This window comes from Pseudomonas sp. A-RE-22 (assembly GCF_019956035.1).
Taxonomy (GTDB): Bacteria; Pseudomonadota; Gammaproteobacteria; order Pseudomonadales; family Pseudomonadaceae; genus Aquipseudomonas; species Aquipseudomonas brassicacearum.
Map to the genome: position 1 here is coordinate 114,397 of NZ_JAHBCZ010000055.1, position 56,583 is coordinate 170,979.

54 protein-coding genes and 1 pseudogene (2 of these 55 cut by a window edge) are annotated in these 56,583 nt (G+C 60.9%); 38 read left to right on the forward strand and 17 right to left on the reverse strand.

Annotated elements, in window-relative coordinates; genetic code table 11:
- Positions 1-366: the end of an LTA synthase family protein gene (locus KGA89_RS23955; protein ID WP_223472692.1), read on the forward strand. The gene continues 1,584 nt to the left of window position 1, outside the view; the window shows 366 of its 1,950 coding nt (coding positions 1,585-1,950); its start codon lies beyond the left edge, outside the window; it ends in the stop codon at positions 364-366.
- Between the two features lie 53 nt (positions 367-419).
- Complete coding sequence (locus KGA89_RS23960; protein WP_223472693.1) at positions 420-1,163, forward strand: phosphatase PAP2 family protein; 744 nt, start codon at positions 420-422, stop codon at positions 1,161-1,163.
- Positions 1,164-1,375: 212 nt separating this feature from the next.
- Here KGA89_RS23960 and groL read toward each other — a convergent pair whose 3' ends face one another.
- The 4 genes from groL to KGA89_RS23980 form a co-directional block, all read right to left on the reverse strand.
- Positions 1,376-3,019, reverse strand: coding sequence for a chaperonin GroEL (groL, locus tag KGA89_RS23965; RefSeq protein WP_003204912.1), 1,644 nt, complete (start codon positions 3,017-3,019; stop codon positions 1,376-1,378).
- A gap of 50 nt (positions 3,020-3,069) precedes the next feature.
- A complete protein-coding gene (locus KGA89_RS23970) occupies positions 3,070-3,363 on the reverse strand; it encodes a co-chaperone GroES (protein ID WP_003204913.1) in 294 nt (97 codons plus the stop codon).
- A gap of 244 nt (positions 3,364-3,607) precedes the next feature.
- Positions 3,608-4,084 (reverse strand): FxsA family protein, encoded by a 477-nt coding sequence (locus KGA89_RS23975; protein WP_013694095.1) that lies wholly within the window; start codon positions 4,082-4,084, stop codon positions 3,608-3,610.
- 66 nt (positions 4,085-4,150) lie between these two features.
- Positions 4,151-4,882 (reverse strand): HugZ family protein, encoded by a 732-nt coding sequence (locus KGA89_RS23980; protein WP_223472694.1) that lies wholly within the window; start codon positions 4,880-4,882, stop codon positions 4,151-4,153.
- A gap of 167 nt (positions 4,883-5,049) precedes the next feature.
- Here KGA89_RS23980 and KGA89_RS23985 point away from each other — a divergent pair, with 167 nt between their 5' ends.
- Positions 5,050-5,808: an SDR family oxidoreductase gene (locus KGA89_RS23985; protein ID WP_003204919.1), complete on the forward strand. Its 759-nt coding sequence runs from the start codon at positions 5,050-5,052 to the stop codon at positions 5,806-5,808.
- Between the two features lie 158 nt (positions 5,809-5,966).
- Here the strand turns inward: KGA89_RS23985 and apbC are convergent, their stop codons facing one another.
- Positions 5,967-7,061 (reverse strand): iron-sulfur cluster carrier protein ApbC, encoded by a 1,095-nt coding sequence (gene apbC, locus KGA89_RS23990; protein ID WP_223472695.1) that lies wholly within the window; start codon positions 7,059-7,061, stop codon positions 5,967-5,969.
- Positions 7,062-7,383: 322 nt separating this feature from the next.
- Here apbC and metG point away from each other — a divergent pair, with 322 nt between their 5' ends.
- From metG to KGA89_RS24030, 8 genes are all read left to right on the forward strand, one after another.
- Positions 7,384-9,429: a methionine--tRNA ligase gene (gene metG, locus KGA89_RS23995; RefSeq protein WP_223472696.1), complete on the forward strand. Its 2,046-nt coding sequence runs from the start codon at positions 7,384-7,386 to the stop codon at positions 9,427-9,429.
- Between the two features lie 130 nt (positions 9,430-9,559).
- On the forward strand, positions 9,560-10,132 hold the full coding sequence (locus KGA89_RS24000) for an Rnf-Nqr domain containing protein (protein WP_223472697.1): 573 nt from the start codon (positions 9,560-9,562) through the stop codon (positions 10,130-10,132).
- Positions 10,129-11,160 (forward strand): electron transport complex subunit RsxB, encoded by a 1,032-nt coding sequence (rsxB, locus tag KGA89_RS24005; RefSeq protein WP_223472698.1) that lies wholly within the window; start codon positions 10,129-10,131, stop codon positions 11,158-11,160. The genes KGA89_RS24000 and rsxB overlap by 4 nt, the downstream gene beginning before the upstream one ends.
- Positions 11,147-12,133, forward strand: a complete 987-nt coding sequence (locus tag KGA89_RS24010) for an RnfABCDGE type electron transport complex subunit D (RefSeq protein WP_223472699.1) — start codon at positions 11,147-11,149, stop codon at positions 12,131-12,133. Before rsxB ends, KGA89_RS24010 begins: the two co-directional genes overlap by 14 nt.
- Positions 12,130-12,738: an RnfABCDGE type electron transport complex subunit G gene (locus tag KGA89_RS24015; RefSeq protein WP_223472700.1), complete on the forward strand. Its 609-nt coding sequence runs from the start codon at positions 12,130-12,132 to the stop codon at positions 12,736-12,738. Before KGA89_RS24010 ends, KGA89_RS24015 begins: the two co-directional genes overlap by 4 nt.
- Positions 12,735-13,268 (forward strand): Rnf-Nqr domain containing protein, encoded by a 534-nt coding sequence (locus KGA89_RS24020; protein ID WP_223472701.1) that lies wholly within the window; start codon positions 12,735-12,737, stop codon positions 13,266-13,268. Before KGA89_RS24015 ends, KGA89_RS24020 begins: the two co-directional genes overlap by 4 nt.
- Positions 13,265-13,903: an endonuclease III gene (gene nth / locus KGA89_RS24025; protein WP_003204935.1), complete on the forward strand. Its 639-nt coding sequence runs from the start codon at positions 13,265-13,267 to the stop codon at positions 13,901-13,903. The genes KGA89_RS24020 and nth overlap by 4 nt, the downstream gene beginning before the upstream one ends.
- Positions 13,904-14,010: 107 nt before the next feature.
- Positions 14,011-14,193 (forward strand): PA3496 family putative envelope integrity protein, encoded by a 183-nt coding sequence (locus KGA89_RS24030; protein ID WP_003204937.1) that lies wholly within the window; start codon positions 14,011-14,013, stop codon positions 14,191-14,193.
- A gap of 55 nt (positions 14,194-14,248) precedes the next feature.
- On the opposite strand, the gene KGA89_RS24035 is transcribed toward KGA89_RS24030, so the two are convergent.
- Positions 14,249-14,875, reverse strand: a complete 627-nt coding sequence (locus KGA89_RS24035; RefSeq protein ID WP_003204939.1) for a response regulator transcription factor — start codon at positions 14,873-14,875, stop codon at positions 14,249-14,251.
- A 470-nt stretch (positions 14,876-15,345) separates the two neighbouring features.
- Here KGA89_RS24035 and KGA89_RS24040 point away from each other — a divergent pair.
- Positions 15,346-15,603, forward strand: a pseudogene (locus KGA89_RS24040) (hypothetical protein); the annotation flags it as partial.
- 317 nt (positions 15,604-15,920) lie between these two features.
- On the opposite strand, the gene KGA89_RS24045 reads toward KGA89_RS24040, so the two are convergent.
- Both KGA89_RS24045 and KGA89_RS24050 read right to left on the reverse strand, forming a co-directional pair.
- On the reverse strand, positions 15,921-17,138 hold the full coding sequence (locus KGA89_RS24045; RefSeq protein WP_003204943.1) for an argininosuccinate synthase: 1,218 nt from the start codon (positions 17,136-17,138) through the stop codon (positions 15,921-15,923).
- A 128-nt stretch (positions 17,139-17,266) separates the two neighbouring features.
- Positions 17,267-18,244: a flagellar protein MotY gene (locus KGA89_RS24050; RefSeq protein ID WP_003204944.1), complete on the reverse strand. Its 978-nt coding sequence runs from the start codon at positions 18,242-18,244 to the stop codon at positions 17,267-17,269.
- A gap of 190 nt (positions 18,245-18,434) precedes the next feature.
- Here KGA89_RS24050 and pyrC point away from each other — a divergent pair, with 190 nt between their 5' ends.
- Together pyrC and rnt are read left to right on the forward strand one after the other, a co-directional pair.
- Positions 18,435-19,481 carry a dihydroorotase gene (gene pyrC, locus KGA89_RS24055; protein WP_223472702.1) on the forward strand — a complete coding sequence of 349 codons (1,047 nt, stop codon included), beginning with the start codon at positions 18,435-18,437 and terminating at the stop codon, positions 19,479-19,481.
- Complete coding sequence (gene rnt / locus KGA89_RS24060; protein WP_003204947.1) at positions 19,478-20,155, forward strand: ribonuclease T; 678 nt, start codon at positions 19,478-19,480, stop codon at positions 20,153-20,155. Before pyrC ends, rnt begins: the two co-directional genes overlap by 4 nt.
- Positions 20,156-20,372: 217 nt before the next feature.
- Here the strand turns inward: rnt and KGA89_RS24065 are convergent, their stop codons facing one another.
- Complete coding sequence (locus tag KGA89_RS24065; protein WP_003204949.1) at positions 20,373-20,975, reverse strand: peroxiredoxin; 603 nt, start codon at positions 20,973-20,975, stop codon at positions 20,373-20,375.
- Positions 20,976-21,288: 313 nt separating this feature from the next.
- Here KGA89_RS24065 and KGA89_RS24070 point away from each other — a divergent pair, with 313 nt between their 5' ends.
- On the forward strand, positions 21,289-21,507 hold the full coding sequence (locus KGA89_RS24070) for a bacterioferritin-associated ferredoxin (protein ID WP_003204952.1): 219 nt from the start codon (positions 21,289-21,291) through the stop codon (positions 21,505-21,507).
- A 208-nt stretch (positions 21,508-21,715) separates the two neighbouring features.
- A complete protein-coding gene (gene bfr / locus KGA89_RS24075; RefSeq protein WP_003204954.1) occupies positions 21,716-22,189 on the forward strand; it encodes a bacterioferritin in 474 nt (157 codons plus the stop codon).
- Positions 22,190-22,357: 168 nt separating this feature from the next.
- On the opposite strand, the gene grxD is transcribed toward bfr, so the two are convergent.
- The 3 genes from grxD to KGA89_RS24090 form a co-directional block, all read right to left on the reverse strand.
- Positions 22,358-22,699 carry a Grx4 family monothiol glutaredoxin gene (gene grxD / locus KGA89_RS24080; RefSeq protein ID WP_003204956.1) on the reverse strand — a complete coding sequence of 114 codons (342 nt, stop codon included), beginning with the start codon at positions 22,697-22,699 and terminating at the stop codon, positions 22,358-22,360.
- 89 nt (positions 22,700-22,788) lie between these two features.
- On the reverse strand, positions 22,789-24,906 hold the full coding sequence (locus KGA89_RS24085) for a molybdopterin oxidoreductase family protein (protein ID WP_223472703.1): 2,118 nt from the start codon (positions 24,904-24,906) through the stop codon (positions 22,789-22,791).
- A gap of 131 nt (positions 24,907-25,037) precedes the next feature.
- Positions 25,038-25,325: a hypothetical protein gene (locus KGA89_RS24090; protein ID WP_003204960.1), complete on the reverse strand. Its 288-nt coding sequence runs from the start codon at positions 25,323-25,325 to the stop codon at positions 25,038-25,040.
- A 403-nt stretch (positions 25,326-25,728) separates the two neighbouring features.
- Here KGA89_RS24090 and argF point away from each other — a divergent pair, with 403 nt between their 5' ends.
- Entirely contained in the window at positions 25,729-26,649 is a 921-nt protein-coding gene (gene argF / locus KGA89_RS24095) for an ornithine carbamoyltransferase (RefSeq protein WP_003204963.1), read from the forward strand.
- Positions 26,646-27,755 carry an ABC transporter ATP-binding protein gene (locus KGA89_RS24100; protein ID WP_003204965.1) on the forward strand — a complete coding sequence of 370 codons (1,110 nt, stop codon included), beginning with the start codon at positions 26,646-26,648 and terminating at the stop codon, positions 27,753-27,755. Before argF ends, KGA89_RS24100 begins: the two co-directional genes overlap by 4 nt.
- A 177-nt stretch (positions 27,756-27,932) precedes the next feature.
- On the opposite strand, the gene KGA89_RS24105 is transcribed toward KGA89_RS24100, so the two are convergent.
- Positions 27,933-28,715 (reverse strand): PhzF family phenazine biosynthesis protein, encoded by a 783-nt coding sequence (locus KGA89_RS24105; RefSeq protein WP_027911865.1) that lies wholly within the window; start codon positions 28,713-28,715, stop codon positions 27,933-27,935.
- Between the two features lie 174 nt (positions 28,716-28,889).
- The gene (ybaK, locus tag KGA89_RS24110; RefSeq protein WP_043042815.1) at positions 28,890-29,360 is read right to left on the reverse strand and encodes a Cys-tRNA(Pro) deacylase; all 471 of its coding nucleotides are present in this window, start codon (positions 29,358-29,360) and stop codon (positions 28,890-28,892) included.
- A gap of 321 nt (positions 29,361-29,681) precedes the next feature.
- On the opposite strand from ybaK, the gene KGA89_RS24115 reads away from it, so the two are divergent.
- The 11 genes from KGA89_RS24115 (at position 29,682) to KGA89_RS24165 (ending at position 42,171) form a co-directional block, all read left to right on the forward strand.
- Positions 29,682-30,533, forward strand: a complete 852-nt coding sequence (locus KGA89_RS24115) for an MIP/aquaporin family protein (protein ID WP_003204970.1) — start codon at positions 29,682-29,684, stop codon at positions 30,531-30,533.
- A 76-nt stretch (positions 30,534-30,609) separates the two neighbouring features.
- A complete protein-coding gene (gene glpK, locus KGA89_RS24120) occupies positions 30,610-32,115 on the forward strand; it encodes a glycerol kinase GlpK (protein WP_223472704.1) in 1,506 nt (501 codons plus the stop codon).
- A gap of 85 nt (positions 32,116-32,200) precedes the next feature.
- A complete protein-coding gene (locus KGA89_RS24125; RefSeq protein ID WP_003204973.1) occupies positions 32,201-32,956 on the forward strand; it encodes a DeoR/GlpR family transcriptional regulator in 756 nt (251 codons plus the stop codon).
- Between the two features lie 316 nt (positions 32,957-33,272).
- Positions 33,273-34,811, forward strand: a complete 1,539-nt coding sequence (gene glpD, locus KGA89_RS24130; RefSeq protein ID WP_223472705.1) for a glycerol-3-phosphate dehydrogenase — start codon at positions 33,273-33,275, stop codon at positions 34,809-34,811.
- 447 nt (positions 34,812-35,258) lie between these two features.
- Positions 35,259-36,173, forward strand: a complete 915-nt coding sequence (locus KGA89_RS24135; RefSeq protein ID WP_003204977.1) for a glutamate/aspartate ABC transporter substrate-binding protein — start codon at positions 35,259-35,261, stop codon at positions 36,171-36,173.
- A 190-nt stretch (positions 36,174-36,363) separates the two neighbouring features.
- Positions 36,364-37,110, forward strand: a complete 747-nt coding sequence (locus KGA89_RS24140; RefSeq protein WP_003204979.1) for an amino acid ABC transporter permease — start codon at positions 36,364-36,366, stop codon at positions 37,108-37,110.
- Positions 37,110-37,781 (forward strand): amino acid ABC transporter permease, encoded by a 672-nt coding sequence (locus KGA89_RS24145; protein WP_003204981.1) that lies wholly within the window; start codon positions 37,110-37,112, stop codon positions 37,779-37,781. Before KGA89_RS24140 ends, KGA89_RS24145 begins: the two co-directional genes overlap by 1 nt.
- Positions 37,778-38,512, forward strand: a complete 735-nt coding sequence (locus tag KGA89_RS24150) for an amino acid ABC transporter ATP-binding protein (RefSeq protein WP_003204983.1) — start codon at positions 37,778-37,780, stop codon at positions 38,510-38,512. The genes KGA89_RS24145 and KGA89_RS24150 overlap by 4 nt, the downstream gene beginning before the upstream one ends.
- 71 nt (positions 38,513-38,583) lie before the next feature.
- Entirely contained in the window at positions 38,584-40,488 is a 1,905-nt protein-coding gene (locus KGA89_RS24155; RefSeq protein ID WP_223472706.1) for an ATP-binding protein, read from the forward strand.
- A 44-nt stretch (positions 40,489-40,532) separates the two neighbouring features.
- Entirely contained in the window at positions 40,533-41,813 is a 1,281-nt protein-coding gene (locus KGA89_RS24160) for a sigma-54-dependent transcriptional regulator (RefSeq protein ID WP_230147636.1), read from the forward strand.
- Positions 41,814-41,841: 28 nt separating this feature from the next.
- Positions 41,842-42,171 carry a GlpM family protein gene (locus KGA89_RS24165; protein ID WP_161796659.1) on the forward strand — a complete coding sequence of 110 codons (330 nt, stop codon included), beginning with the start codon at positions 41,842-41,844 and terminating at the stop codon, positions 42,169-42,171.
- Between the two features lie 121 nt (positions 42,172-42,292).
- Here KGA89_RS24165 and KGA89_RS24170 read toward each other — a convergent pair whose 3' ends face one another.
- Positions 42,293-42,907 (reverse strand): NAD(P)-dependent oxidoreductase, encoded by a 615-nt coding sequence (locus KGA89_RS24170; protein ID WP_223472707.1) that lies wholly within the window; start codon positions 42,905-42,907, stop codon positions 42,293-42,295.
- Positions 42,908-43,003: 96 nt separating this feature from the next.
- Positions 43,004-43,882 (reverse strand): MBL fold metallo-hydrolase, encoded by an 879-nt coding sequence (locus tag KGA89_RS24175; RefSeq protein WP_223472708.1) that lies wholly within the window; start codon positions 43,880-43,882, stop codon positions 43,004-43,006.
- Between the two features lie 113 nt (positions 43,883-43,995).
- Between KGA89_RS24175 and KGA89_RS24180 the strand changes: the two genes are divergently transcribed.
- The 8 genes from KGA89_RS24180 to KGA89_RS24215 all read left to right on the forward strand — a co-directional run bounded on the left by KGA89_RS24180 (position 43,996) and on the right by KGA89_RS24215 (position 54,125).
- Entirely contained in the window at positions 43,996-44,901 is a 906-nt protein-coding gene (locus KGA89_RS24180; RefSeq protein ID WP_003204995.1) for a LysR family transcriptional regulator, read from the forward strand.
- A gap of 215 nt (positions 44,902-45,116) precedes the next feature.
- A complete protein-coding gene (locus KGA89_RS24185) occupies positions 45,117-46,625 on the forward strand; it encodes a sigma-54-dependent transcriptional regulator (RefSeq protein WP_013694106.1) in 1,509 nt (502 codons plus the stop codon).
- 335 nt (positions 46,626-46,960) lie between these two features.
- The gene (gcvH, locus tag KGA89_RS24190; RefSeq protein ID WP_003205000.1) at positions 46,961-47,344 is read left to right on the forward strand and encodes a glycine cleavage system protein GcvH; all 384 of its coding nucleotides are present in this window, start codon (positions 46,961-46,963) and stop codon (positions 47,342-47,344) included.
- A gap of 10 nt (positions 47,345-47,354) precedes the next feature.
- Positions 47,355-50,204: an aminomethyl-transferring glycine dehydrogenase gene (gene gcvP / locus KGA89_RS24195; RefSeq protein ID WP_123423072.1), complete on the forward strand. Its 2,850-nt coding sequence runs from the start codon at positions 47,355-47,357 to the stop codon at positions 50,202-50,204.
- A 189-nt stretch (positions 50,205-50,393) separates the two neighbouring features.
- Positions 50,394-51,770 (forward strand): L-serine ammonia-lyase, encoded by a 1,377-nt coding sequence (locus KGA89_RS24200; RefSeq protein ID WP_003205004.1) that lies wholly within the window; start codon positions 50,394-50,396, stop codon positions 51,768-51,770.
- A gap of 39 nt (positions 51,771-51,809) precedes the next feature.
- Entirely contained in the window at positions 51,810-52,934 is a 1,125-nt protein-coding gene (gene gcvT, locus KGA89_RS24205) for a glycine cleavage system aminomethyltransferase GcvT (protein WP_013694108.1), read from the forward strand.
- 394 nt (positions 52,935-53,328) lie between these two features.
- Positions 53,329-53,541 carry a cold-shock protein gene (locus tag KGA89_RS24210; RefSeq protein WP_003175786.1) on the forward strand — a complete coding sequence of 71 codons (213 nt, stop codon included), beginning with the start codon at positions 53,329-53,331 and terminating at the stop codon, positions 53,539-53,541.
- Between the two features lie 95 nt (positions 53,542-53,636).
- The gene (locus tag KGA89_RS24215) at positions 53,637-54,125 is read left to right on the forward strand and encodes an RDD family protein (protein ID WP_003205008.1); all 489 of its coding nucleotides are present in this window, start codon (positions 53,637-53,639) and stop codon (positions 54,123-54,125) included.
- A gap of 140 nt (positions 54,126-54,265) precedes the next feature.
- Here KGA89_RS24215 and nadA read toward each other — a convergent pair whose 3' ends face one another.
- Entirely contained in the window at positions 54,266-55,324 is a 1,059-nt protein-coding gene (gene nadA, locus KGA89_RS24220) for a quinolinate synthase NadA (protein WP_003205010.1), read from the reverse strand.
- A gap of 316 nt (positions 55,325-55,640) precedes the next feature.
- On the opposite strand from nadA, the gene KGA89_RS24225 reads away from it, so the two are divergent.
- Positions 55,641-56,583 carry the 5' portion of a copper resistance system multicopper oxidase gene (locus KGA89_RS24225; protein WP_003205013.1) on the forward strand. 833 nt of this gene lie beyond the right edge of the window, so the window shows 943 of its 1,776 coding nt (coding positions 1-943); the start codon lies at positions 55,641-55,643; its stop codon lies off the right edge, out of view.

A 56,583-nucleotide genomic window follows, 5' to 3' on the forward strand; every position in this document is an offset into this window, starting at 1 on the left:
GCCCAACTTGCCAGTCAGATCGACCTCGCCCCCACCTTGCTCGGTTTGCTGAACATGGATTACCAGTCGACGTTCTTTGGTCGCGACCTGCTGCAGAACAACCCGTTGCCGCCCCGCGTCGTTGTAGGTAATTATCAGCACCTGGGCCTGTTCGACGGCAAGGATCTGGCAATCCTCAGTCCACGCCAAGGCCTGCGACGGCATGACGATGCACTGACCGAAAGTCGCGAATCCAGGGCGAACAGCGAAGACCCGCTGATCAGCCGCGCCATCACGTATTACCAAACCGCCAGTTATGGCTTCAAGCAACAGCTGCTTGGCTGGAAAGCACCCAAGGAGGGGGCCGAGCAAGTCAGCGAACGTTAATCGAACTGCCCCAGGCTGATGCCCTGGGGCGATTTCTTGGTCCTGGATCCGTCATGCAATCAAGCGCTCTACGCCCTACCCCTCGCCCGCTAAACTTCTGGTTGTGCCTCACAGTTCCCATCGTTGCGGCAATCACTCTGGTTTTGCTGGAGTGGACCGACCTGGACATGGATTTGGCCCGGCTGTTTTATGATCCGGCCGCCGGCTACTTCATCGGACGCCACAGCTTTTTCCTGGAAGACATCCTGCACGATCGAGCCAAAGAGGTGGTCATCGTGTTCTCCGTGCTGGCGGTCCTGGGATTCATCAGCTCGTTCTTCATCACCCGGCTCAAACCGTTCAAGCGGGAATTGGGCTGCCTGGTGCTGTCCCTGGCACTGGCGACGTCCTTCGTCACGCCGATGAAAGCGGTGACAGCGGTGCAATGCCCCTGGAGCCTGAAGGAGTTCGGCGGCAAGGAAACCTATAGCGAACTGCTAAGCCCGCGCCCGGCCACGGACAAACCCGGTCGATGCTGGCCCGGCGGTCACGCCGCCACCGGGTTCACGTTGTTTGCGCTGTTCTTCGTCCTGCGCGACCGCCGCCCACGCCTGGCCCGCCAAGCTCTGATATTCGCCTTCACGTTGGGAACGGTGTTCTCCTTGGGGCGGATGATGCAAGGGGCGCACTTCTTTTCCCACAACGTGTGGACCGCGGTGTTCTGTTGGCTGATCTGCCTGGGGTGCTACTACTACATCCTGTACCGACCGGCCGTCATGACTGATCGCGTGGCGTTGAGCCAGCCTTCCAACGCCTGACAACGCCCCGGACAAACCCTGTGGGAGTAAAGCTTGCTCGCGATCGCAATGGCAGCTTCAGCATCCCGGCAAGCGGACCCACCGCAATCGCGAGCAAGCTTTGCTCCCACAGAGACAGCTGGGTCCAGCTCAATGCCGGGATAAACCCAAGGCAATAAAAAACCCCGCCTGCTTTCGCAGGCGGGGTTTTTCGCTACAGGGGTAAGGCTGGCTTACATCATGCCGCCCATGCCACCCATGCCGCCCATGTCTGGCATACCGCCGCCAGCTGGAGCGTCTTCCTTGATTTCAGCGATCATCGCCTCGGTGGTGATCATCAGGCTGGCAATCGACGAAGCCGCTTGCAGAGCCGAACGAGTCACTTTGGCTGGGTCCAGGATACCCATTTCGATCATGTCGCCGTATTCGCCGGTAGCAGCGTTGTAACCGTAGTTACCCGTACCCTGCTTGACCTTGTCGACCACAACGCTTGGCTCGTCGCCGGAGTTGGCAACGATCTGGCGCAGCGGGGCTTCTACAGCGCGACGCAGCAACTGGATGCCCACGTTCTGGTCATCGTTGTCGCCTTTCAGCTCGGAGATAGCCTGCAGAGCGCGAACCAGTGCCACGCCGCCGCCAGGTACCACGCCTTCTTCGACGGCTGCACGGGTAGCGTGCAGGGCGTCTTCAACGCGGGCTTTCTTCTCTTTCATTTCAACTTCGGAACCGGCGCCAACCTTGATCACTGCAACGCCGCCGGACAGCTTGGCCAGGCGCTCTTGCAGTTTTTCACGGTCGTAGTCGGACGAAGTGTCGGCCACTTGCTGACGGATCTGCAGAACGCGAGCCTGGATGTCAGTCTCGACGCCGGCACCGTCGATCACGGTGGTGTTTTCCTTGGACAGGATCACGCGCTTGGCGTTACCCAGGTGCTCCAGGGTGGTGCTTTCCAGGCTCAGGCCGATCTCTTCGGAGATAACGGTACCGCCGGTCAGTACGGCGATGTCCTGCAGCATGGCCTTGCGGCGGTCGCCGAAGCCTGGAGCCTTGACGGCTGCGACTTTAACGATGCCGCGCATGTTGTTCACAACCAGGGTCGCCAGGGCTTCGCCTTCAACGTCTTCAGCCACGATCAGCAGTGGGCGGCCGGCTTTGGCAACGGCTTCCAGCACTGGCAGCATTTCGCGGATGTTGGAGATCTTCTTGTCGACCAGCAGGATCAGCGGACCGTCGAGCTCGGCAGTCATGGTCTCTGGCTTGTTGACGAAGTACGGGGACAGGTAGCCACGGTCGAACTGCATGCCTTCTACAACCGACAGTTCGTTTTCCAGGCCCGAGCCTTCTTCAACAGTGATCACGCCTTCTTTACCAACTTTTTCCATGGCTTCGGCAATGATGTCGCCGATGGAGTTGTCGGAGTTGGCGGAGATGGTGCCGACCTGAGCGATTGCCTTGGTGTCAGCGCATGGCTTGGACAGGGCTTTGAGCTCTTTGACAATGGCGATGGTCGCCTTGTCGATGCCGCGCTTGAGGTCCATCGGGTTCATGCCGGCAGCGACGGCTTTCAGGCCTTCGTTGACGATCGATTGAGCCAGGACGGTAGCGGTGGTGGTGCCGTCGCCGGCGTCATCGTTGGCACGGGAGGCAACGTCTTTGACCAGTTGCGCGCCCATGTTTTCGAAGCGGTCTTTCAGCTCGATTTCTTTGGCTACGGAAACGCCGTCCTTGGTGATGGTCGGAGCGCCGAAGCTCTTCTCGATGATCACGTTACGGCCTTTCGGGCCGAGGGTCGCTTTTACTGCGTCAGCCAGGACGTTGACACCGGCGAGCATTTTCTTGCGGGCGGAATCGCCGAATTTAACTTCTTTAGCAGCCATGATCGATATTCCTTAAATACTTTGTAGTAACGGGAAAATGGGCGGGGGAATCAGCCTTCGAGGACAGCGAGGATTTCGTTCTCGCTCATTACCAGCAGGTCTTCGCCGTCGACTTTCACTGTGTTGCTGCCGGAGTAAGGGCCGAACACAACCTTGTCACCCACTTTCACGGCCAGCGCACGTACTTCGCCGTTTTCCAGTGCCTTGCCTGGGCCTACAGCGAGAACTTCACCGTGGTTGGCTTTTTCAGCAGCCGAACCTGGCAGGACGATACCGCCAGCGGTTTTCTTCTCTTCTTCGCTGCGACGGATGACGACGCGGTCATGCAGAGGACGAAGCTTCATTGTCGATCTCTCCTAATTTTTGGTTTTCATCGGCCGGTGTAGTCCCGGCGGGTTTAACAAAGCCGGCGGAGCCGGGTGCGGTTCGTCAGTCGAACCGCGGAAGTCTGTCCGGTGTCACCACCGGAAACCTTGCGGTGACCGTTACATAAGGGCGCACAAGTGGATTACAAGGGTAGGGACAGAAAATTTTTTACTCCATGCCATCAAAACGAGCACGGCGCCCGAAGGCGCCGTGCTGATGGTTTTACTTGGAATCGCGGTGTTCGAATTCGCCTTCGATCACGTTGGGCTCACGGCCCACAGGCTCTCGCGGAGCCGGACCGCCACGAGGCTGGAGGTCATCGGCGAAAGCGCGCTGACGAATCGCCTGCTCTTCGGCGCGCTGGCGCATTTTATTGGCCAGCAGCCGACGGGTGAACGGCAACAGCATGACCAGGCCCAGCACGTCGCTGATAAAGCCTGGCAGGATCAACAGACCGCCACCCAGGGCCAGCATCAGGCCTTCGAGCATGGTCTGGGCGGGCAGCTCGCCGCGGTTCAGGCTTTCACGGGCACGCAATGCCGTGGCGAGGCCGGCGATACGCAGCACGAACACGCCGAGCATCGAGCCGAGAATGACCAGCAGCAGGGCCGGGAAAAACCCGATCGCACCGCTGACCTTGACGAATACGAACAGCTCCAACACCGGGAACAGCAGAAAGAGCAATAAAAAAGGGCGCATCAAATGGTTCCTCAACGCAAGAATACCTTGCTATGAAACTCTAAATGACGTCGCCCTTTCGTGAATTCAAGCGTCGACCTCGGCATTTTTCGGCCATTGCTCGGCGTGAGCCAGATAAACCAAGGCTTCGCGCACTTGTGTCGGGGTGTTGCAAGGCGTTGGAAACCCCAGCCAGTGCAGGCCCAGGCCAATACGCAAGTGCATGCCCTCGCTGTCGATACCCGCCAGTTGTGCCGGTTCGCTTTTCGGCAGGCCGGTCAATTCCACGTAATGGGCGATGGCCTTGGCGTGATCGGCATTCATGTGCTCGACCATGCTGGCTTCGGCTTTGCCGGCGAAGGGATTGGCCAGGGTGAGCTGGTCGATCCAGTGGATGGCGCCAAAGCCGCCGATGTAGCGATGGCGCACCGGCTCGAGCACCCAGAAGTCGAAATCATGGGCCTTGTGGTAGTTCTGCGAGTCAGGGAAATAGCGGTAGTAACGCTCAGCGGCAGCCTCGATGGCGGCGCTGTCTTCGAGTTTGCGGGCCTCGGCCAGGTAGGTCAGGCGCCCCACGGCCTGCACATCCTCGGCGCCCCGCTCGCCCACCAGCATCGAACACTTGGGGTCTTTCTGCAGATTGTGGGTGTGCTGGGCGATACGGCTGATCAGGATCAGTGGCCGACCTTGTTCGTCCAGGCAATAGGGCACCACGGAGCCGAACGGAAAGCCGGGCATGGATTTGGAATGAGTGGAGAGTACTCCACGGTACTCCTTGAGCAGCAGTTCCCGGGCATGCTTGGCAGCTTCAACGCTCAATTTATGACTCCTTTAATAAAATCCGTCTAGAAAACGGTCAGGCGACTGGAGTAATGTTCCGGGACACCGACAGGACAGTTCTCGTGTGCAACCGGGCTACACCGTCGCAAATCGAGAGACGTCCCAAAAAGTCTCCCCCTTCACCGCTGCGCCACCTGGACATGAGCATGCAACTCACTGACAAAGTAATCATTATCACCGGCGGTTGCCAGGGTCTGGGCCGCTCCATGGCCGAGTATCTCGCGGGCAAAGGCGCGAAGCTCGCCCTGGTGGACCTCAACCAGGAAAAACTCGACCAGGCGGTTGCCGCGTGTGTAGCCAAGGGCGTCGAAGCCCGGGCGTACCTGTGCAACGTGGCCAATGAGGAGCAGGTCAGCGACATGGTCGCCCGGGTCGCCGAGGACTTCGGCGCGATCCACGGCCTGATCAACAACGCCGGGATCCTGCGCGATGGCCTGCTGCTCAAGGTCAAGGACGGTGAAATGACCAAGATGAGCCTCGCCCAGTGGCAGGCCGTGATCGACGTCAACCTCACTGGTGTATTCCTGTGCACCCGTGAAGTGGCGGCGAAAATGGTCGAGCTGAAGAACAGCGGCGCCATCATCAATATCTCGTCGATCTCCCGCGCCGGCAACGTCGGCCAGACCAACTACTCGGCCGCCAAGGCTGGTGTGGCCGCCGCCACCGTGACCTGGGCCAAGGAACTGGCACGCTACGGCATCCGTGTCGCTGGCATCGCACCGGGTTTCATCGAAACCGAGATGACCCTGGGCATGAAGCCCGAGGCCCTGGAAAAAATGACCTCGGGGATTCCGCTCAAGCGTATGGGCAAGCCTGAGGAGATTGCTCATTCGGCGGCGTATATCTTCGAGAACGACTACTACACCGGTCGGATCCTGGAGATGGATGGCGGGTTGCGGATCTAAGAATCTGCACACAATCAATGTGGGAGCGCGCTTGTGGGAGCACAGCTTGCTCGCGATGAGGGCGTCACATACAACACATCTGCTGGCTTTAAAACCGCTATCGCGAGCAAGCTGTGCTCCCACAGGCTTGCTCACACAATGGATCGCATTTCAGCCGATCAATCGTCGCTCATGGTGATGTTCGGCATCGCCGGTGACGCAGCCTCTTGCAACACGATCCGCGCGCCCACGTGGCGGGCCAGTTCCTGATAGACCATGGCGATCTGGCTGTCCGGTTCGGCGATGACCGTCGGCTTGCCGCCGTCGGCCTGTTCGCGGATCAGCATCGACAGCGGCAGCGAAGCCAGCAATTCGACGCCGTACTGGGTCGCCAGTTTTTCCCCGCCACCTTCGCCGAACAGGTGCTCGGCATGCCCGCAGTTCGAGCAGATGTGCACGGCCATGTTCTCCACCACGCCCAGCACCGGGATGTTGACCTTACGGAACATTTCCACGCCCTTGCGTGCGTCCAGCAAGGCCAGGTCTTGAGGCGTGGTGACGATCACCGCACCGGCCACCGGGACTTTCTGCGCCAGGGTCAGCTGGATATCGCCGGTGCCCGGAGGCATGTCGATCACCAGGTAATCCAGGTCGCCCCACGCGGTTTGCGTGACCAGTTGCAGCAAGGCGCCGGAAACCATCGGCCCGCGCCAGACCATCGGCGTGTTGTCGTCGGTCAGGAAGGCCATGGACATGACTTCCACGCCATGGGACTGGATCGGCACGAACCACTTCTGGTCCTTGACCTGCGGCCGGGTGCCTTCGGCAACACCGAACATGATGCCTTGGCTCGGACCGTAGATGTCTGCATCGAGAATCCCGACCTTCGCCCCTTCACGGGCCAGGGCCAGGGCCAGGTTGGCCGCGGTGGTGGACTTGCCCACGCCGCCCTTGCCCGAGGCCACGGCGATCACGTTCTTGACGTTCGCCAGCCCCGGCACCTGCGCCTGGGCCTTGTGGGCGGCGATCACACTGGTGACGTCGACTTTGGCGGCGCTCACCCCGTCCAGGGCCTCGATCGCCATTTGCAGCATCTGCGCCCAGCCGCTCTTGAACAGGTCGGCGGCATAGCCGATTTCCAGCTGGACACTGACGCGATCGCCCTGGATGTCGATGGCGCGCACGCATCCGGCGCTGACCGGGTCCTGGTTCAGGTAAGGGTCGGTGTACTGGCGAAGGACGGCTTCCACCGCTGCGCGATTGACGGCGCTCATGGGCAACTCCGATAGCAAGACTTGAAAACAGGCCGCTATCCTACGCCGCGCATGCTTTTGTGGCGACCCGATTAAGGGCGACGAATGCTTCCGCTGTGTGGGAGCAGGGCTTGCCCGCGATGCGGTCGATGCGGTCTTTCAGAAATCGAGGCGCCTGTTTCGCGAGCAAGCTTTGCTCCCACAATCCCCTCGCCGCAAGTTGTGCCTGGCTTGATCCTTGCGCCGCTCCCGGCAATGCATCCGTAAACAGCCCCGAAGGGTGAAAAAAAGCCGCCAGCGCTTTATAGTGGCCGACCTCCGTTTCATCAAGTAGCCGAGCCCCATGTCCGAGCCACGCAAGATCCTCGTCACCAGCGCCCTGCCCTATGCCAATGGTTCGATTCACCTCGGCCATATGCTGGAGTACATCCAGACCGATATGTGGGTGCGCTTCCAGAAGCATCGCGGCAACCAATGCATTTATGTCTGCGCCGACGACGCCCACGGTTCGGCCATCATGCTGCGCGCAGAAAAGGAAGGCATCACCCCGGAACAACTGATCGCCAACGTCCAGGCTGAACACAGCGCCGACTTTGCCGAGTTCCTGGTGGACTTCGACAACTTCCACTCCACTCACGCCGAAGAAAACCGTGAGCTGTCGAGCCAGATCTACCTGAAGCTGCGTGACGCCGGGCACATCGCCACCCGTTCGATCACCCAGTATTTCGACCCGGAAAAGAAAATGTTCCTGGCCGACCGCTTCATCAAGGGCACCTGCCCGAAATGCGGCACTGAAGACCAGTACGGCGATAACTGCGAAAAATGCGGCGCCACCTACGCACCGACCGACCTGAAAGACCCGAAATCGGCGATTTCCGGGGCGACGCCGGTGCTCAAGGACTCCCAGCACTTCTTCTTCAAGCTGCCGGACTTCCAGCAGATGCTGCAAGCCTGGACCCGCAGCGGCACCCTGCAGGACGCCGTCGCCAACAAGATCGCCGAATGGCTCGATGCCGGCCTGCAACAGTGGGACATTTCCCGCGATGCGCCGTACTTCGGCTTCGAGATCCCCGACGAGCCCGGCAAGTATTTCTACGTCTGGCTGGACGCTCCGATCGGCTACATGGCGAGTTTCAAGAACCTCTGCAACCGCACGCCGGAGCTGGACTTCGACGCGTTCTGGGGCAAGGACTCCACCGCCGAGCTGTATCACTTCATCGGCAAGGACATCGTGAACTTCCACGCGCTGTTCTGGCCCGCCATGCTCGAAGGCGCCGGCTTCCGCAAGCCGACCGGCATCAACGTCCACGGCTACCTGACCGTCAACGGCCAGAAAATGTCCAAGTCCCGTGGCACCTTTATCAAGGCCCGGACCTACCTGGACCACCTGTCCCCGGAATACCTGCGCTACTACTACGCGGCCAAGCTCGGCCGCGGCGTCGACGACCTGGACCTGAACCTCGAAGACTTCGTGCAGAAGGTCAACTCCGACCTGGTGGGCAAGGTCGTCAACATTGCCAGCCGCTGCGCCGGGTTCATCCACAAGGGCAACGCCGGGGTCCTGGTCGCCGGCAATGCCGCGCCGGAACTGACCGACGCCTTCCTGGCGGCCGCGCCAAGCATCGCCGACGCCTACGAGTCCCGCGACTTCGCCCGTGCCATGCGCGAAATCATGGCCCTGGCCGACCGCGCCAATGCCTGGATCGCCGACAAGGCGCCCTGGTCCCTGGCCAAGCAGGAAGGCAAGCAGGACGAAGTCCAGGCGATCTGCGCCCTGGGCATCAACCTGTTCCGCCAACTGGTGATTTTCCTCAAGCCGGTGCTGCCGCTGCTGGCCGCCGATGCCGAGGCGTTCCTCAACGTCGCACCGCTGACCTGGAGCGATCACCAGACGCTGCTGAGCAACCATCAGTTGAACGAGTTCAAGCCGTTGATGACCCGTATCGACGCGACCAAGGTGCAAGCCATGACCGACGCCTCCAAGGAAGACCTGGCCGCCAGCCAGACCGACACCGGCGCGCCTGCCGGGAACGGCGAACTGGCCAAGGACCCGCTGTCGCCGGAAATCGACTTCGACGCCTTTGCCGCCATTGACCTGCGCGTGGCGCTGATCGTCAAGGCCGAGGCCGTCGAAGGCGCCGACAAGCTGCTGCGCCTGACCCTGGACATCGGCGACGAGCAACGCAACGTGTTCTCCGGCATCAAGAGTGCCTACCCGGACCCGGCCAAGCTCGAAGGCCGGTTGACGATGATGATCGCCAACCTCAAGCCACGCAAAATGCGCTTTGGCATCTCCGAAGGCATGGTGATGGCGGCAGGCCCCGGCGGCGAGGAAATCTACCTGTTGAGCCCTGACAGCGGCGCCAAGCCGGGCCAGCGGATCAAGTAACGCGACCGCTTGCTGCACCGATCCCACAGTCGCCTTGCAGGTGGCTGTGGGATTTTCATATCTGGCCCACGCCCCCGGCGTGCCGGATAATGCCTAATCTTGTAACAGGCCCTTTGTCGCCAACACACCCATGACCGAAATCGTCCTCACGCTGTTCAGCGCTGCCCTGATCAACAACCTGGTGTTGCACTGGCCGCTGGGCGTCGATCCGCTGCTGGCGGTCAACGGCAGGAAGCAGGTACACGCCCTGGGCCTGGCGACGGCATGCCTGATGCTGATCGTCGGCACCCTGGGCTACCTGATCGATCATGGGCTGCTGGTGCCGACCAACCTGGTCTCGCTGCGCCTGTTGGCCTGGCTGTCCTTGAGCGTATTGCTGATCGGCCCCTTGCTGCGCCTGCTGGCCCGCTGGCGGCCGACGATGCCGTTCGAGGGATTGTGGCCGCTATTGCTCGGCAATGCCGGCATACTTGGCGTCACGCTGCTCAACGGCCAGGATGACCGAGGTCTGGGCCACGCCATCGCCCTGAGCCTGGGTGCCGGACTGGGGTTCTGGCTGGTGCTGAGCCTGTTCGACGATCTGCGCCAGCGCACCTTCAATAACGATATTCCCCTGCCCTTTCGGGGCCTGCCGATTCAGTTGATCAGCGCCGGACTGATGGCGGTGGCCTTTCTCGGATTGCGCGGGCTGGTCAAAACATGAGCCTGATTCAACGTATCGACGCCCTGCTGCCGCAGACCCAATGCGGCAAGTGCGGCCACCCCGGGTGCAAGCCCTACGCCGAAGGCATCGCCCAGGGCGAGTCGATAAACAAATGTCCGCCCGGGGGGCGCGAAACCATCGCCGCCCTGGCCGAGCTGATGAAAATACCGGTGGTGGAGCTGGACACCAGCCGCGGCGTGGCCCCGGCGCAAGTCGCCTTTATCCGTGAAGCCGAATGCATCGGTTGCACCAAGTGCATCCAGGCCTGTCCGGTGGACGCGATTGTCGGCGCCGCCAAGCTGATGCACACCATCCTCATCGACGAATGCACAGGCTGCGATCTGTGCGTGGCGCCCTGCCCGGTCGATTGCATTGAAATGCACCCTCTGCCGACGGCAAACGTGCTGCCGATCGTCGGCGGTCTGGCCTTTAGCGTCGAAGAACAACTGGCGCGAACCGCCAAGCGCAATCATGCCCGGCGCCGCTTCGAACAACGCAATGCGCGCCTGCGCCGCGAAGAAGAACAGCGCCAGGCCGAACGCCTGGCTCGAACCCAACGGGCGGCCCAGGCCCAGGCCCAGGCGCAAACCCAGGACCCGGCACTCGATCCCGTACAAGCCGCACTGGAGCGCGTGCGCGCGCAAAAAGCCGCCACGGCCGATGCCGCCTTGAAAAAAGCCAAGGTCGACCTGGCCATGAGCCGGGCACAGCTGAACAAATCCTTGAAAGCGTTCGGCCACCCGCCAACCTTTGAGCAGCAATCGCAACTGATCGTGCTGCAACGCCAGTTCGAAGCGGCCGAACAGGCCCTGAGCCAACTGGAAAATGCCGCACCCGTACCCGCGGCCGCGCCAGCCCCTGCACCGACGCAAAACGCCGAGCTGAAGCGAGCCAAGATCCAACTGGCGATGCGCCGCGCCGAACTCAGCAAAGCCCGCGCAGCTACGGCATCGGATGAACAACTGCAGGCATTGGAAGACGCGGTGAAGGATGCCGAACGCCAGGTGGACGCCCATGCCGTCTCTTGAGCCAGTGGACGAACGGCTGCGCCAGGCGATGACGCGAGTGTTGCTGGCGACGCTGCCCGGCGTGCTGGCGTTGCTGTGGTTCCATGGCTGGGGCGTGGCGCTCAACCTGCTGTTGTCCGGCGCCACTGCGCTGGCGGTCGAAGCGTTGGTGCTGCGCTTGCGACGCCGGCCACTCAAGCCCGACCTGAACGATGGCAGTGCGCTGGTCAGCGCCACGCTGCTGGCCCTGGCCTTGCCGGCCTATTGCCCCTGGTGGCTGACCGTCACGGCGGCGGCCTGCGCCTTGCTGTTGGGCAAGCACCTGTGGGGCGGCGTCGGCAGCAACCCGTTCAACCCGGCAATGCTCGGGTACGCCCTGGTACTGGTGGCGTTTCCTTCCCAGATGAGTCACTGGCCGGCGCTCCACGGCATGGGCCTGTCTGAAGGCATGCAGCAGGTATTCGGCGCTCATCCGGCGCCCGATGCCTGGGCCGGGGCGACCGCACTGGACAGCCTGCGAATCAACATGAGCCTGACCGTCGATGAACTGTTCGCCAACGATCCTGCGTTCGGGCGTTTCGGTGGCCGGGGTGTCGAATGGGTCAACCTGGCCTTCCTGGCGGGCGGTCTGTTTCTGCTGCAGCAACGGGTGTTCAGTTGGCATGCCCCCGTGGGCATGCTGGTGAGCCTGTCCGCCGTCAGCCTGCTGTGCTGGAACGGTTCGGGTTCCGACTCCCATGGCTCGCCGCTGTTTCATCTGTTCAGCGGCGCAACCATGCTCGGCGCGTTTTTTATCGCGACCGAACCGGTCTCGGGTGCCAAGGCCCCTCTCGCCCGCCTGCTGTTTGGCGCGGGCATGGGATTGCTGGTCTATCTGATACGCACCTGGGGTGGCTACCCGGACGGCGTGGCGTTCGCGGTGTTGCTGATGAACCTCGGCGTGCCGGCGCTGGAGCGGCTTGCCGAGGCGCGACAACGGCGGCCACTGACATGAACAATCCCCTCGGCGTGGCAATCCTGACCTTGTTGATCGGCCTGGGTATCGGTGCCACTTACCTCACGCACCTCGGCACCGCCGGGCGTATCGAGACCCAACAGCAAGCACTGGCGAACAGGGCCTTGCTCGAGGTGCTGCCCACCGACCACTATGATAACCAGCCGTTGGCGCACCCCGTTGTCACAGCCTCGGTGTCCCTGGCCCATAGCACGCTGCTGGGCGGCTACCTGGCGACTCGCGGCGGCCACCCCAGCGCCGTGCTGCTGCGTAGCCAGGCGCTGGGCTATGAAGGCAGCATCGAATTGCTGGTCGCCATCGATCCACAGGGGCGGTTGCTGGGCGTCAAGACCCTGCACCAATCCGAGACACCCGGATTGGGCGCAGCGATTGCCGGCTGGCCGAACGCCTGGCTGCAGACCTTCACGGGTAAATCACGCCAGGCGCCTGATGACAGCGGCTGGGCCTTGAAAAAGGACCAGGGCCAGTTCGATCAACTGGCAGGCGCGACAGTGACGTCCCGGGCAGTGCTCCAGGCTGTTCACGATGCGCTGCGTTACTTCGACGAGCACAAGGCCCAGTTGATGGGGGGTGGCAGCCAATGAATAAGCCATGGGGACTGACACACGGCCTGCTGCTCGTCCCATTGGTCGGCGCAAGCGACTCGCTGGTTGGCGCGCTGGGGTTATGGCTCGCCTGGGCCGTGGTTCTTTTCAGCCATGGCTTGGCAATGGGGCTTGTCCGGCAACGCCTGACAGCCTGTCAACGGCTGCTCGCCGCCATCGTATTGGCCGCTACCCTGACCACCTGCATTGGCCTTGTCGCCCAGGTCTGGGTGCTGGAATTGTATCGACCGTTGAACCTTTACGCTGGCTGGATCGCCCTGAGCTGCGTCGCGCTGGAGCATGAGGGTTTCTTCGTTGAATCCCGCTGGCCCGGACGCCTCAGGCTGGCCGGGCTGTTTGGCCTCTTGATGATCAGCCTCGGTGCCGTGCGTGGGCTGATCGGCAGCGGCCTGCCCCTGGCCTTGCTCGCCCCCGGCGGGTTCATTCTGCTCGGGCTGTTGTTGGCGGCTCGACAGGCCTGGACGGCCGCCAAACCCCATTCATCCGTTGAGGAAACGCCGCGCCCATGAACGCCGCAAAACGCCTGGAAATATTTCGTCGCCTTCACGAGGACAACCCGGAACCGAAAACCGAACTGGCCTATTCCTCGCCGTTCGAGTTGCTGATCGCGGTCATCCTGTCAGCCCAGTCCACCGACGTCGGCGTCAACAAAGCCACGGCCAAACTGTTCCCGGTGGCCAATACGCCGGAGGCCATCTATGCCCTGGGCGTCGAAGGACTGTCCGAATACATCAAGACCATCGGCCTGTTCAACAGCAAGGCCAAGAACGTGATCGAGACCTGCCGCCTGCTGATCGAGCGCCACGGCAGTGAAGTCCCGCAGACTCGCGAAGCGCTGGAAGCCCTTCCGGGGGTCGGCCGCAAAACCGCCAACGTCGTGCTCAATACCGCGTTTCGGCAGTTGACCATGGCGGTCGATACCCACATTTTCCGCGTCAGCAACCGCACCGGGCTGGCCCCCGGCAAAAACGTGGTGGAGGTCGAGAAGAAATTGATGAAATTTGTTCCCAAGGAATTCCTGCTGGACTCCCATCACTGGCTCATCCTTCACGGGCGTTACGTTTGCCTGGCGCGCAAGCCTCGCTGCGGCAGCTGCCGAATCGAAGATTTATGCGAATACAAGCACAAGACCTCCGACGATTGAGACGCTATTGCTTTTATCGATCCATCGATTGAAAAAATCTTTTTTACCCGCCCGTGGTTTATCGATATAAGGAGCGCCAATGGCAGTCTTAGCCTGGAGTCGAACCCATGAGTGCTGGCAAAGAACAACTGGATGTAGAAGACGAATTCATCGCCGCTGAAGCCGACGACGTCGAACCTGTGGTCGTGGAAGTGGCGAAAACCAACCTGAGCAAGCGCCGCACCATTGATAACCTGCTGGAAGAGCGTCGCCTGCAGAAACAACTGGCCGATTATGACTTTGACCTCTGACACGTAAAAGCCTCCCTGATGGAGGCTTTTTACTGAGTACGCGTGACCCGAAAACTCACACCAAGCCATTGCGCTGCGCCAGTTCGATCAGGTCGACCAGCGAACGGGCATTGAGCTTCAATAACAGGCGCGTCTTGTAGGTACTGACGGTCTTGTTGCTCAAGAACATTCCATCGGCGATCTCCTTGTTGGTCTTTCCGCGCGCCAGTTGCTGCAAGACCATCATTTCCCGCCCCGATAATCGATCGACCATATCGGACTCACTGGCATTACCCAGACTCGACCGCACCGTATGTAATGCCTGGTTGGGAAAGTAACTGTAACCGGAAAGTACCGCCTTGATTGCACTCAGTAACTCGGTGAGATCCTGTTGCTTGCATACATACCCGGCCGCCCCCGTCTGCATGCAACGCATCGAAAAATGTCCCGGTGCCTGGGAAGTCAGCACCAACACTTTCATGGGTGAAGGAATGGCCGTCAGGCGAGCGATGACTTCCAATCCGTCCAGCTTCGGAATACCGATATCGAGAATGACAATATCGGGCATAAGTTCGCGAGCAAACTGTAACGCATCGACGCCATTATCGGTTTCGGCAACGACTTCATAACCATGACGCTCCATCAGCAAACGTACAGCAAGACGAATGACGGGATGATCATCCACGATCAGCACTTTATTCATGGGCAAATCCAACTTCGCTGTTCGAATTTTTAGAGCACGCACAATAGCCTAGTCATTTCTACCTTGGCATGCTGCCCCCCCCTGAACGCTCGCATCGAGAGACAGAACCTACAAGCTATACAGAATATTCCTACAAATCGCCGCAAAAAAAATGTGTCATGGATTTTTTTAAAGAGAAGGAATGGCCGTTCTTAACAATCCCGAAACCCTATGAACAATGCGCTCTTTCACCGCCATACCCACCTGCAGGCAGCCCACTGAAAAGCGCTTTATTCATAGAAAGTAACTGAATTATTTACTGTCAAAACTGACTTCCACTCACTTAAGGAAGGGAAATTCATATATAAAACACACTCAGACGCCTAATATTCAACATGGCCGGCCATTGCGCCTTCGCCTATATTTCATTAGGCATGGACTGCCACTTTCCAACTCACTCTCCGAGCACAAGTATTCCATGAGCATTAACCATGAACAAACCGTTGAAGACCATAACCAACCCCATGACCCTCATCGCCATATTCGCAACTTTATCCGAAACTTCCGCAGCGATTTCCCTGCCCTTTCTGGATGACCAGGATCGTGAATACTATCTCTGGTTCCTGATCAGCTTTCCTTTTTATCTATTGCTGCTTTTTTTCATAACGCTCAACTTCAATTATCGCTCCTTGTATTCGCCTTCGGATTTTCGCAAGAGCAAACATTTCATAAAGACCATGGATGATTCGCCCTGTCGACGCAAACGACAGCTACGTCGGGCGGAGGACGTCAAGGAACGGCTGGTCATACGTCTTCATCGACGCAGGCACGAACCAGACAGCCTTTGTATCGTATGCAGCCAATCGAAACGCCCGATCGAACCCCGTCGATCAAGACATTTGAAGCAAGCCAGCATCGTCGTGTACGTCATCTACAGCAACGCAGGCCTGGCAACGCAAGGGCAGGATGAATGAGCGACCGAGGGCAGCGCCGCAGCAAGGGTCACACAAAAAAAGAGCAAAAAAAAACGGCCTGCTCATGGCAGGCCGCTTTCATGTCAACAGGGTCAGAACAACTTGCGACCCTTGTTCGCCGCGATGCGCATGCGCAGGGCGTTGAGCTTGATGAAGCCAGCCGCGTCAGCCTGGTTGTAGGCACCGCCGTCTTCTTCGAAGGTCGCGATGTTGGCATCGAACAGCGACTCGTCGGACTTGCGCCCGGTGACGATCACGTTGCCCTTGTACAGCTTCAGGCGGACCACGCCATTCACGTGAGCCTGGGAGGCGTCGATCATCTGTTGCAGCATCAGACGCTCCGGGCTCCACCAGTAGCCGGTGTAGATCAGGCTGGCGTACTTGGGCATCAACTCGTCTTTGAGGTGAGCCACTTCGCGGTCCAGGGTGATCGACTCGATCGCCCGGTGGGCGCGCAGCATGATGGTGCCGCCTGGGGTTTCGTAGCAACCGCGGGACTTCATGCCCACATAACGGTTTTCGACGATGTCCAGACGACCGATGCCGTGTTCGCCACCGATGCGGTTCAGGGTCGCCAGCACAGTGGCCGGGCTCATCTCAACGCCGTCCAGAGCGACGATATCGCCGTTGCGATAGGTCAGTTCCAGGTATTGCGGGGTATCAGGAGCCTTCTCCGGGGAGACGGTCCAGCGCCACATGTCTTCTTCGTGCTCGGTCCAGGTGTCTTCCAGCACGCCGCCTTCATAGGAGATGTGCAGCAGGTTGGCATCCATCGAGTACGGGGATTTCTTCTTGCCGTGGCGCTCGATCGGAATAGCGTGCTTCTCGGCGTAGTCCATCAGTTTTTCACGGGACAGCAAGTCCCATTCACGCCACGGGGCAATGACTTTCACGCCCGGCTTGAGGGCATAGGCACCCAGTTCGAAACGCACCTGGTCGTTGCCTTTGCCGGTGGCGCCATGGGAAATGGCATCGGCACCGGTTTCGTTGGCGATTTCGATCAGGCGCTTGGCGATCAACGGACGGGCGATGGAGGTACCCAGCAGGTACTCGCCTTCGTAAACGGTGTTGGCGCGGAACATCGGGAACACGAAGTCGCGGACGAACTCTTCGCGCAGGTCATCGATGTAGATCTCTTTGACGCCCATGGCCTGGGCCTTGGCGCGTGCAGGCTCGACTTCTTCGCCCTGCCCCAGGTCAGCGGTGAAGGTCACCACTTCGCAGTTATAAGTGTCCTGCAGCCACTTGAGGATCACCGAAGTGTCCAGGCCGCCGGAATACGCCAGAACGACCTTGTTTACGTCCGCCATGCCATCACTCCACGGGTTGTACGGAAAGCCGGGAAGTTTAACGTCCAGCGCGGATAATTTACAGGGGCGCGACAGCTTATGACGACGAAGCGACAGATTATGTCGAGCGTGCGACGGTCAAAATCGACTCAGGACGTCCGTGCCGTAGCCCCAGCGGGCGCCTTGGCCGGCGCTGCGGTTGGCGCCGGAGCCTTGGCAGGCGCGGCAGTGGGCGCGGGCTGCGCGGCGGGTGCCTGCGGTGCCGGCGCTTCGGTCGGCGCCACGCGCTCCAGGCGCACGACTACGCGACGGTTCTTGGCTCGGTTGGCGGCGTTGGTGTTGGGCACCAGGGGATAACGCTCGCCGTGGAAGCGCAGGGTAATCTGCGACTCCTGGAAGCCATTGGCCTTGAAGAAGTCCTGGACCGCCAGGGCCCGGCGGCGTGACAGCTCACGGTTGGTCAGGCGGTTGCCGCTGTTGTCGGAGTGGCCGTCAAGCTCGACATGATTGACGCTGGGGTCGGCCTTGATGAAGTCGAGCATCACCTGCAACTGCGCCTTGGCATGGGCATCGAGTTCGGCAGCTTCGCCGGGGAAGCCGATCTGTGTCTGTTTCACCTGCTCGAAATTCTTTGGCAACAGTTTTGCCACGCAGCCTTGATAGTCGTTGAAGGCCTTGCTGAAACGCACCGGCAGCAGACGGACTTCCGAGACTCGCCCGTCCTCGGTGTTGCGGCGCACCACGGGGCTGCGACCTTCCATCAGCCCACTGATCAAGCGGCCAGCCTGGACCTGGGAGCTGTTGAACAGTACGTCGCCGCTGCCGATGCTGACCGAGCCCAGGTTGATATCGCCCCGCCCCGGCTGCCACGGTGCGGCGGCCGCCAGCAAGGTTGCCGAACCGCCACCAAGCATCGGGTTATAGGTCTTGAGGCGAAACGTCGCCTGCTCGCCCGCCCGGCGCACGAATTCGCCACTGCCAAAATCAGTGATCGGCTGGCTCAGCCGGCACTCGAACTTGTCGCCTTCGACCGTCCACTCAATGCTCTCCAGACGGGTCTGGAAAGTGAGCGCCATGGCGGGAAGGCTGGCAAACACACTGAGCAAGGCTAGATAACGCTGGCGCACGGGAGGCTCCACTGACTTTTATACAAAGATCGACGCATGCTGGAGGCATGACGCCTGTCCGGCGCACTGCACGGATTCGTGGCACACCTGTAGGAGCTATCGGTAAGTTGCGGCAGAACTTGATAGCGGGTGCCTGAATCGGTCTTTTCCGGTAGCATTCCCACAGTTTGACCCGCCTGGAAGCCCCCCAATGTCCGACCGCCTGACCCTGCTGCGTCCCGACGACTGGCATATTCATCTTCGCGATGGTGCTGTGTTGACCCATACCGTCGCCGATGTCGCGCGCACCTTCGGGCGCGCAATCATCATGCCTAACCTGGTTCCGCCAGTGCGCAACGCCGCCGAGGCCGACGGCTATCGCCAGCGCATCCTCGCCGCACGCCCGGCTGGCAGCCGCTTCGAACCGTTGATGGTGCTTTACCTCACCGACCGCACCCAGCCCGAAGAGATCCGCGAGGCCAAGGCCAGCGGCTTCGTCCATGCCGCCAAGCTGTACCCGGCCGGTGCCACCACCAACTCCGACTCCGGCGTCACCAGCATCGACAAGATTTTCCCGGCGCTGGAGGCCATGGCCGAAGTCGGCATGCCCTTGTTGATCCATGGTGAAGTCACCCGGGGCGACGTCGACGTGTTCGACCGCGAGAAAATCTTCATCGACGAGCACATGCGCCGCGTCGTGGAGCGTTTCCCGACGCTCAAGGTGGTGTTCGAACACATCACCACCGGCGATGCCGTGCAGTTCGTCAACGAGGCACCGGCCAACGTCGGCGCGACCATTACCGCCCATCACCTGCTGTACAACCGCAACCACATGCTGGTGGGCGGGATCCGGCCGCACTTCTATTGCCTGCCGATCCTCAAGCGCAATACCCACCAGGAAGCCTTGCTGGACGCCGCCACCAGCGGCAGCGCCAAGTTTTTCCTTGGCACCGACTCGGCCCCCCACGCCCAGCACGCCAAGGAAGCGGCCTGCGGTTGCGCCGGCTGCTACACCGCCTATGCCGCCATCGAGATGTACGCCGAGGCGTTCGAACAGCGCAACGCGCTGGACAAACTCGAAGGTTTCGCCAGCCTGCATGGCCCGCGTTTCTATGGCCTGCCGGTGAACACCGATCGTATTATCCTGGTCCGCGATGAGTGGACCGCCCCCGCCAGCCTGCCTTTCGGCGACCTGGCTGTCATCCCGCTGCGCGCCGGTGAAAAACTGCGCTGGCGCCTGCTGGAGGAAAACGCGTGAGTGAAGATCATTTCGACGACGAACTGGACGGCAACGGTGGTTCGGGCGGCGCCCGTCACCCCATGGCTGCTCGGTTCCGTGGCTATCTGCCGGTTGTCGTCGACGTAGAAACCGGCGGTTTCAACTCCGCCACCGACGCCTTGCTGGAAATCGCGGCGACCACCATCGGCATGGACGAAAAAGGCTTTGTGTTCCCTGACCACACCTACTTCTTCCGTGTCGAACCGTTCGAAGGCGCCAACGTCGAAGCGGCGGCCCTGGAGTTCACCGGGATCAAGCTCGATCACCCGTTGCGCATGGCAGTCAGCGAAGAAACGGCCCTGACCGACATCTTCCGTGGCGTGCGCAAGGCGCTCAAGGCCAACGGTTGCAAGCGAGCGATCCTGGTCGGCCACAACAGCAGCTTCGACCTGGGCTTCCTCAACGCCGCCGTCGCGCGCCTGGACATGAAGCGCAACCCGTTCCACCCGTTCTCCAGCTTCGACACCGCGACCCTGGCTGGCCTGGCGTACGGCCAGACCGTCCTGGCCAAGGCGTGCCAGGCGGCTGACATCGATTTCGATGGCCGTGAAGCCCACTCGGCCCGCTACGACACCGAGAAGACCGCCGAGCTGTTCTGCGGCATCGTCAACCGGTGGAAAGAGATGGGTGGCTGGCAGGATTTCGACGACTAACCAGTAGAGCCATTGTGGCGGCCCTCCGTGGGAGCAAAGCTTGCTCGCGACACAGGCGACTCGGTTTCTGGAAGACCGCATCGCAGCCATCGCGGGCAAGCCTTGCTCCCACAGATAAATTCCCTCGCCATAAGGTCCTGTGTTTCAGCCGACAAGTTTGAAACGCCCATAAAAAAACCGGCCCATCATGGGCCGGTTTTTTTATGCCTCGGTGCGCTTACAGCTTGTCGCTGTGCTCGCCCAGGTAAGCGGCAACGCCTTCAGGCGAAGCGGTCATGCCCTTGTCGCCTTTTTTCCAGTTGGCCGGGCAAACTTCGCCGTGCTCTTCGTGGAATTGCAGCGCATCGACCAGACGGATCAGTTCTTCCATGTTACGGCCCAGTGGCAGGTCGTTGATGATCTGCGAACGGACAACGCCTTTGTCGTCGATCAGGAACGCGCCACGGAAGGCCACGCCGCCTTCGGACTCAACGTCATAGGCCTTGGCGATTTCGTGTTTCATGTCGGCAGCCATGGTGTATTTCACCTGACCGATACCGCCATTGTTGATCGGGGTGTTGCGCCAGGCGTTGTGGGTGAAGTGCGAGTCGATCGAAACAGCGACCACTTCGACGTTGCGCGCCTTGAAATCATCCATGCGGTGATCCAGTGCGATCAGCTCGGACGGGCAGACGAAGGTGAAGTCCAGTGGATAGAAGAACACCAGGCCGTATTTGCCTTTGATGGCCGAGGACAGGGTGAAGCTGTCGACGATTTCGCCGTTGCCGAGGACGGCTGGAACGGTGAAGTCTGGGGCTTGTTTGCCTACGAGTACGCTCATTGGGTATCTCCTGATGTAATAGCGTGAAAACATGGTCCGGGCCAGCCTGTCACCCTCAGGCGACAGCCCTGTGACACGAACCCGCTTGCAAGGGCCGACCATCATACACCGCGCATTTGGACTGTCTTCAACGGTTTTTCGGTGACATCGAAAAATCGCCGTCCGGTTTCATGCAGCCTCAATTGTCCTGGACAAACCGTTCGTCAGCCTGGCAACGCTCAGGCGCAAGACCTTGAGAAACCACTTTGACAATCATTCTCGTTAACATTAAGATCCGTCTCAATTGAGTCACAACCAGCGACGGTTCTCACTTATGTATGTATGCCTCTGCACTGGCGTCACCGACGGGCAAATCCGCGAAGCGATCTACGAAGGTTGCTGCAGCTATCGCGAAGTCCGCCAGACCACCGGCGTAGCCAGCCAATGCGGCAAATGTGCCTGCCTGGCCAAGGAAGTGGTTCGTGAAACCCTCGCCAAAGTGCAAACGGCACAGGCCTCGATCCCCTACCCGGTAGAATTTAGCGCCGCGTAACAGCACGTAATAAACAATTTTCAAGGAACCGGACCCAGTGTCCGGTTTTTTTATGCCTGCAAATCAATTGCTTAGCGTCCAGACGCGGAACACAAACATTCTTATTCCGATTAATTTTCATTTATTATTCAATAACTTAGGTTTGACACTCGTAAATGCGCGGCTCAAACTCTGCCTAATACACAGCTATTACAGGGCAGGCCTCATCATGAAAGGCGACATTACAGTCATCCAGCATCTCAACAAGATCCTTGCCAATGAGCTGGTCGCGATCAACCAATACTTCCTGCATGCACGCATGTACGAGGATTGGGGCCTGAACAAGCTGGGCAAGCACGAGTACCACGAATCGATCGACGAGATGAAGCACGCGGACAAGCTGATCAAGCGCATCCTGTTTCTCGAAGGCCTGCCGAACGTCCAGGACCTGGGCAAGCTGCACATCGGCGAACATACCCGGGAAATGCTTGAGTGCGACCTGCGTATCGAGCGCACCGGCCACACCGACCTGAAGGCCGCTATCGCCCACTGCGAAAGCGTTGGCGACTTCGGTAGCCGTGAACTGCTGGAAGACATCCTCGAATCCGAGGAAGAGCACATCGACTGGCTGGAAACCCAATTGGGCCTGATCGACAAAGTCGGTCTTGAGAACTACCTGCAATCGCAGATGGGTGAAGAGTAAGCTTCCCCGAAAGCAAGCCACTAAAAAGCCCCGCCCTCTTTCGAGAGGCGGGGCTTTTTATTACCTGGGTTTCCAGGCCCACCTAAATCCACTGTGGGAGCGAGCTTGCTCGCTCCCCACAAGGGTTCGTGTTCACCACAACCGGTGTAGTGAACAGAACCTCATGGATCAGGCTTCGGTCTTGTTCGCCGCCGCTTTTTCTACCGCTTCCTTGATCGTGGCCTGCAGAGAGCCGTCAGCAGCCATCTCGGTCATGATGTCGCTACCGCCGATCAGTTCACCACCCACCCACAGCTGTGGGAAGGTTGGCCAGTTGGCGTACTTGGGCAGGTTGGCGCGGATTTCCGGGTTCTGCAGGATGTCCACGTAGGCAAACTTCTCGCCACACGCCATCACAGCCTGAGCAGCCTTGGCCGAGAAACCGCACTGTGGCGCGTTCGGCGAGCCTTTCATGTAAAGCAGGATGGTGTTGTTGGCAATCTGGTCTTTAATCGTTTCGATGATATCCATGGAGCACCTCGGCTTAAAACTTTTGCGACTTAAGTTGTCGACACGGTGACGCATTGTAACGGAAAGCCGAACCTGCTCCAGAGACAATTTTACGCAGCCGCCACCTTCACCGGTACGCCGTTGAGTGCCGCGTTGCCGGACAACTCATCGAGCTGACAATCATCGGTCAGGTCGTTGGCGCTGGAGCCCGGTTGTCCGCTGGCGATGGTCATCTGCACGCCCGGCCGGGCATGGCCCCAGCCGTGGGGCAGGCTGACCACGCCTTTCATCATGTCCAGGCTGCCCAGCACCTCGACTTCGATGACGCCCACCCGCGAACTGACGGTCACCCGTTGCCCGTCGACCAGGCCACGACTGGCAAGGTCATCCGGGTGCATCAACAACTGATGACGCGGCTTGCCCTTCACCAGTCGATGAAAATTATGCATCCAGGAGTTATTGCTGCGCACATGGCGGCGGCCAATCATCAGCAATTCGTCCGGTTTTGGCGCCTGCAACGCAGCGAAGCGCGCAAGATCGGCGAGTATCACCGCTGGCGCAGCCTGCACCCGCTGGTTTTCGGTTTTCAGGCGTGCAGCCAGGTTGGGCTTGAGCGCACCGAGGTCGATGCCATGGGGATGATCGAACAGGGTCGTCAGGGACAGCTTGTGCGGCGAGGCGTCGCCATACGCCCCGCTACGCAGGCCGAAATCGATCATCTGCGCCGGCGGCATGGTCGGCTTGAGCTCCTTGCCGGTTCGGGTGGCAAAGGCCTTGGCCAAGCCGACGAAGATTTCCCAATCGTGCAGCGCACCCTCGGGCTTGGGCAGGATCGCCCGGTTGAAACGGGTCACGTTGCGCACCGCGAACAGGTTGAACGTGGTGTCGTAATGATCGTTCTCCAGGGCCGAGGTCGAGGGCAGGATCAGGTCGGCGTAACGCGTGGTTTCGTTGATGTACAAATCGAGGCTGACCATGAACTCCAGCCCGTCCAGGGCCTGCTCCAGTTGCCGCCCGTTGGGTGTGGACAGCACCGGGTTGCCGGCCACGGTGACCAGCGCACGAATCTGGCCTTCGCCTTCGGTGAGCATTTCCTCGGCCAGGGCCGACACCGGCAACTCCCCTGCGTACTCGGGACGCCCGGACACCCGGCTCTGCCAACGGTTGAAATGCCCGCCCGAGGTGGTAGCGACCAGGTCCACCGCTGGCTCGGTGCACAGCGCCCCGCCTACCCGATCAAGATTGCCGGTGACCAGGTTGATCAATTGAATCAGCCAATGGCACAGCGTGCCAAACGCCTGGGTCGAGACCCCCATCCGCCCGTAGCACACCGCTGACGGCGCGGCGGCGAAGTCGCGGGCCAATTGCCGGATCTGCGCTGCAGGCACCGCACAGAGCGGGCTCGTGGCTTCAGCTGTGAAAGTGGCGACGGCCTCGCGCACCTCGTCCAGGCCGTCCACCGGCAGGTGGCTGTCACGGGTCAGGCCTTCGCTGAACAATGTATTGAGCAAACCAAACAGCAGCGCAGCATCACCGCCGGGGCGTACAAAGACGTGCTGGTTGGCAATGGCCGCCGTCTCGCTGCGGCGCGGATCGACCACCACCACCTTGCCGCCACGGGCCTGGATCGCCTTGAGGCGCTTCTCCACGTCCGGCACGGTCATGATGCTGCCGTTGGACGCCAGCGGGTTGCCGCCCAGGATCAGCATGAAGTCGGTGTGGTCGATGTCCGGAATCGGCAGCAGCAGGCCGTGACCGTACATCAAGTAGCTGGTCAGGTGATGGGGCAGTTGGTCCACCGAAGTCGCCGAGAAACGGCTGCGGGTTTTCAACAGGCCCAGGAAATAGTTGCTGTGGGTCATCAGCCCATAGTTATGCACGCTGGGGTTGCCCTGGTAGACCGCCACCGCGTTCTGGCCATGGCGCGCCTGGATGTCCGCCAGGCGCTCGGCCACCAACGCGAAGGCGTCGTCCCAGGCAATCGGTTGCCATTCATTGCCAACGCGCTGCATGGGCTGGCGCAGCCGGTCTGGGTCGTTCTGGATATCTTGCAGCGCCACCGCCTTGGGGCAAATGTGACCGCGACTGAAGGTGTCCAGCGCATCGCCCTTGATCGAGGTGATCACCAGGCCCTGGCCGTCGGTTTCGGTGGTTTCGGTGGTTTCGAGGGTCAAGCCGCAGATGGCTTCACACAAGTGGCACGCACGGTGGTGGAGAGTCTTGGTCATGGCCAGTCTCTGTTTTATTCGTGGCGGGCGCTTTCGGCCGCGGGAACAAAACTATGGCGCGTGATTCCCGGCAGCGCCAGCGACGTTCGTCCTGTGAATTGCCGGGCATCAGGCCCACCGATGAGAGGGCGTCAAGGCTGGTCGGGAGGCGGTGCCAGCATCTGGATTTCTTCGACGGTTTCCACCTGCTCCTGGGCAATGGGCACACCCGTTAGCTCGCCAATCAGCCGCCAATGCTCGTCGAGGCCGCTGCTGATAGTGGCCATGCGATCGATCATCCGACGGCCCGCGGCCTTGGTCACCTCGTCATCGCTGCGCAGCAATTCGAATGACATGGAAGTCACCGAAGCCGTCAGGTGCGTCAGCGATCGTGCAGTCAGCCCCAGCAGTTCCATCAGTTGTTGCTCTTTCGAATCCATTTCGGGCTCCTGTGCCGCTGAGGCTCATTTATAACTCAGGCCTTTGCATTAGGAAATGTTTCACGACCACCACCAGACCGGCGAAAGGCTGGGGGGCCACGGCGCAAACCGCCCCTCATCCATCGCGCGCCCGCCGCGCTTGATTGCCAAGCCAAGCAACGCCAGTGTACAAATGGGTCGCTGCTGTCAGGAAACCGGCCACAAATATGCCATCGCATTCGCGTGATGGTCTCGCTGAAATCCCCAAAAACCGTAGCCCTATTGGTAAGACGCGACATTTAATTATAAGATCGCGCCTTCCCCTATTTCGTCGCCCCGTGCGGCTTTTGCCGCAGGTCTCGCCCGTTTTTTGAATAAACAAGGCTTTGAGCATCTGCGGTCAGTTACAAAAAGGTAGTCAATCATGAGCGCAAGGCACTTTCTCTCCCTGATGGATTTCACGCCCGATGAGTTGCTCGGCGTGATCCGTCGAGGCGTGGAGCTCAAGGACCTGCGTAACCGCGGCGTACTGTTCGAGCCCTTGAAAAACCGCGTGTTGGGGATGATCTTCGAGAAGTCATCGACCCGCACCCGCATCTCTTTCGAAGCCGGCATGATCCAGCTGGGCGGCCAGGCGATCTTCCTGTCGCCCCGCGACACCCAACTGGGCCGTGGCGAACCGGTCAGCGATTGCGCCATCGTCATGTCTAGCATGCTGGATGCAGTGATGATCCGTACCTTTGCCCACAGCACCCTGACCGAGTTCGCGGCCCATTCCCGCGTACCCGTCATCAATGGCCTGTCCGATGACCTGCACCCCTGCCAGTTGCTGGCCGACATGCAGACCTTCCTCGAGCATCGCGGCTCGATCCAGGGCAAGACCGTGGCCTGGATCGGCGATGGCAACAACATGTGCAACAGCTATATAGAAGCGGCGCTGCAATTCGACTTCCAGCTGCGCATTGCCTGCCCTGAAGGTTATGACCCCAATGCCGAACTGCTCGCCAAGGCCGGGGACCGGGTGACCATCGTGCGTGATCCGAAACAGGCCGTGGCCGGTGCGCACCTGGTGAGCACCGACGTCTGGACCTCCATGGGCCAGGAAGAAGAAACCGCCAAGCGCCTCAAGCTGTTCGCGCCGCTACAGGTCAACCGGGCCTTGCTCGACCTGGCGGATGCCGACGTGCTGTTCATGCACTGCCTGCCGGCCCACCGTGGCGAGGAGATCAGCTTCGACTTGCTGGACGACCCGCGCTCGGTGGCCTGGGACCAGGCAGAAAATCGACTTCACGCGCAAAAGGCACTGCTCGAGTTCCTTGTCGAGCCGGCGTATCACCACGCATGAGCCATTCGCTGCTGCTGAATTTGCATAACCTGGCCTGCGGCTACCAAAACCAGCGGGTCGTGCAGAACCTCAACCTGCACCTCAATGCCGGCGATATCGGTTGCCTGCTCGGTTCGTCCGGGTGCGGCAAGACCACGACGTTGCGCGCCATCGCCGGCTTCGAACCGGTGCACGAGGGTGAAATCCAATTGGCCGGGGAAACCATCTCCCGCGCCGGTTTCACCCTCGCCCCGGAAAAACGCCGTATCGGCATGGTGTTCCAGGACTATGCCCTGTTTCCCCACCTGAGCGTGGCCGAGAACATCGCCTTTGGCATTCGCAAGCATCCGGACAAGGATCGCGTCGTCGAAGAGTTGTTGGAACTGGTCAATCTGAAGCACCTGGGCAAGCGCTTTCCCCATGAGTTGTCCGGCGGCCAGCAACAACGCGTGGCCCTGGCCCGCGCGCTGGCACCAGAACCACAACTGCTATTGCTCGATGAGCCGTTCTCCAACCTCGATGGTGAGTTGCGACGCAAGCTCAGCCATGAAGTGCGCGATATTCTCAAGGCCCGCGGCACCAGCGCGATCCTGGTCACACACGATCAGGAAGAAGCCTTCGCCGTGAGTGACCATGTCGGGGTATTCAAGGAAGGTCGACTGGAACAGTGGGACACGCCCTACAACCTGTATCACGAACCTCTGACGCCATACGTCGCCAGCTTCATTGGCCAGGGCTACTTCATTCGCGGCCGGCTCGACAGCCCGGAATCGGTGCAAACCGAGTTGGGCACCCTGCGCGGTAACCGGGCCTACACCTGGCCCATCGGCGGTGCGGTGGATGTGTTGCTGCGCCCAGACGATATCGTCTATGCACCGGACAGCCCGCTCACCGCCAGCATTGTCGGCAAGACCTTCCTGGGCGCTTCAACCTTGTATCGCCTGCAATTGCCCACAGGCGCACAACTGGAATCGATCTTTCCCAGCCACGCCGACCATCAGCTCGGGGACAGTGTCGGCATCCGCGTGGCCGCTGAACACCTGGTGCTGTTCCAGGCCTCGGGCAGCACCGCGGCGCACATCCCGCCGGTGGACAGCGGTGTGCGGCGCTATAGCACCGCCAGCTGATAGCTCCCGCCCCACAAGGGAATTTGCAGCAGGCACAAATCAGCTGCCATCCATAAATCCTGTGGGAGCGAGCTTGCTCGCGATGGCATAGGCACATTCGGCATCGATGTACGCTGAACCACCGCTATCGCGAGCAAGCTCGCTCCCACAGTTGATCTCATTGGCTTGAGTGCAGAGTCAACCCAGCATCAACGTCCCGCTGGCCACCAACGTCGCATTCCCGCCGATCTTCACCCGCTCCCCCTCCAACCGGCAGAACAACGCCCCGCCCCGGGCCGAGCATTGGTAAGCCGTCAGCCCGTGCTTGCCCAAGCGCTTGGACCAATAGGGAATCAGGCTGCAGTGGGTCGAGCCGGTCACTGGGTCCTCGTTGATGCCAATCGCCGGGGCAAAATAGCGCGAGACAAAATCATGCTTGCTCCCCGGCGCGGTCACGATAGCGCCCGGCCAAGGCAGTTTTGCCAGGGCCGCCATGTCCGGCTTGCAATCGAGTACCGCTTGCTCCGATTCCAGCACCACGAACAGCTCGTTGGAACTCAGCACGTCCACCGCTTCGACACCCAAGGCACTCTGGACGGCCAAGGACGCGCCCAACTCCGCAGGCACGACAGCCGGAAAATCCAGCCACAACCGATCACCTTCGCGCGTAACGCTCAACGAACCGGACTTGCAGATGAAATCCAGTCGCTCGACCGTTTCGTGGTAGACCTCGAACAGTACATAAGCGCTGGCCAACGTAGCGTGCCCGCACAGCGGGACTTCGGTGGCGGGCGTGAACCAGCGGATATGCCAATGCTGGCCTTCACGCACCAGAAACGCGGTTTCAGCCTGGTTATGTTCGGCGGCGATCTTCTGCATCAAGTCATCGGCAAGCCAGCCGTCGAGTCTATAGACCATCGCCGGGTTACCGCCGAACGGCCGGTCACTGAACGCATCGACCTGATGAAACGCAAGCTGCATGGCACTTCTCCTTTTTTTGATGCGCCAGCATGCGGTGCAGCGGCACAGCTTAACCAGTGACAGATCAGTAGAATTTTCACCCTACAGCATGGGATGGAAGCTCTGACTCCTAGCTTAGCCTTTCACACCCTTGTGGCGAGGACGCTTGCTCCCGCTCGGCTGCGCAGCCGTTATTCAAGCACGTCCAATGTCAGCAAACGTCGCCCCGGTGTGCTCCTTCAAAACCGAAGGCGCCAACTCGACTTCCAAGCCGCGCCGTCCCGCACTGACAAACATACTGGCGAGCGGCTGTGCGGAATTGTCGATGAAAGTGCGCAAACGCTTCTTCTGCCCCAGCGGGCTGATCCCGCCGAGCAAATAACCGGTCGAACGCTGCGCAGCGGCTGGGTCGGCCATCTCGACCTTTTTCACCCCAGCGGCATGGGCCAGGCCTTTCAAGTCCAGGCTTCCGGCCACGGGCACCACCGCCACCAACAGTTCACCCTTTTCGCTGGCTGCCAACAACGTCTTGAACACCTGCGCCGGATCCAGGCCGAGCTTTTCCGCCGCTTCCAAACCGTAGGACGCGGCCTTGGGATCGTGTTCGTAACTGTGGATGCGATGTTCGGCGCACACTTTCTTAAGCAGATCCAACGCGGGTGTCATGACTGCTCCTGACAAGGAAATGAAAAAAGAGTGGCCGGATTCTAAGCCATCGCCAGCGAAAAGGCTTGGGACGGGGTCGCGAGTACGGTGACCCACCGTCAGTGGAAGAGTCATTCACGCCACGAATAGTTGAAATGTGACCGATAGTTCACTTTCGACCTTTGACATCAGCGTTTCTTGTCTATATTTTTTCGAAACTGAAAGTCATATCGCAGGTCTCAAGCAGCAACCCGAGATCAGGATGGGGATCCTGCCTCGGTGGAGATCGCGCAATCGAGCTTTATCGAAGGCGCAGCAAAACAACAAAAAACCGAGGTTTGAATGACAACTGCTTTACAACAGCCGTCCCTGTCCGGCCAATGCCTGGCTGAATTCCTGGGCACTGCCCTGCTGATTTTTTTCGGAACTGGTTGTGTCGCGGCGCTCAAGGTCGCGGGTGCCAGCTTCGGCTTGTGGGAAATCAGCCTCATCTGGGGCGTCGGCGTCAGCATGGCGATCTATCTGAGCGCGGGCATTTCCGGCGCCCATCTCAACCCCGCCGTCAGCATTGCCCTGTGTATTTTCACTGACTTCGAAAAGCGCAAACTGCCTTTCTATATGCTGTCCCAAGTGGCCGGTGCTTTCTGCGGCGCACTTCTGGTCTACACGCTGTACAGCAACCTATTCTTCGATTTCGAACAGTCCCGGCACATGATTCGGGGCACCGAAGCCAGCCTCGAACTGGCGTCGGTGTTTTCCACCTACCCGCACGCAGCGCTGTCCACCGGCCAGGCTTTCCTCGTGGAGGTGATCATTACGGCCATCCTGATGGGCGTGATCATGTCCCTGACCGATGACAACAATGGTTTACCCCGTGGCCCACTGGCACCACTGCTGATCGGCCTGCTGATTGCGGTGATCGGCAGCTCCATGGGGCCGCTGACAGGCTTTGCGATGAACCCGGCGCGGGACTTCGGTCCTAAACTGATGACTTTCTTCGCCGGCTGGGGTGAAATTTCCCTCACGGGCGGACGCGACATCCCGTACTTCCTGGTTCCGATTTTTGCCCCGATTGTGGGGGCGTGCCTGGGTGCTGCGGCCTATCGCGGCTTGATTGCCCGCCACCTGCCCAGCGCCATAACTGCTACAAAGGATGCAGAACCGGCCATTGACGGCAAGCCCAGAACATCCTGAAACAGTCGGCGCAGGCTCCTGCCATTCGAGCCTGCGCCGTGGCTTCTTCCCTAATTTACGTCCCAAGGCAATCGACATGACCGACATACAGAACAAGAACTACATCATTGCCCTCGACCAGGGTACGACCAGCTCGCGCGCGATCATCTTCGACCGTGACGCCAATGTGGTCTGCACCGCCCAGCGCGAATTCGCCCAGCATTACCCACAGGCCGGCTGGGTCGAACACGACCCGATGGAAATCTTCGCCACCCAGAGCGCGGTCATGGTCGAAGCCCTCGCCCAGGCTGGCCTGCACCATGACCAGGTGGCCGCCATCGGCATCACCAACCAGCGTGAAACCACCGTGGTCTGGGACAAGACCACTGGCCGGCCGATCTACAACGCCATCGTCTGGCAATGCCGCCGCAGTACCGAAATCTGCCAGCAGCTCAAGCGCGATGGCCACGAGCAATACATCAGCCAAACCACCGGCCTGGTCACCGACCCGTACTTTTCCGGCACCAAGCTCAAGTGGATCCTGGACAACGTCGAAGGCAGCCGCGAGCGTGCGCGCAACGGTGAACTGCTGTTCGGCACCGTCGACAGCTGGCTGATCTGGAAATTCACCGGCGGCAAGGTCCACGTCACCGACTACACCAACGCCTCGCGCACCATGCTCTTCAACATTCACTCGCTGGAATGGGACGCGAAGATGCTCGACATCCTCGACATCCCCCGCGAAATGCTCCCGCAAGTGAAATCGTCCTCGGAGATCTATGGCCGCACCAAGAGCGGCATCGCCATCGGCGGCATTGCCGGTGACCAGCAGGCGGCCCTTTTCGGCCAGATGTGCGTGGAGCCAGGCCAGGCGAAAAACACCTACGGCACCGGCTGCTTCCTGCTGCTGAACACCGGCAGCAAGGCCGTCAAATCCAATCACGGCATGCTCACCACCATCGCCTGCGGCCCGCGCGGCGAAGTCGCCTACGCCCTGGAAGGCGCGGTGTTCAATGGCGGCTCCACGGTCCAGTGGCTGCGCGATGAGCTGAAGATCATCAACGACGCACTGGATACCGAATACTTTGCCAACAAGGTCAAGGACAGCAACGGCGTGTACCTGGTGCCCGCCTTCACCGGCCTGGGCGCACCGTATTGGGACCCCTATGCCCGTGGCGCGCTGTTCGGCCTGACCCGCGGCGTACGCGTCGATCACATCATTCGCGCGGCGCTGGAGTCGATTGCCTACCAGACCCGCGACGTACTCGACGCCATGCAACAGGATTCGGGTGAACGCCTCAAGGCCCTGCGCGTCGACGGTGGCGCGGTGGCGAACAACTTCCTGATGCAGTTCCAGGCCGACATCCTGGGTACCCGGGTCGAACGCCCGAAAATGCGTGAAACCACCGCCCTGGGTGCTGCGTACCTGGCCGGCCTGGCGTGCGGCTTCTGGGGCAGCCTGGAAGAACTGCGCGGCAAAGCGGTGATCGAGCGCGAATTCGAACCGCAGCTGGACGAACAGGCGAAGGAAAAACTCTACGCCGGCTGGCAGAAGGCGGTCAGTCGCACCCGTGACTGGGAACCCCATGAAGACGCTGAATAAAGCCTGATAAGGTTCTGAAACTGGTCGGGAGTGGATTCCTGCGGCATCATGGGCAAATTTTGTACGGCAGCCCAAAGGAAGCCCCATGAATCTGCCTCCCCGCCAGCAGCAAATCCTCGAACTGGTCCGCGAACGCGGCTATGTCAGCATCGAGGAAATGGCGCAGCTATTCGTCGTCACCCCGCAAACCATTCGCCGCGATATCAATCAACTGGCGGAAGTGAACCTGCTGCGTCGCTACCACGGCGGCGCCGCCTACGATTCAAGCGTGGAAAACACCGCCTACGCCATGCGCGCCGATCAGATGCGCGACGAGAAGCAACGCATCGCCGAAGCCATCGCCGCCCAGATCCCCGATCATGCCTCGCTGTTCATCAACATCGGCACCACCACCGAATCCATTGCCCGGGCGCTGCTCAATCACAACCATCTGAAGGTCATTACCAATAACCTGCATGTGGCGTCGATCCTCAGCGCCAAGGACGACTTCGAAGTCCTGATCGCCGGCGGCAACGTACGACGTGACGGCGGCGTGGTAGGCCAGGCCAGCGTCGACTTCATCAACCAGTTCAAGGTCGACTTCGCCCTGGTGGGCATCAGCGGGATCGATGAAGACGGCAGCCTGCTGGACTTCGACTACCAGGAAGTGCGGGTCTCCCAAGCCATCATCGCCAACGCCCGGCAAGTGCTGCTGGCGGCGGACTCCAGCAAATTCGGGCGCAACGCCATGGTCCGCCTGGGGCCCATCAGCCTGATCGACTGCCTGGTGACCGACCAGCAACCGGTGCCGGCTTTGGCGCAATTGCTGAGCCAGCACAAGATTCGGCTGGAAGTGGTCTGACGATCTCCTCAATACCTTGTGGCAAGGCTGCTGCGGGAGCAGGGCTTGCCCGCGATGAAGGCAACACAGTTTCTACATAGAACGAGGCGTCTGTTCCGCGAGCAAGCTTTGCTCCCACAAACTCACTCGCCACAAAAGCGTGCCCAAGCACCTTCTCTCCTTCCTTCCATGTTCGAAAATTTTCCTTTCAGCTTCCCTTGATCAGTATTTTCAATCGAAGTTGACTGGCTGTTGCCGTCTTTATGGGCTAGTATTTTCGCAAATGAACATTTATGTTCGAATTCAAATATTGCGAAAAAGAGCCCGAGGCCAGCCGATGCCCACTTCTACCTTGCCTACGCCCCCTCTCGCCGAGGTTTACGACGTCGCCGTCATTGGTGGCGGTATCAACGGCGTGGGGATTGCCGCGGACGCTGCCGGTCGCGGTCTTTCGGTGTTCCTTTGCGAAAAGGACGACCTGGCCAGCCACACCTCGTCGGCCAGCAGCAAGCTGATCCACGGTGGCCTGCGCTACCTCGAACATTATGAATTCCGTCTGGTGCGCGAAGCGCTGGCCGAGCGCGAAGTGCTGCTGACCAAGGCCCCGCACATCGTCAAGCAAATGCGCTTCGTGCTGCCTCACCGCCCGCATCTGCGCCCGGCCTGGATGATCCGCGCCGGCCTGTTCCTCTACGATCACCTGGGCAAGCGTGAGCAGCTCGCCGGCTCGAAAAGCCTGAAGTTCGGTGCCGACAGTGCATTGAAAAGCGAGATCACCAAAGGTTTCGAATATTCCGACTGCTGGGTCGACGATGCGCGACTGGTAGTACTCAACGCCATGGCCGCCCGGGAAAAAGGCGCGCATATCCACACCCGCACGCGTTGCGTGAACGCCCGCCGCAGCAAGGGCCTGTGGCACTTGCACCTGGAACGTGCCGACGGCAGCCTGTTTTCGATCCGCGCCAAGGCACTGGTCAACGCCGCCGGCCCGTGGGTCGCCAAGTTCATTCGCGATGACCTGAAGCTGGAATCGCCCTACGGCATCCGCTTGATCCAGGGCAGCCACCTGATCGTGCCGAAACTCTACGAAGGCGAACATGCGCACATTCTGCAAAACGAAGACCAGCGCATCGTGTTCACCATTCCGTACCTGAACCAGTTCACCCTGATCGGCACGACTGACCGCGAATACACCGGTGACCCGGCCAAAGTGGCGATCACCGAGGGCGAAACCGATTACCTGTTGAAGGTGGTCAATGCCCACTTCAAGAAGCAGATCAGCCGCGACGATATCCTGCACAGCTATTCCGGTGTGCGTCCGCTGTGCAACGACGAATCCGACAACCCATCGGCCGTGACCCGCGACTACACCCTGGCGCTGTCGGGTGGCGGTGAAGAAGCCCCCTTGCTGTCGGTGTTCGGCGGCAAGCTGACCACCTACCGCAAACTGGCCGAATCGGCGATGGCGCAACTGGCCCCGTACTTCACCCAGATGCGTCCGAGCTGGACCGCCGTAGAGGCCCTCCCCGGCGGCGAAAACATGACCACCCCGCAGGCGCTGTGCTCGGCGATCCGCGACAAGTTCGACTGGCTGCCAACCGACATCGCCCGCCGCTGGGCCACCACCTATGGCAGCCGCACCTGGCGCATGCTCGAAGGCGTGCACAACCTGGGCGACCTGGGCGAGCACATCGGCGCCGGTCTCTATACCCGCGAAGTCGACTACCTGTGCAGCGACGAGTGGGCCGTCGATGCCCAGGACATCCTGTGGCGCCGCAGCAAGCTGGGCTTGTTCACCACCCCGCTCGAGCAGGAGAAACTGCAGCAGTACCTGGACAAGGTCGAACACAACCGCCGCAAGATCGAAGCGGCCTGAACGCTAGCCCGCTGAACCCAAGGCCCCTGAATCCTGCGATTCAGGGGCTTTTTGCATTCTGGAACACACCGCCGAACCCTGCGGGAGCTAGCTTGCTCGCGATGACACCTGCACATTCAACATCTATGTGGCTGGCACACCACATTCGCGAGCAAGCTCGCTCCCACAATGGATCGATGCAGCCTCAAGCCATTCGGTTTTCCGAACAGAACCCATCAGTCAGTTCGGCTAACCGGATGAAACAGGTCGCAAAAAACCTGAAACAAAACATTAATTACCTTTAAAAACAACATTTTAAACAGACGCAACTGGCCTGGCACGAGTCATGCTCTACACTCCTGGAGACGAATGCCTGTACGCCAACACAACAGGAGCTGCCAGGCACTTCGAAGTACTCAGGGCCGACAAACCGGCCGAAATAAAAAAAACAATGTCGAGGAAACATCGATGCGTATCGTTCCCCATCTCCTGGGCGCAGCCATTGCTGCCGCTCTGATCAGCACTCCGGTTTTCGCAGCCGAACTGACCGGCACACTGAAAAAGATCAAAGAGTCCGGCGTTGTCACGCTTGGCCATCGCGACGCTTCCATTCCGTTTTCCTACATCGCGGACGCTTCCGGCAAACCGGTTGGCTACTCCCACGATATCCAGATGAAAGTCGTCGAAGCGCTGAAAAAAGACCTGGACCTGCCCAACCTGCAGGTCAAATACAACCTGGTCACCTCGCAAACCCGTATCCCGCTGGTGCAGAACGGCACCGTGGACCTGGAATGCGGCTCCACCACCAACAACGTCGAGCGTCAGCAGCAGGTTGACTTCTCCGTTGGCATTTTCGAGATCGGCACCAAGCTGCTGTCCAAGAAAGACTCCAAGTACAAGGATTTCGACGACCTCAAGGGCAAGAACGTCGTGACCACCGCCGGCACCACGTCCGAGCGTATCCTCAAGGCGATGAACGCCGACAAGCAGATGGGCATGAACGTCATCTCCGCCAAGGACCACGGCGAATCCTTCCAGATGCTGGAATCGGGTCGTGCCGTCGCGTTCATGATGGACGACGCCCTGCTGGCTGGCGAAGCCGCCAAGGCCAAGAAAGCCGATGACTGGGCCGTGACCGGCACCCCGCAGTCCTACGAAATCTATGGCTGCATGATGCGCAAGGGCGACGAGCCGTTCAAAAAGGCTGTCGATGACGCCATCAAGGCCACCTACGCTTCGGGCGAGATCAACAAGATCTACGAAAAATGGTTCATGCAACCTATCCCGCCAAAAGGCCTGAACCTGAACTTCCCGATGAGCGACGAACTCAAGGCACTGATCGCCAAGCCGACCGATAAAGCGGCTGACGACAAGAAATCCTGATTTCTGACTAACCTTATCTCCTGAAGGGGCCCGGCCCTTTCAGGGGATGGTCACTCCCTGCTGGCAAATCTGGAAACACTCGAACCGGTGGCTGTCGAGCCGATCGCGTGTGCCTGGCCTTCAAGTCGGGCGGGAACGGAGTTTCCCCAGGCGGGCATTTGTACATCGAACGATCTGAGGGGAGACCCTAATGAATTACAACTGGGACTGGGGCGTGTTCTTCAAGTCCACCGGCGTGGGCAGCGAGACCTATCTCGACTGGTACGTGACCGGTTTGGGCTGGACCATCGCCATCGCCGTCGTAGCCTGGATCATCGCCCTGCTGCTGGGCTCGGTGCTAGGCGTCATGCGTACCGTGCCGAACCGGCTGGTGTCGGGCATCGCTACCTGCTACGTGGAACTCTTTCGTAATGTGCCGCTGCTGGTTCAGCTGTTCATCTGGTACTTCCTGGTGCCGGACCTGCTGCCCGCCGATATGCAGGAGTGGTACAAGCAGGACCTGAACCCGACCACCTCGGCCTACCTGAGCGTCGTGGTGTGCCTGGGCCTGTTCACCGCCGCCCGGGTTTGCGAACAGGTGCGCACCGGTATCCAGGCGCTGCCGCGCGGCCAGGAATCCGCCGCCCGCGCCATGGGCTTCAAGCTGCCACAGATCTACTGGAACGTGCTGCTGCCCCAGGCCTACCGGATCATCATTCCGCCGCTTACCTCGGAATTCCTCAACGTCTTCAAGAACTCCTCCGTGGCCTCGCTGATCGGCCTGATGGAGTTGCTCGCGCAGACCAAGCAGACCGCCGAGTTCTCCGCCAACCTGTTCGAAGCCTTCACCCTGGCCACGCTGATCTATTTCACCCTGAACATGAGCCTGATGCTGCTCATGCGCATGGTCGAGAAGAAAGTCGCGGTGCCCGGCCTGATCTCCGTGGGGGGTAAATAATGGAACTCGACTTCACTGGCATCATCCCGGCCATTCCCGGTTTGTGGAACGGCATGGTGATGACCCTCAAGCTGATGGCCTTGGGCGTGGTCGGCGGGATCATCCTCGGCACGATCCTGGCGCTGATGCGCTTGTCCCATAACAAGCTGGTCTCCAATCTCGCTGGCGCCTATGTCAACTATTTCCGCTCGATCCCGCTGCTGCTGGTGATCACCTGGTTCTACCTGGCGGTGCCGTTCGTGCTGCGCTGGATCACCGGCGAAGACACGCCGATCGGGGCATTCGGTTCTTGCATCGTGGCGTTCATGATGTTCGAAGCGGCGTACTTCTGCGAAATCGTCCGGGCCGGCGTGCAGTCGATTCCCAAGGGCCAGATGGGCGCCGCCCAGGCACTGGGCATGAATTACGGCCAGACCATGCGCCTGATCATCCTGCCCCAGGCGTTTCGCAAGATGACCCCGCTGCTGTTGCAACAAAGCATCATCCTGTTTCAGGACACCTCGCTGGTCTACACGGTCGGCCTGGTGGACTTCCTCAATGCTTCGCGGGCCAGTGGTGACATCATCGGCCGCTCCAATGAGTTCCTGATCATCGCAGGTCTCGTGTACTTCACCGTCAGCTTTGCCGCCTCGCAGCTGGTCAAGCGTCTGCAAAAAAGGTTCGCCGTATGATCTCTATCAAAAACATCAACAAGTGGTATGGGGACTTCCAGGTACTGACCAATTGCAGCACCGAGGTCAGCAAGGGTGAGGTGGTGGTGGTGTGCGGGCCGTCGGGTTCGGGCAAGTCCACGCTGATCAAGTGCGTGAACGCCCTGGAACCGTTCCAGAAAGGCGACATCGTGGTCGACGGCACGTCCATCGCCGACCCGAAGACCAATCTGCCGAAGCTGCGGTCGCGCGTGGGCATGGTGTTCCAGCATTTCGAACTGTTCCCGCACCTGACCATTACCGAAAACCTGACCATCGCGCAGATCAAGGTGCTGGGCCGCAGCAAGGAAGAAGCCACCAAGAAAGGCCTGCAACTGCTTGAGCGGGTCGGCCTCTCGGCCCACGCCCACAAGCACCCGGGCCAGCTCTCCGGCGGCCAGCAGCAACGTGTGGCGATTGCCCGTGCCCTGGCGATGGACCCGGTGGTGATGCTGTTCGACGAACCGACCTCGGCCCTTGACCCGGAAATGGTCAACGAAGTGCTCGACGTCATGGTGCAACTGGCCCACGAAGGCATGACCATGATGTGCGTGACCCACGAAATGGGCTTCGCCCGCAAAGTGGCGAACCGGGTGATCTTCATGGACCAGGGCCAGATCATCGAAGACTGCAAGAAAGAAGAGTTCTTCGGCGACATCAGCGCCCGCTCCGAACGCGCGCAGCATTTCCTTGAGAAAATCCTGCAGCACTAAACAACACCGCTCCCACAAGGGAGAAGTGTTGGCTTGTCGATTTGTGTTGTGGTTGACCCAAGGCTTCTGTGATGAAATGCGACCCCACCCTCTATCGCGCCGCGCCGCCATCACTCGCCGTGAAACCCCGCCTGATCCGCCATCTGTTCCTGCCGCCACTGGTCATCGCCCTGATGATCGGCCTGGGTTACCTCGGCTTCTGGATCAGCGAGCACTATGGCGTACGTGGCCTCGCCGAGAATGGCGAACGCCAGTTGGAGCTGCACGCCCGTGCGGTCGAGAGCGAGATCAGCAAGTACACGTACCTGCCCAGCCTGCTGGAGCTTGAGTCGAGTGTCTCGCAACTGCTCGACGACCCGACGCCCGAGCACCGCAGGACCGTCAATGAATACCTCGAAGGCCTGAACCGCCGCAGCCGCAGCCGGGCCATCTACGTGATGGACACCACCGGCCGGGTGATGGCCACCAGCAACTGGCGCGATGTCGACAGTTACCTGGGCGAAGACCTGTCCTTCCGTGCCTATTTCCAGAACGCCGTGCGCGGCCAGCCGGGGCGCTTCTACGGCATCGGCAGCACCAACGGCGAACCCGGCTACTACCTGGCCCATGGTCTGGAGCAACAAGGCAAGATCATCGGCGTGGCCGTGGTCAAGGTGCGCCTCGAAGCCCTGGAGGAACGCTGGCAGCGAGCGCGGCTGGAGGCGTTCGTCAGTGACGAGAACGGCATCATCATCCTGTCCAGCGACCCGGCGCGGCGGCTCAAGTCGGTTCGCCCCCTGAGCGACGACACCAAGGAACACCTGGCCCGCAGCCTGCAGTACTACTGGTTCCCGCTCAATGAACTGGTGCCCCTGGCCCGGGAACGCCTGGCCGAAGGCATGGAGAAACTGACGTTCCCGGCCAACAGCGAACTGGTGTCCGACGAGCGCGCCATCAGCTACTTGTCGCAGACCCGGCCCTTGAGCGATACACCGTGGAATTTCACCCTGCTGACCCCACTTGAAGACCTGCGACGCCAGGCGATCAACCAAGGCATCCTGGTGGCCGTGGCCTTCGCCCTGGTGGCGTTCCTGTTGATCGCCTGGAACGAACGGCGCAAGGTCATCGCCACCCGTCTCGCGGCCCGGGAAGCCTTGCAGCAAGCCAACAACCAGCTCGAGCGTCGGATTACCGAACGCACCACCGACCTGCGCGCCAGCAACGAACGACTCAAGGGCCAGATCCGCGAGCGGCGGCAGGCCGAAGAGACCTTGCGCCGGGCCCAGGACGAATTGGTCCAGGCCGGTAAACTGGCAGCCATCGGCCAGATGTCCACCAGCATCGCCCACGAACTCAACCAGCCGCTGGCGGCACTGCGCACCTTGTCCGGTAATACCGTGCGCTTCCTGGAACGCGGCCAGCTGGACATCGCCAGCGCCAACCTCAAGACCATCAACGATTTGATCGACCGCATGGGCCGGATCACCGCCAGCCTGCGCTCCTTTGCCCGCCGTGGGGACGACCAGGGCCAGGCCAGCCTCGGCAAAGGCGTCGAGGCTGCGCTGCAACTGCTGGGCGCCCGCCTTGAAAGCTTGAACATCCAGATTCATTCCAGCTTCGACGACGTCCAGTTGCACATTGACCAGACGCGCCTGGAGCAGATCCTGGTGAACCTGATCGGCAATGCCCTGGACGCCATGCAGACGCAACCCGAACCGCAGCTGTGGCTCGAAGGCCAGGCCGGCGACGGCAAATATCGCCTGCGCGTGCGGGATAACGGCCACGGCATTGACCCGCAAGCACGCAAGCATCTGTTCGAACCCTTCTTCACCACCAAACCCGGCGAACAAGGTCTGGGCCTGGGCCTGACGCTTTCCGCCAGCCTGGCCGCCGCCACGGGTGGATACCTGGGTGTCGAGCATCCGGTCGAAGGCAGTGGAACCACGTTTGTCCTCAGTTTACCGTTGGTAAGCCTTTTACCTGCCGAGCCGCTATGAACAACGACCTGAGCGTACTGATCGTCGAAGACGACCCCCATGTCCTGCTGGGCTGCCAGCAGGCGCTGACCCTGGAAGACATTCCCTGCATCGGCGTGGGCAGCGCCGAAGAGGCCCTGGAGCGCGTCGACGATAACTTTGCCGGCATCGTCATCAGCGACATTCGCCTGCCGGGCATCGACGGCCTGGAACTGCTGACCCGCCTCAAGGCACGGGACCGCAGCTTGCCGGTGGTGCTGATCACTGGCCACGGCGACATCTCCATGGCCGTCGGCGCCATGCAAAAAGGCGCCTATGACTTCATGGAGAAACCCTTCTCCCCTGAACGCCTGGTGGACGTCGCCCGCCGTGCCCTGGAGCAGCGCAGCCTCGCCCGGGAAGTGTCATCGCTGCGTCGGCAATTGGCCGAACGCGATTCCCTGGAAGGCCGGATCATTGGCCGCTCGCCCGCCATGCAGCACCTGCGCGCGCTGATCGCCAACGTCGCCGATACCTCGGCCAACGTGCTGATCGAAGGTGAAACCGGCACCGGCAAGGAACTGGTCGCTCGCTGCCTGCACGATTTCAGCCGACGCCACGACAAGCAGTTCGTCGCGCTGAACTGCGGCGGCCTGCCGGAGAACCTGTTCGAAAGCGAGATTTTCGGCCACGAGGCCAATGCCTTTACCGGAGCCGGCAAACGGCGGATCGGCAAGATCGAGCACGCCGACGGTGGCACGCTGTTTCTCGATGAAGTGGAAAGCATGCCCCTGCCCTTGCAGATCAAGTTGCTGCGCGTGTTGCAGGAACGCACCCTCGAGCGCCTGGGTTCGAACCAGAGCGTGGCCGTGGATTGCCGGGTGATCGCCGCCACCAAGTCCGACCTGGACGAAATGGGCCGGACCGGGCAGTTCCGCAGCGACCTGTATTACCGACTCAACGTGGTGACCCTGGAACTGCCGCCACTGCGCGAGCGGCGCGAAGACATCCTGCAACTGTTCAAGCACTTTCTCCAGCAGTCGTCCCTGCGCTTCGATCGCACGGTACCGGAGCTGGACAACCAGACCCTGTCGAACCTGATGAGCCACGACTGGCCGGGCAACGTACGCGAACTGCGCAACGTCGCCGAGCGTTACGCCCTTGGCCTGCCGGCGTTCAAGCGCTCCGGTGCCAGCGGCGGCAACCAGGGCCTGGCCTTCGCCGAAGCAGTCGAAGCCTTCGAGCGCAACCTGCTGGTGGACGCCCTGCAACGCAGCGGTGGCAACCTGACCCAGGCCAGCCTGGAACTGGGCATGGCCAAGACCACGCTGTTCGACAAAGTCAAAAAATATGGCTTGAGCCATTAATCAACCGGGCGGGAAACCTGTGGATATGATTTTCAAGGCGGCGCTCGGTGCAGCCGTGGTGGTCATCCTGGCGATGCTGGCCAAGACCAAGAACTATTACATCGCCGGGCTGGTGCCGCTGTTCCCGACCTTCGCCCTGATTGCCCATTACATCGTCGGCAAGGGCCGCTCGGTGGACGACCTGAAGACCACCATCGTGTTTGGGATGTGGTCGATCATTCCGTACTTCGTCTACTTGGCGACCCTTTACGTGATGGTCGACCGCATGCGCCTGGAGGCGTCCCTGGCCGTGGCGGCGGTGGCGTGGTTGATGGCGGCGACGGTACTGGTCAGCGTCTGGGTGCGGGTTCACGGCTGATCCCTGTAGGAGCTGTCGAGCGAAGCGAGGCTGCGATCTTTTGATCTTTCGCTAGAGACTCAAGTGTCCAAGGAAGGATCGCAGCCTCGCGTTGCTCGACAGCTCCTACACAAACCAGTGATCAGTAGCCGACGGTAAACCGCGTCCGCGAAAACTGCGGTGTTTCCACTTCATCGATCATCGCAATGGCGTAATCGGCAAAGCTGATCCAACTGCGCCCGGCGGCGTCGAACAGCAAGTGATCCTTGCCAAGACGAAACTGCTCCGTGCGCTCGGTTTCGACGAACTCTGCCGAAGGCGAAAGGAAGGTCCAGTCCAGGTCCTGCTCCTGGCGCAGTACGTCCAGGAACAACGCTCCGGCGCTGGCTTCGGCCAGGTATTCCTCCGGGAAGCCATCGCTGTCGATCACACGAGAGCCGTCCGGGAGCAGCAACGAACCGGCCCCGCCGACCACCAGCAAACGCTTGACCCCGGCGGCTTTCACCGGCGCGATGACCTTGTCGGCCGGCACGGTGGCAAAGTGGGCCGCGCTGATCACCACATCGTGATCGGTCACCGCCGCCGACAATGCCTCGCTGTCCAATACGTCCAGTTGCTTGCTGACCACCCCGGCCCTTTCACCTATTTTCGCGGTGTTGCGGGCAATGGCCGTCACGCTGTGACCACGGCGCAGGGCTTCTTCCAGCAATTGGCTGCCGGCGCGACCGGTGGCGCCGATGATTGCGATTTTGCTCATGGTGTTCTCCATTGGTTAGCGATGTTCGAAATGCATGCTCTTGTGCGAGGGGATTTATCCCCTCGCCATAACGGTGCTCCGATCAAAGATCGTTTCTCACCACTTCATCTCGCCCTTTGCCACCTTGGCACTGAGCTCCAGGGAGCTGTCTTCACCCAGGTTCGGGTAGCGTTGCTTCATGGCGGCGATCAGCGCGGCGGAATCCTTGGCCTTGGCGGTTTCTTCATCGAAGGCCTTGATGTAGCCAGCGGTGAATGTCACCGGAGCCAGGGACCGGGTGCTTTCACCCAGATAGTGGCCCGGGATTACGGTGTTCGGTTGCAGCTTTTCAATACCGGCGAGGGTCGCCAGCCAGTCCTTGTGGGACTGCGGTGTCTGGGTGTCAGCCATCCAGACGTGAATGTTCTCGGCCACCACCACACCGCCTACCACGGCCTTGATCGATGGAATCCACACGAAACTGCGGTCCGGCTGTGGGCCATCGAGGCCGACGATCTGCAAGCGCTGGCCTTCCAGGGTCAGGCTGTCGCCCTTGAGCACCTGGGGCACGATGGCTTTGGTCGGGGCATCGGTCTTCAGGATCGGCCCCCAATATTTCAGCTTGCCGTCCATGGTCTGCTTGATGTGCGCGACGGTCGGCGCGGACGCCAGCACCTTGGCCTCGGGGAACGCGGCGGTGAGGGTTTCCAAACCAAAATAGTAGTCCGGATCGCCATGGCTGATGTAGATCGTGGTCAATCGCTTACCGCTGGCGCGGATTTTTTCCACCACCTGTGCGGCCTGGGTCTTGCCGAACTGGGCGTCTACCAGGATCGCTTCTTTTTCACCGCTGACCAACACCGAGGTCACCGGGAAAACCGCCGCCGCGCCGGGGTTGTAGACGTCCAGCGTCAAGCCGGCGGCCCAGGTCTGGGCGGTGAAGGCCAGGGCGGCGGTTGCCAGCAGCAGGCGCTTGAGGGGGATAAATCCGGTCATGGTGTGCTCCGTTGTCCAAAAGCCCGAAAGGGAATGAGATGGAGCTTAGTGACCTGACTCGTTTCAAAAAATGCGATGATCGAACATAGTTTGTTTCTGAAATCGGGCAGATCATGGATCGTCTACAAGCAATGCGGGTGTTCGTCACGGTGGTGGACCTGGGCAGCCAGTCGGCGGCGGCCGAGCATCTGGACCTGTCGCGGCCGGTGGTGTCGCGGTATCTGGCGGAGCTGGAGGACTGGGTCGGTGCCCGGCTGATGCACCGCACCACTCGCAAGCTGAGCCTGACGGCCGCAGGCACGGAGATCCTGCCGCGCTGCCGGCAGATGCTCGAGCTGTCCGGCGACATGCAAGCCGCCGTCAGCACCCCGGACGACGCGCCACGGGGCATGCTGCGCATCAGCGCCAGCACCTCGTTCGGCCAGGCCCAACTGGCGAGCGCCATGGCCGAATACGTCAAGCGCTACCCAGGGGTGAGCGTCGACCTGCAAATGCTCGACCGCACCGTGAACCTGGTGGATGAGCGCATCGACCTGGCGATCCGCATGAGCAACGACCTGGACCCGAACCTGATTGCCCGCCGCCTCACGGTCTGCCGCTCGGTGATCTGCGCCTCGCCGCACTATCTGCGTGAACACTCGACACCGCTGCGCGTGGAAGAGCTGAGCCGGCACAACTGCCTGACCCACTCCTACGTCGGCAAGAGCCTGTGGCATTTCGAGCAGGACGGCGAGCAGGTCTCGGTGCCGGTGCAGGGCAACATCAGCGCCAACGAAGCCAGCACATTGCTTCAGGCCACGATAGCCGGTGCCGGCGTGGCCATGCTGCCCAGCTACCAGGCCGGCGCTCACATCAAGAACGGCGAACTGATCCGCCTGCTGCCTCACGCCGAACCGCGGCGGATGAACATGTACGCGGTGTACGCCTCACGCAAACACATGCCGTCGGCGCTGCGCAGCCTGCTGGATTTTCTGGTGCTGAAGTTTCCCGAGATGCCCGAGTGGGATGTGGGGCTCTAAACAGTAGTAGCCCCACCGAATTCCCCTTGTGGGAGCGAGCTTGCTCGCGAAGACGGTGTGTCAGCCAAATTAATGTCGACTGATACATCGCTATCGCGAGCAAGCTCGCTCCCACAAGGGATCTCTGTACGGCCTCAAGCTTTGCGCCAGGATTTCACCATTAGCCCGCCCCAAGGCATACTTGCGGCCCTCCGAGTTCCAGAATCCATCGCCCCATGCGTATCCACGTCAGTTTTATCGACCGCGTCGGCATCACCCAGGAAGTCCTGGCCTTGCTCGGTGGGCGCAATCTCAATCTGGATGCGGTGGAGATGGTGCCGCCCAACGTCTACATCGACGCCCCGACCCTCAGCCCGCAAGTGCTCGACGAGTTGCGCGAGGCGCTGTTCAGCGTGCGCGGCGTGCAGGCGGTCACCGTGGTGGACATCCTGCCGGGCCAGCGTCGGCACTTGCAGCTCGATGCCTTGCTCGCGGCCATGACCGACCCGGTACTGGCCCTGGACAGTGCCGGCAAGGTGTTGCTGGCCAATCCGGCGCTGATTGCCCTGTACGGTCGTGAACCGGCCGGGGAAAGCGTGGCCGAGCTGTTCGGTGACGAGGCCTTGCTGGACGCCTTGCTGGAGAACGGTTTTCGCTTGCCGCTGCGGGAAATCACCCTCAACGGCCAGACCTTGCTGCTGGACGCCACCCCCATCACCGACGCCGGCGCGCTGCTGACGCTGTACCAGCCGAACCGCATCGGCGAGCGCCTGTCGGCCCTGCATCACGATCACGCCGAAGGTTTCGACGCGCTGCTGGGCGAATCCCCGGCGATCCGCACCCTCAAAGCCCGGGCCCAGCGGGTCGCGGCGCTGGATGCACCGCTGCTGATCCAGGGCGAAACCGGCACCGGCAAGGAACTGGTGGCCCGGGCTTGCCACGCCATCAGCGCCCGTCATGGCGCACCGTTCCTGGCCCTGAACTGCGCGGCATTGCCGGAGAACCTGGCGGAAAGCGAACTGTTCGGCTATGCCCCCGGCGCCTTCACCGGGGCGCAACGGGGCGGCAAACCAGGGCTGATGGAGCTGGCGAACCAGGGCACGGTATTCCTCGATGAAATCGGCGAGATGTCGCCGTACCTGCAAGCCAAGCTGCTGCGCTTCCTGAACGATGGCAGCTTCCGCCGGGTGGGCGGCGACCGGGAAATCAAGGTCAACGTGCGGATCCTCAGCGCCACCCACCGCAACCTGGAGAAAATGGTCAGCGAGGGCTCGTTCCGCGAAGATCTGTTCTATCGCCTGAACGTGCTCAATGTCGAAGTCCCGCCGCTGCGGGAACGCGGCCAGGACATCCTGCTGCTGGCGCGTTACTTCATGCAGCAGGCCTGCGCGCAGATCCAGCGCCCGGTCTGCCGCCTGGCGCCCGGCACTTACCCGGCCCTGCTGGGCAACCGCTGGCCGGGCAACGTGCGGCAATTGCAGAACGTGATCTTCCGCGCCGCCGCCATTTGCGAAAGCAGCCTGGTGGATATCGGCGACCTGGACATCGCCGGCACCTCCGTGGCGCGTCAGGGCGATGTGGAAGTCGAAAGCCTGGAACAGGCCGTGGAAAGCTTCGAGAAGCACCTGCTCGAAAGCCTCTACGTCAACTACCCCTCCACCCGCCAGCTCGCCAACCGCCTGCAAACTTCCCACACCGCGATTGCCCATCGGTTGCGTAAATACGGGATTTCCGGGAAACCATAAGCTCGCTCCCACAAGGGTTCTGTGTTGTGGTCGAAATCGCGTCAAAAACGACCTCCACCTGTACTGAAAGCGCTACAGTGGAACGATATCGCTACACTCATCGCTAAGCAGCGCTGCGCAAGGCTTTGATCCCACAACGATTTTATCCAGCCTCCCAGCTGTAGCGATTTCGCTACAGCGAAGTCGAGCCAAGCTTCGAAAAAACCAGTCAAGCGGTTGATATATAAGCACTTATTAATATTGGCCGCATTCTTGCTATGGGTATTAGCATTCGGCCGGGCCAAGCCCCGCGCCTTCTTCGCGTCCACCAGACGAATCTGGCCCCAGGAGTTTCCATGAGCGAGTTGCGTTTCACTGAAGATCACGAATGGCTGCGCACCGAAGCCGACGGCAGCGTTACTGTCGGTATTACTGCGTTTGCCCAGAACGCCTTGGGCGATGTGGTCTATGTTCAGTTACCGGAACTGCAAAGCTATGACAAGGGTGCCGAAGCCTCCACCGTGGAATCGGTGAAAGCGGCCAGCGGTGTCTACATGCCACTGGACGGTGAAGTGCTCGAAGTGAACCCGGCCCTGGAAAGCAATCCGGAACTGGTCAACGAAGATCCCCTGGGCGATGGCTGGTTTTTCCGTTTCAAGCCAGTCAACGCCGCTGCCGTTGGCCAACTGCTGGATCAGGACGCTTACGACCGCCTGATCAAAGCCAACGCCGAAGCCTGAGGAGCGCCACATGACCGTTAATCTCGGCACTGCCAACGAATTCATCGCCCGCCACATCGGCCCGCGTGCCAGCGACGAGCAAGCCATGCTCGAGCGCCTGGGCTACGACTCCCTTGAAGCCCTGAGCGCCAGCGTCATCCCGGAAAGCATCAAGGGCACCAGCGTGCTGGACATGGGCGACGGCCAGAGCGAAGCCGATGCACTGGCCTCGATCAAGGCCATCGCCGCCAAGAACCAACTGTTCAAGACCTACATCGGCCAGGGCTACTACAACTGCCATACGCCGTCACCGATCCTGCGCAATCTGCTGGAAAACCCGGCCTGGTACACCGCCTACACCCCGTACCAGCCAGAAATATCCCAGGGCCGTCTCGAAGCGCTGTTGAACTTCCAGACCTTGATCAGCGACCTTACCGGCCTGCCGATCGCCAACGCCTCCTTGCTCGACGAAGCCACCGCCGCCGCCGAAGCCATGACCTTCTGCAAGCGCCTGAGCAAGAACAAGGGCAGCAACGCGTTCTTCGCCTCCGTACACAGCCACCCGCAAACCCTCGACGTGCTGCGCACCCGTGCCGAGCCCCTGGGCATCGACGTGGTGGTCGGCGATGAGCGCGAACTGAGCGACGTCAGCGGTTTCTTCGGCGCGCTGCTGCAGTACCCAGCCAGCAACGGTGACCTGTTCGACTACCGCGAACTGACCGAACGCTTCCACGCTGCCAACGCCTTGGTGGCCGTGGCTGCGGACCTGCTGGCCCTGACCCTGTTGACCCCGCCAGGTGAATTCGGCGCCGACGTGGCCATCGGCAGCGCCCAGCGCTTCGGTGTGCCGCTGGGCTTCGGTGGCCCGCACGCGGCGTATTTCTCCACCAAGGACGCCTTCAAGCGCGACATGCCGGGTCGTCTGGTTGGCGTTTCCGTGGACCGTTTCGGCAAGCCGGCCCTGCGCCTGGCGATGCAGACCCGCGAGCAACACATCCGCCGCGAGAAAGCCACGAGCAACATCTGCACCGCCCAGGTACTGCTGGCCAACATCGCCAGCATGTACGCCGTGTACCACGGTCCCAAGGGCCTGGTGCAAATTGCCAATCGCATCCATCACCTGACCGCGATCCTCGCCAAGGGCCTGGGCGCGCTAGGGCTGAGCGTCGAGCAAGAGAGCTTCTTCGACACCCTGACCTTGCGCACCGGCGCGCAAACCGCTGCCCTGCACGACAAGGCCCGCGCACAGCGCATCAACCTGCGTGTGGTGGACGCTGAACGCCTGGGCCTGTCCCTGGACGAGACCACCAGCCAGGCTGACGTTGAAGCACTGTGGAAGCTGTTGGCCGACGGCAAGGCGCTGCCGGACTTCACGGCACTGGCCGCCAGCGTGCAAAGCCGTATCCCGGCCGAGCTGGTGCGCCAATCGGCGATCCTCAGCCACCCAGTGTTCAACCGCTACCACTCCGAAACCGAGCTGATGCGCTACCTGCGCAAGCTCGCCGACAAGGACCTGGCCCTGGATCGCACCATGATCCCGCTGGGTTCCTGCACCATGAAACTCAACGCCGCCAGCGAAATGATCCCGGTGACCTGGGCCGAGTTCGGCGCCCTGCACCCATTCGCCCCGGCCGAGCAGAGCGCTGGCTACCAGCAACTGACCGACGAGCTGGAGGCCATGCTCTGCGCCGCCACCGGCTATGACGCAGTGTCGCTGCAACCCAACGCCGGTTCCCAGGGCGAATACGCTGGCCTGCTGGCGATCCGTGCCTATCACCAGAGCCGTGGCGAAGACCGTCGCGACATTTGCCTGATCCCGTCCTCGGCCCACGGCACCAACCCGGCCACCGCCCACATGGCCGGCATGCGCGTGGTCGTGACCGCCTGCGATGCCCGCGGCAACGTCGACATCGAAGACCTGCGGGCCAAGGCCATCGAGCACCGCGAACACCTCGCCGCATTGATGATCACCTACCCGTCCACTCACGGTGTGTTCGAAGAAGGCATCCGCGAAATCTGCGGCATCATTCATGACAACGGCGGCCAGGTGTACATCGACGGCGCCAACATGAACGCCATGGTCGGCCTCTGCGCCCCAGGCAAGTTCGGCGGCGACGTGTCGCACCTGAACCTGCACAAGACCTTCTGCATTCCCCACGGCGGTGGCGGCCCGGGCGTCGGCCCGATTGGCGTCAAGTCGCACCTGGCACCGTTCCTGCCGGGCCACGCCAACATGGAACGCAAGGAAGGCGCGGTGTGCGCGGCGCCATTCGGCAGCGCGAGCATCCTGCCGATCACCTGGATGTATATCCGCATGATGGGCGGCGCCGGCCTCAAGCGCGCCTCGCAACTGGCGATCCTCAACGCCAACTACATCGCCCGTCGCCTGGAAGAGCACTACCCGGTGCTCTACTCCGGCAGTAACGGTCTGGTGGCCCATGAATGCATCCTCGACCTGCGTCCACTCAAGGACAGCAGCGGCATCAGCGTCGATGACGTGGCCAAGCGCCTGATCGACTTCGGTTTCCACGCGCCGACCATGTCGTTCCCGGTGGCCGGCACGTTGATGATCGAGCCGACCGAAAGCGAATCCAAGGAAGAACTGGACCGCTTCTGCGACGCCATGATCTGCATCCGCGAAGAAATTCGCGCGGTGGAAAACGGCAGCCTGGACAAAGACGACAACCCACTGAAAAACGCCCCGCACACCGCGGCGGAAATCGTCGGTGAGTGGACCCACCCTTACAGCCGCGAACAGGCGGTGTACCCGGTGGCGTCGTTGATCGAAGGCAAGTACTGGCCGCCCGTGGGCCGGGTCGACAACGTGTTCGGCGACCGCAACCTGGTCTGCGCCTGCCCGTCGATCGAAAGCTACGCTTGACCTGAACGGAGGGCGATCTACCAGCCCTCCGAATCCCCTGTGGGAGCGAGCCTGCTCGCGATAGCGGCGTAACAGCCAATAGAGATGTTGCCTGACACTCCGCTATCGCGAGCAGGCTCGCTCCCACAAGGATCCATGTCAGACCTTAAACCACCGTCGATCCTCATAAAAAGAAACCGGAGAAACACCATGTCGTTAAGCGTGTTCGACCTGTTCAAGATCGGTATCGGCCCTTCCAGCTCCCATACCGTCGGCCCGATGCGTGCCGCTGCCCGTTTCGCCGAGGGGCTGCGTCGCGATGACTTGCTCAATTGCACCACCAGCGTCAAGGTCGAGCTCTACGGCTCGCTCGGCGCCACGGGCAAGGGCCACGGCAGCGACAAGGCCGTGCTGCTGGGCCTGGAAGGCGAGCATCCCGACACCGTGGACACCGAAACCGTCGACGCCCGCCTGCAAGCGATCCGCAGCAGCGGTCGCCTGAACCTGCTCGGCGAACACTCCATCGAATTCAATGAAAAGCTGCACCTGGCAATGATCCGCAAGCCGCTGGCCTTCCACCCCAACGGCATGATCTTCCGCGCCTTTGATGCCGCCGGGCTGCAAGTGCGCAGCCGCGAGTACTACTCGGTCGGCGGCGGCTTTGTCGTCGATGAAGACGCGGCCGGCGCCGACCGCATCGTCGAAGATGCTACGCCCCTGACCTTCCCGTTCAAGAGTGCCAAGGACCTGCTGGGTCATTGCAGCACCTATGGCCTGTCCATCAGCCAGGTAATGCTGACCAACGAAAGCGCCTGGCGCCCCGAAGCCGAGACCCGTGCCGGCCTGCTGAAAATCTGGCAGGTGATGCAGGATTGCGTGGCCGCCGGCTGTCGCAACGAAGGGATTCTGCCAGGCGGGCTGAAGGTCAAGCGCCGGGCCGCGGCGTTGCACCGCCAGCTGTGCAAGAACCCGGAAGCCGCACTGCGCGACCCACTGTCAGTACTGGACTGGGTCAACTTGTATGCCTTGGCGGTCAACGAAGAAAACGCCTATGGCGGGCGCGTCGTCACCGCGCCCACCAACGGGGCGGCGGGGATCATCCCGGCCGTGCTGCATTACTACATGCGCTTTATCCCCGGGGCCAGCGAGGATGGCGTGGTGCGTTTCCTGCTGACCGCCGCCGCCATCGGCATCCTGTACAAGGAAAACGCCTCCATCTCCGGCGCTGAAGTCGGTTGCCAGGGTGAAGTGGGCGTGGCCTGTTCCATGGCCGCCGGCGCCCTCTGCGAAGTGCTCGGCGGCAGCGTGCAGCAAGTGGAAAACGCCGCCGAGATCGGCATGGAACACAACCTCGGCCTGACCTGTGACCCGATCGGCGGCCTGGTGCAGGTGCCGTGCATCGAACGCAACGCCATGGGCTCGGTGAAGGCCATCAACGCGGTACGCATGGCCATGCGCGGCGACGGGCATCACTTCGTCTCCCTCGACAAAGTCATCCGCACCATGCGCCAGACCGGCGCCGACATGAAAAGCAAATACAAGGAGACCGCCCGCGGCGGTCTGGCGGTCAACATCATCGAATGCTGATGCGCTTGCCTCACTTCCACATTTTTTCCAGGAGCTGATATGTCCACCGAACAACTGCTGAAAACCCCGCTGCACGCGCTGCACCTCGAACTCGGCGCCCGCATGGTGCCGTTCGCCGGCTACGACATGCCGGTGCAGTACCCTCTGGGGGTGATGAAGGAACACCAGCACACCCGTGATCAGGCCGGGCTGTTCGACGTGTCCCACATGGGCCAGATCCGCCTGACCGGCGCAGGCGCCGCCAAGGCCCTGGAAACCCTGGTGCCGGTGGACATCATCGACCTGCCGGTGGGCATGCAGCGCTACGCCATGTTCACCAACGAGAACGGCGGCATCCTTGACGACCTGATGGTCGCCAACCTGGGCAATGACGAACTGTTCCTGGTGGTCAACGCGGCCTGCAAGGACCAGGACCTGGCTCACCTGCGGGCCCACATTGGTGCGCAGTGCAGCATCGAGCCACTGTTCGAAGCCCGTGCCCTGCTCGCCCTGCAAGGCCCGGCTGCCGTCACCGTGCTCGCACGCCTGGCGCCGGACGTGGCGAAGATGACCTTCATGCAGTTCCAGCGCGTCACGCTGCTGGGCGTGGACTGCTTTGTCAGCCGTTCGGGCTACACCGGTGAAGACGGTTTCGAAATCTCGGTACCCGCCGCCGATGCGGAAAAACTGGCCCGCGCCCTGCTGGCCGAGCCGGAAGTCGCGGCCATCGGCCTCGGTGCCCGTGACTCCCTGCGCCTGGAAGCCGGCCTGTGCCTCTATGGCCACGACATGAACACCGAGACCACGCCGATCGAAGCCAGCCTGTTGTGGGCGATTTCCAAAGTACGTCGTGCCGACGGCGCTCGCGCTGGCGGTTTCCCCGGCGCTGAAACCGTGTTCGCCCAACAACAGGGCGGCGTGAAGCGCAAACGCGTCGGCCTGCTGCCCCAGGAACGCACACCGGTGCGCGAAGGCGCAGAGATCGTCAACGAAGCGGGCGAGATTATCGGGACGGTGTGCAGCGGTGGTTTCGGCCCGACCCTGGGCGGTCCGTTGGCGATGGGTTACCTGGACAGCGCCTATGTCGCACTGGATACGCCAGTTTGGGCCATCGTGCGTGGGAAAAAGGTGCCTTTACTTGTAAGCAAAATGCCATTCGTCCCACAACGCTACTACCGCGGTTGATTGACTGTTTCTATAAGTAACGCGATTGCGTTATACGTGCACTAATGTGTAACGCAACCGCCATAAAAAGGTGCATATCCTTAGACATTCAATGGCGCTTATAACGGTCGTTAACAATTGAACTAGCCTATCGAATAAGCCCCGCCCGGCGATGTATGTAAATGCCTGCAAGCTGAGCAAATACGGGCTTCCCCGGGGGGTTGTTTTTTCATTCGTAGTTGGCGTAGAGTTTGGTCACTGTGTTTGCATGGGTCGCTTGGAATCGTGACCTGGGCAGTAGCTTATGAAGTTCGCTACATCCCGTTCGACGTCTCTTACTTTCCTGCAACCCAGCCCAGTACTCTTTCATGCGAAAGAGGCTGTCATCAATTTTAGCGTCAAAGGAAATAAGAAAATGTCTCAACGTCAGAGCGGTACCGTCAAGTGGTTCAACGACGAGAAGGGTTTTGGTTTTATCACGCCTGAAAGCGGTCCGGACCTGTTCGTGCATTTCCGCGCCATCCAGGGCAACGGCTTCAAGAGCCTGAAAGAAGGCCAGAAAGTCACTTTCGTTGCTGTGCAAGGCCAGAAAGGCATGCAGGCTGACGAGGTTCAAGCAGAAGCCTAAGGCTTTCGCACACTAAAAAAGCCCCTGATTGATATCAGGGGCTTTTTTATGGGCGTAAATCCGTAAAATGGCTTCTTTTTTCAACTGAGGCCGTCATGTCGAAACACCTGCTCACTCCCCAGGGCGACTTTCCTCCCGCCGGCCTGGGCCGTCGCCTGGCAGCGATGTTTTATGACTTCTTGCTGTGCACGGCGCTGCTGATCGTCACCAGCGGTGCCTACAAAATGATCCAGATGGCGATCATCGGCGAAGAAAAAATGCGCGCCCTGACCGAAGCCGGCGCACTGGACGGTGACCCGCTGCTGTCCACCGTACTGCTGTTCGTGCTGTTCGGCTTCTTCGCCAAGTTCTGGACCCACAACGGCCAGACCCTGGGCATGCAGGTGTGGTGCATCCGTGTACAGAACGCCGATGGCACGGCCATCAGCCTGTGGCAGGCGCTGTTGCGGTTCGTGGTAGCGATTGCGTCATTGCTGCTGGTGGGGCTGGGCTTCATCTGGGCGCTGTTCGACAAGCGCAAGCGCAGTTGGCATGACATCTACTCGGATACGCAGCTGGTGCGGATTCCCAAGAAAACCAAATAACTTCGTTCATCCTTGATCGTTCCCACGCTCTGCGTGGGAACGCCTCTGCGGACGCTCCGCGTTCGGCTTTTTGGGACGCGGAGCATCCCTGGCTACATTCCCACGCAGAGCGTGGGAACGATCAAGCCTCTCGCCTTCAATCAGGCATTGCCCGCCAGCTTCATCCGCGCCGCCTGGGTGAAGTCCAGCATGCGCTTGAGCGGGCGAATCGCTTGGGGGATCAGCGCCGGGTCGACGAAGATCTCGTTGGCGCCCTCCTGCAAGCTCTTGAGCGTGCGCTCCAGGGTATTCATCGCCATCCATGGGCAGTGTGCACAACTGCGGCACGCCGCGCCGTTGCCGGCGGTAGGGGCTTCGATGAAGACCTTGTCCGGGCACAGCTGCTGCATCTTGTAGAAAATGCCCCGGTCGGTGGCGACGATCAGCGTCTTGTTCGGCAGGGTCTGGGCCGCGGCGATCAATTGGCTGGTGGAGCCCACGGCATCCGCCAGTTCGATCACCGACGTCGGCGACTCCGGGTGCACCAGGATCGCGGCGTCCGGGTACAGCGCCTTCATGTCCTCCAACTGCTTGGACTTGAACTCTTCGTGGACGATGCAGGCACCGTCCCAGAGCAGCATGTCGGCGCCGGTCTTGCGCTGGATGTAAGTGCCCAGGTGCTTGTCCGGGCCCCAGATGATCGTCTCGCCGTTGTCCATCAGGCTCTCGACGATTTCCAGCGCGCAACTGGACGTCACCACCCAGTCGGCCCGGGCCTTCACTGCCGCCGAAGTGTTGGCATACACCACCACGGTGCGCTCCGGATGCTGGTCGCAGAACGCTGAGAATTCGTCCACCGGGCAGCCCAGGTCCAGGGAGCAGGTGGCTTCCAGGGTGGGCATCAACACACGTTTTTCGGGGTTGAGGATCTTGGCGGTCTCGCCCATGAACTTGACCCCCGCTACCACCACGGTCTTGGCCGGGTGGGCATTGCCGAAGCGGGCCATTTCCAGGGAGTCGGACACGCAACCACCGGTCTCTTCGGCCAGGGCCTGGATGATCGGGTCGCAGTAGAAGTGCGCGACCAGCACCGCGTCCTGAGCCTTGAGCTCGGCGGCGATGGCGGCGCGGTACCAGGCCTCTTGCTCGGCGGTCAGCGGCTTGGGCTGCTTGGCGTCGAGGTGGGCCTGGACCAGAAGGCGTTCGGAAATTTGCGTCATGTTCGCAAGACCTGCAAGCGCGTTTAGCGCGAAAGTCGAGTATACACCCGGCTCCGGACCACTCGGGTACCGCCGGGAAAGTGGGTATCAATCAGGCACGGGACAGCGTGAAGCCGGCAAGGCTACAGAATATCCCGTCGATGCAAAAGATCATTCTGACCTGTGCCCGACCCTGGAAGCGGACGCGCGCCCCAGCAAGAGCAAGCTGACCGAAATGTAATCACCTGCCCGGCCGGCTTATGTCATCTTCTTTTCAAAGCGACACCGGGGGATTGCCCCCGTGTTCGCTGCGAATCGACTGACGGACTTCCATCGTATGCAAACAAAAACTTCCCGGCGAACCTTCGTAAAGGGCCTGACTGCCGGCGGCATCCTCGGCGGCCTGGGCTTGTGGCGCGCGCCTGTCTGGGCGGTCACCGGCCCGGGCCAGCCCAACGTCCTGAGCGGCACCGAGTTCGATCTGTTCATCGGCGAAAGCCCGGTCAATTTCACCGGCAAGCCACGCACCGCCCAGACCATCAACGGTGGCATCCCCGGCCCGCTGCTGCGCTGGCGTGAAGGCGACACCGTGACCCTGCGGGTGCGCAATCGCTTGAAGGACACCACGTCCATCCACTGGCACGGCATCCTGCTGCCAGCCAACATGGACGGCGTTCCGGGGTTGAGTTTCAAGGGCATCGAACCCGACGGCATGTACGTGTATCAGTTCAAGGTCCGGCAAAACGGCACCTACTGGTACCACAGCCATTCCGGCTTCCAGGAACAATCCGGGGTCTACGGCCCGCTGGTGATCGACGCCCGGGAACCGGAGCCCTTCCAGTACGAACGGGACTATGTGGTGATGCTCACCGACTGGACCGATGAGGACCCCGGCAACATCCTTCGCAAGCTCAAGAAACAGTCGGACTACTACAACTACAACAAACGCACCGTCGGCGACTTCATTGACGATGTGGGCAAGAACGGCTGGGCCAGCACCGTGGCCGACCGCAAGATGTGGGCCGAGATGAAGATGAATCCCACTGACCTGGCCGATGTCAGTGGCGCCACCTACACCTACCTCATGAACGGCCAGGCGCCGGACATGAACTGGACCGGCCTGTTCAAGCCTGGCGAACGTCTTCGCCTGCGCTTTATCAACGGCTCGGCCATGAGCTATTTCGACGTGCGTATTCCCGGCTTGAAGATGACGGTGGTGGCGTCCGACGGCCAATACGTCAAACCGGTGAGCGTCGATGAGTTCCGGATCGCCGTGGCCG

Coding starts and splice junctions, on each gene's coding strand:
- KGA89_RS23960 (WP_223472693.1), top strand. CDS start 420: ATGCAATCAAGCGCTCTACGCCCTACCCCTCGCCCGCTAAACTTCTGG.
- groL (WP_003204912.1), bottom strand. CDS start 3,019: ATGGCTGCTAAAGAAGTTAAATTCGGCGATTCCGCCCGCAAGAAAATG.
- KGA89_RS23970 (WP_003204913.1), bottom strand. CDS start 3,363: ATGAAGCTTCGTCCTCTGCATGACCGCGTCGTCATCCGTCGCAGCGAA.
- KGA89_RS23975 (WP_013694095.1), bottom strand. CDS start 4,084: ATGCGCCCTTTTTTATTGCTCTTTCTGCTGTTCCCGGTGTTGGAGCTG.
- KGA89_RS23985 (WP_003204919.1), top strand. CDS start 5,050: ATGCAACTCACTGACAAAGTAATCATTATCACCGGCGGTTGCCAGGGT.
- apbC (WP_223472695.1), bottom strand. CDS start 7,061: ATGAGCGCCGTCAATCGCGCAGCGGTGGAAGCCGTCCTTCGCCAGTAC.
- metG (WP_223472696.1), top strand. CDS start 7,384: ATGTCCGAGCCACGCAAGATCCTCGTCACCAGCGCCCTGCCCTATGCC.
- KGA89_RS24000 (WP_223472697.1), top strand. CDS start 9,560: ATGACCGAAATCGTCCTCACGCTGTTCAGCGCTGCCCTGATCAACAAC.
- rsxB (WP_223472698.1), top strand. CDS start 10,129: ATGAGCCTGATTCAACGTATCGACGCCCTGCTGCCGCAGACCCAATGC.
- KGA89_RS24010 (WP_223472699.1), top strand. CDS start 11,147: ATGCCGTCTCTTGAGCCAGTGGACGAACGGCTGCGCCAGGCGATGACG.
- KGA89_RS24015 (WP_223472700.1), top strand. CDS start 12,130: ATGAACAATCCCCTCGGCGTGGCAATCCTGACCTTGTTGATCGGCCTG.
- KGA89_RS24020 (WP_223472701.1), top strand. CDS start 12,735: ATGAATAAGCCATGGGGACTGACACACGGCCTGCTGCTCGTCCCATTG.
- nth (WP_003204935.1), top strand. CDS start 13,265: ATGAACGCCGCAAAACGCCTGGAAATATTTCGTCGCCTTCACGAGGAC.
- KGA89_RS24030 (WP_003204937.1), top strand. CDS start 14,011: ATGAGTGCTGGCAAAGAACAACTGGATGTAGAAGACGAATTCATCGCC.
- KGA89_RS24035 (WP_003204939.1), bottom strand. CDS start 14,875: ATGAATAAAGTGCTGATCGTGGATGATCATCCCGTCATTCGTCTTGCT.
- KGA89_RS24045 (WP_003204943.1), bottom strand. CDS start 17,138: ATGGCGGACGTAAACAAGGTCGTTCTGGCGTATTCCGGCGGCCTGGAC.
- pyrC (WP_223472702.1), top strand. CDS start 18,435: ATGTCCGACCGCCTGACCCTGCTGCGTCCCGACGACTGGCATATTCAT.
- KGA89_RS24065 (WP_003204949.1), bottom strand. CDS start 20,975: ATGAGCGTACTCGTAGGCAAACAAGCCCCAGACTTCACCGTTCCAGCC.
- KGA89_RS24070 (WP_003204952.1), top strand. CDS start 21,289: ATGTATGTATGCCTCTGCACTGGCGTCACCGACGGGCAAATCCGCGAA.
- bfr (WP_003204954.1), top strand. CDS start 21,716: ATGAAAGGCGACATTACAGTCATCCAGCATCTCAACAAGATCCTTGCC.
- grxD (WP_003204956.1), bottom strand. CDS start 22,699: ATGGATATCATCGAAACGATTAAAGACCAGATTGCCAACAACACCATC.
- KGA89_RS24085 (WP_223472703.1), bottom strand. CDS start 24,906: ATGACCAAGACTCTCCACCACCGTGCGTGCCACTTGTGTGAAGCCATC.
- KGA89_RS24090 (WP_003204960.1), bottom strand. CDS start 25,325: ATGGATTCGAAAGAGCAACAACTGATGGAACTGCTGGGGCTGACTGCA.
- argF (WP_003204963.1), top strand. CDS start 25,729: ATGAGCGCAAGGCACTTTCTCTCCCTGATGGATTTCACGCCCGATGAG.
- KGA89_RS24100 (WP_003204965.1), top strand. CDS start 26,646: ATGAGCCATTCGCTGCTGCTGAATTTGCATAACCTGGCCTGCGGCTAC.
- KGA89_RS24105 (WP_027911865.1), bottom strand. CDS start 28,715: ATGCAGCTTGCGTTTCATCAGGTCGATGCGTTCAGTGACCGGCCGTTC.
- ybaK (WP_043042815.1), bottom strand. CDS start 29,360: ATGACACCCGCGTTGGATCTGCTTAAGAAAGTGTGCGCCGAACATCGC.
- KGA89_RS24115 (WP_003204970.1), top strand. CDS start 29,682: ATGACAACTGCTTTACAACAGCCGTCCCTGTCCGGCCAATGCCTGGCT.
- glpK (WP_223472704.1), top strand. CDS start 30,610: ATGACCGACATACAGAACAAGAACTACATCATTGCCCTCGACCAGGGT.
- KGA89_RS24125 (WP_003204973.1), top strand. CDS start 32,201: ATGAATCTGCCTCCCCGCCAGCAGCAAATCCTCGAACTGGTCCGCGAA.
- glpD (WP_223472705.1), top strand. CDS start 33,273: ATGCCCACTTCTACCTTGCCTACGCCCCCTCTCGCCGAGGTTTACGAC.
- KGA89_RS24135 (WP_003204977.1), top strand. CDS start 35,259: ATGCGTATCGTTCCCCATCTCCTGGGCGCAGCCATTGCTGCCGCTCTG.
- KGA89_RS24140 (WP_003204979.1), top strand. CDS start 36,364: ATGAATTACAACTGGGACTGGGGCGTGTTCTTCAAGTCCACCGGCGTG.
- KGA89_RS24145 (WP_003204981.1), top strand. CDS start 37,110: ATGGAACTCGACTTCACTGGCATCATCCCGGCCATTCCCGGTTTGTGG.
- KGA89_RS24150 (WP_003204983.1), top strand. CDS start 37,778: ATGATCTCTATCAAAAACATCAACAAGTGGTATGGGGACTTCCAGGTA.
- KGA89_RS24155 (WP_223472706.1), top strand. CDS start 38,584: ATGAAATGCGACCCCACCCTCTATCGCGCCGCGCCGCCATCACTCGCC.
- KGA89_RS24170 (WP_223472707.1), bottom strand. CDS start 42,907: ATGAGCAAAATCGCAATCATCGGCGCCACCGGTCGCGCCGGCAGCCAA.
- KGA89_RS24175 (WP_223472708.1), bottom strand. CDS start 43,882: ATGACCGGATTTATCCCCCTCAAGCGCCTGCTGCTGGCAACCGCCGCC.
- KGA89_RS24180 (WP_003204995.1), top strand. CDS start 43,996: ATGGATCGTCTACAAGCAATGCGGGTGTTCGTCACGGTGGTGGACCTG.
- KGA89_RS24185 (WP_013694106.1), top strand. CDS start 45,117: ATGCGTATCCACGTCAGTTTTATCGACCGCGTCGGCATCACCCAGGAA.
- gcvH (WP_003205000.1), top strand. CDS start 46,961: ATGAGCGAGTTGCGTTTCACTGAAGATCACGAATGGCTGCGCACCGAA.
- gcvP (WP_123423072.1), top strand. CDS start 47,355: ATGACCGTTAATCTCGGCACTGCCAACGAATTCATCGCCCGCCACATC.
- KGA89_RS24200 (WP_003205004.1), top strand. CDS start 50,394: ATGTCGTTAAGCGTGTTCGACCTGTTCAAGATCGGTATCGGCCCTTCC.
- gcvT (WP_013694108.1), top strand. CDS start 51,810: ATGTCCACCGAACAACTGCTGAAAACCCCGCTGCACGCGCTGCACCTC.
- KGA89_RS24210 (WP_003175786.1), top strand. CDS start 53,329: ATGTCTCAACGTCAGAGCGGTACCGTCAAGTGGTTCAACGACGAGAAG.
- KGA89_RS24215 (WP_003205008.1), top strand. CDS start 53,637: ATGTCGAAACACCTGCTCACTCCCCAGGGCGACTTTCCTCCCGCCGGC.
- nadA (WP_003205010.1), bottom strand. CDS start 55,324: ATGACGCAAATTTCCGAACGCCTTCTGGTCCAGGCCCACCTCGACGCC.